Origin of the sequence: Dactylosporangium sp. NPDC049742, from assembly GCF_040674675.1 — a bacterium.
Lineage (GTDB): Bacteria > Actinomycetota > Actinomycetes > Mycobacteriales > Micromonosporaceae > Dactylosporangium > Dactylosporangium maewongense.
This window is the reverse complement of sequence record NZ_JBFANF010000016.1, coordinates 1-56,070: the sequence shown is the minus strand read 5'-3', so window position 1 is coordinate 56,070 and position 56,070 is coordinate 1. Positions and strand designations below refer to the sequence as shown.

The following is a 56,070-nucleotide window of genomic DNA, read 5'->3' as shown; positions in this document are numbered from 1 at the left end:
CGCGGCCGCCTTGGCGACGGACACGGCGGCGGCGAGCGCGAGGGCGGCCGCGATGCCGACGGCGAGGGTGATCGCGGCGACCGCGGCGCTGGAGCGGGCCCGGTAGCGGGCCAGGTCGCGCAGCGCCAGCCGGGGCGCCAGCGGGACGAACCGCGCCAGCCGGCCGGCGGCGGCCACGCCCAGCGGGGCGAGCAGGAGCAGGCCGGTGGCGATGCCGAGGACGCCGCCGATGAGGTACGGCGGCTCGTCGTGGTGCGACGTGAAGAGCGCACCGAGCCCGGCGGCGAGGAGCGCCACGCCGGCCAGCGCGAAGCGGTGCGCCGGCCGGGGCGGTACCGGGCGCGCCGACAGCGCGGCGACGACCGGGACGCGGGCGGCGGCCCGGGCCGGCCACCAGGCCGCACCCACGGCGGTGAGGACCGCCAGCAGCAGCATGGCGGCGAACGCGGACCAGGGCAGGTCGAATCGGTCGATGCGGCGCCCGATCAGCGGCTCCAGCCGGGGGCTGAAGGCGGCCCATCCGGCGAGCCCGGCCACCGCGCCGATCAGCGCGCCGGTCGCGCCGATGACGGCGCCGTTGGCCACCAGCACGAGCCGGATGTGCCGGTGGCTCGCACCGATCGCGCCGAGCATGCCGAGCGCCCGCATCCGCCGCTGGGCCATCACGGTGAACCCGGCCACGGCGAGCAGGCCCACGAACAGCAGGCCGATGGTGGCGAGCACGAGGACCGTGACCGTGCCCGGATCCGTCTGCGTGCCGCGGAACTGGGCCGACATCCCGTCCGGCTTGCGGGCCTCGCGGAACTGCTGCTCGGTCGAGCGGATCAGCACGGCGGTCTGCGCGTCGGCGCCGGCCTGACCGGGCGCGACGAGCACGAAGTGGTCGAGCAGGTTGAGCGGGTTCTCGACCAGGCCGACCACCGTGCGGTGCCGGCCGCCCTGGTCCCAGGTGCCGCCGACGCGCAGGCCGAACGTCTTCGCCACCCGCGCGGTGACCGCGACCTCGTCCGCGCCCTGCGGGTAGCGGCCGGCGGTGAGGCGCAGCATCGAGCGTCCGAACGGGCCGTTCGGGTCCTGGGCTCGCAGGTCGTACGCCGTGGCCGAGCCGGGCACCGCGATCTTCTGATGGTTGATGACCTCGATGGTGCCGAACGAGGTCCGCAGCGTGGCGAGGTCGGCGTCGGCCTGCGCGCCGGTGCTGCCGATCGTGGCCAGGCGGTTGGCGGTGCCGAACGTCGCGGCCTGCGGATCGCCGGCGGAGCCGGCGTAGCCGAGCCCGGCCGTGGTCGCGGCGACGGCGATCACCAGCAGCACCAGGACGAGCGACTGCTGCCGCCACTCCCGGCGGAACAGCCGCCACGCCCAGCGCACGACCGCTCGGCGCGCCGGCATGCCGCCGTGGCCCTTGCCCAGCACCGGCGGCGGCCGCTCCGCCACGGCGGCGCTCATCGGGCCGCCTCGCCGGCCAGCAGCGATTCGGGCCCGGACCGCGGCGCCGTCCGGTCGACGATGCGCCCGTCGCGGATGAACACGACCCGGTCCGCCCACGAGGCGAGCTGCGCGTCGTGGGTCACGATGACCGCGGCCAGCCCGCGCTTGCAGGCGGCCAGCATCATGCGCATGACCGTCTCGCCGTTGGCCGAGTCGAGGGCGCCGGTCGGCTCGTCGGCGAGCAGCAGCCGCCGGTCGCCGACGACGGCCCGCGCGATCGCGACCCGCTGCCGCTCCCCGCCGGACAGCTGGTCGGGGAAGCGGGCCGCCCGGTCGGCGAGCCCCAGGTCGTCGAGCGCCCGCTGGCCGGCGGCGCGCGCTTTGCCCGCCGGGACGCCGTCGAGCTCCAGCGGCAGCGCTACGTTCTCGGCCGCGGTCAGGCCGGGCAGCAGGTTGAAGTCCTGGAAGACGTACCCGATGGCGCGCCGCCGCAGCCGGCTCCGGTCGTCGCGCGACATCCCGCCCAGCGACTGCCCCGCGACGTGCACCTCGCCGCTCGTCGGTGACTCCAGCGCCCCGGCGATCGTGAGCAGCGTGCTCTTGCCCGAGCCGCTGGGCCCCATCACCGCGACCATCTTGCCGGCCTCGACCGTCAGCGACACCTCGCGCAGGGCGTGGACCTCGTCGCTGCCGTCGAGGTACGTCTTCGACACGCCGTCCAGGCGCAGCACGTCGCTCATCGACGGACCCCCGTCCGGCGCCGGATCAGCGGTGTCGCGGGCCGCTCCCGGGGTGGCTCGAGCGCGGCGCGCTTCAGCCGGCCGTCGGCGGTGTCCAGCCACTGCACGACCGAGTCGAGCCGGTACAGCTCGGCGTCCACGACGAGCGCGAGCCCGAGGTCGAGGTCGGCCTCCTCCTCCTTGAGCCTTGTCCACTGCTGCATCAGCTCGACCAGGTACCGCCGGTGCGCCTGGATGACCTCGTGCACGTCGACGCCCGGCAGGCGGACCGCGACGAGCACCTTGATGACCAGCTCGTCGCGCGGCGGCGACTCCAGGTTGGGCGGGGTGCGCAGCCATCCGGCGAGCTCCTCCGCCCCGTCGTCGGTGATCCGGAACCCCCGCTGCGGCCCGGGCTCGGCGTCGCCGTCGGACTCCACGAGGCCGTCCCGCTCCAGCCGCTGCAGGGTCGTGTAGACCTGCCCGACGTTGAGCGGCCACACCTCACCGGTGCGCGCCTCGAACTCCTCGCGCAGCTGCAGCCCGTACTTCGGACCCTCGCTGAGCAGCGCCAGCAGCGCGTGCCGGATGCTCATCGGATCGACTTCCTCGATATCATGCCCCGTATAATACTCAGTATACTGAGCTTGTCGAGGAGCGCCCTTCCGCGCTGCTTCGGCTCAGGGGGTCAAGGGCTCCGGTCAGGCCGTCACCGTTCGCAGTTCAGGGGAAGCGTCACGGACAGTTCGGTGCCGCAGCCAGGCGGGCTCCTGACATCGATACCGCCGCTGAGAGACCTGACCCGGTCCTCGAGACCGACCAGGCCCGTGCCTCCGCCAGGGTCGGCGCCCCCGACACCATCGTCGCGGATCTCCAGCGTGAGCGTGTCGGCTTCGCGTAGTACCAGTCGAAGGCCAGGAAGCTCGCGAGCGCCACTGGGATACCGAACGCGGCGCCGGCCCGAGATGTGATCGCCGCGATGCCGAGAAGGCCGAGCACGAAGACAACCGGCATGGTGAGATACGGTCCGTAAATGACCGCGGTAGCGACGATCGGGAACGTCACCGCGGCTGCCAGAAGGGCAAGCGCCGATGTGACACCTGTCCGGACGGCGCCTCTGAATGCGAAACCAGTCACAACGCCAAACCCTGGTCGCTGAGCCGTACCCGCGAACGCACCCCACAATCGTCCCTCCGCTGGCCGCCCTTTCACATCGCCTCTGCCGCACGGGCGACCCAGGGAGCGGAGATCGCGGCGGCCGCGAACAGTGCTTGTCGGGCCGGCGGCGAGGGCGGCCGACCCGGCCCGGGACCGCAGGCGCCGTCCTCGATGTCCCGTGTTTCGGATCATCCTGGTGGGGAACATCTGGTGCATGCAGCCACGTGCGTCAGCGGGAGACGAGATCGTCGTTGACACCCAGCCGTTTCTGCGGGTGGGTGTGGGCATGCCGGTCGTCGACGAGGCCGGGGAGCAGATCGGCGTCGTGTCGGCGGTGCAGGGACCGGGGACCGACATCCGCCCCGACACGATCGCCGGGATCGCCGAGCACCTGATGGGCACCGGGTATGCGCGCATCGACGGCACCGGATTCCTGTCCAACGACGTCTACGCCGCCGGCAACCAGATCAGCGGGGTGACCGACGACGTCGTCGAGCTGCACGTCGGCCGCGAGGAACTGCACCGCGCCACGAGCTGAACGCCCCGCCGCGGCTCCTCCCGTGGGGGATGATGCTGCGATGGATGAACGCGCGGGCGACTTCGTCACGGCATTCAGGGCGTTCCTGGAGGAGGTCGTCAGCGACCACCGGGAGCGGCAGGACACCGAAGGGCAGCTCGTCCCGGTCCTGACCGATCACCTCGGCAGCGACCCGCGGCGGCTGCCCGTCGTCACCGAGGAGCTCGCCGGGCACCAGTTCGTCGACCTCGACATCGCGCTCGACGAGGTGCAGCGCCGCGGCGGGCGGCACGCGCTCATCGGGATCGGCGGCGGCGAGCAGCGCCGGCACCAGTCGCTGAGCGAGATCCTGCAGCACGCCGGGCGGTATGGCCAGTTCGGCGTGGCCGCCGTCGACTACGCCAGCGTCGCCACCGGCCCGGACACGGCGCGCCAGGCGGTGTCGTTCGGGCTGCGGCTGCTCATGTACGACGGAGCGCCCGTCGCCGTCCTGCAGCGCTCGCCCGACATGCGCGTCGGCCAGCCGATGGCCCGGATGGAGGTCGTCACCGCGGTCGAGGGCGTGGCGGCCCGCCTGATCGAAGAGGTCGGCGCCCTGATGCTGCGGCGGTCGGTGCTGCGCGGGCAGGTGCTGTCGCTGGGCGGCTCGGCGTACGAGCGCGGCGTCGGCCAGATCTCGTTCCACCGCCGCCCCGACGTCACCGAGGCCGACATCATCCTCCCCGACGGCGTGCTCGCCCGCGTCCACCGGCACGTCGCCGGCATCGCCGAGCACCGCGACCGCCTGCGCGCCGCCGGCCAGCACCTCAAGCGCGGCCTGCTGCTCTACGGCCCGCCCGGCACCGGCAAGACCCACACCGTCCGGTACCTGCTGTCCGCCCTGCCGGACGTCACCGTCGTCCTGCTGGCCGGCCCGGCGATCGCGTTCGTCGCGGAGGCCGCCAGGATGGCCCGCGCGCTGCAACCGGCGCTCGTCGTCCTGGAGGACTGCGACCTGGTCGCCGAGAGCCGCGAGCTGCACCACGGCCCGCAGCCGCTGCTGTTCACCGTCCTGGAGACCCTCGACGGCCTCGGCGACGACGCCGACGTCGCGTTCCTGCTCACCACGAACCGCGTCAACGTCCTCGAACCCGCCCTCGCCCAGCGCCCCGGCCGCGTCGACCTGGCGGTGGAGATCCCGTTGCCCGACGAGGACTCCCGTCGTCGCCTGCTGCGCCTGTACGCCCGGAGCCTCCCCTTCACGGAGCCCGCGCTCGACCGTGCGGCCGCCGCCGCGGCGGGCGTCACCGCCTCGTTCGCCAAGGAGCTCCTGCGCCGCGCCGTCCTCATCGCCGCCGAGGAGGGCACCAGCCCCGCCGACGCCCACCTCGCCGCCGCCCTCGACGAGATGCTCTCCCAGGCCGAGTCCGTCACCCGCTCCCTGCTCGGCACCCCGGCGTCCTGACGGCGGGCGCGCCTACGCGGTGAGGGTGTCCCAGGCGGCCATCGCGCAGGTGATGACGGTTTCCAGGTCGGCGCGGGTGGCGCCGTCGCGGGCCTGGATCGACAGGCCCTGGACCACGGTGGTGTAGTACCGGGCGACGGCGTCCAGGTCGGTGGCCGGGGCGGGGAGGTCGCCGTCGGTGCCGCCGCGGGCGAGCCGGTCCCTGATGGTGGCGTGCATGTCGCGCCGCCGGTCGGCGAGGAACTCCCGGACCGTGTGGTTCTCCACGGCGCCGGTGGGGGCGGCGAGGATGAGCATGCAGTAGTGCGGGGTGTCGGGGCCGGTGATCTGGTCGGCGGTGGCGCGCAGCATGGCGTGGACCGCGGCGCGGGCGGTCGGCTCCTCGCGCAGCGCGCGCCGGGGCGGCTCGCGGCGAGGGGGTGACCGGCCTGCGACCCGGCGCCCACGTCGTCGGCGTCAGCATCGCGGGCGGCGCCTTCGCCGAACACATGGTGCTGCCCGCGGCCGCGGCGGTGCCCGTCCCACCGGGATGGCAGGACCAGGAGGCGCTGGGCCTGCTCGTGAACTGGCCGACCGCCCTGGCCGCGCTCCGGCCGCTGGGCGGGCTCACCGCGGGCCAGGCCGTCCTGATCCAGGCCGCGGTGGCGATGGCCAAACACTACGGCGCGACGGTGATCGCCACCGCCGCGCCGGGCAAGCACGACGTGGTCCGCGCCCTGGGCGCCGACCACGTCCTCGACTCCCGCGGCGCCGGCCTCGCCGCCGACGTCCTGCGCCTGACCGGCGGCGCCGGCGCCGACCTGGTGCTGGAGTCCGCCGGCGGCGCCGCCCTCGAGGCCAGCCTGGCCGCGACGAAACGGGTCACCGGCCGGGTCGTCGTCTACGGCCTGGCCGGCGGCGAGGCCACGATCACCAACTGGGACCTGGTCTACCGGCACCAGGTCCACGTCGTCGGCCTGAACATCGGCGTCCTGATCCAGGCCGCCCCGCAGGTCTTCGGCGAGGTCATGGGCGAGCTGTCCGGGCTCGTCGCCGCGGGTGTGCTCGGCCCGGCCGCCCCCACCACCTACGACCTCGCCGAAGGTCCGAAGGCGCTCATGGACCTCGAAGGGCGAGCCACCGTGGGCAAGCTCGCCCTCCTACCCTGAGACCTCCTGCCCTGAGACCTCCTGCCTGAGACCTCCTGCCTGAGACCTCCTGCCTGAGACCTCCTGCCTGAGTTCCCGGGGTCAGGCGTACATCTCCTCGATGACGGTGGCGTGCTTCGAGGAGACGATCCGGCGGCGGAGCTTCAGGGACGGGGTCAGCTCGCCGGTCTCGGGGGTCCACGCGGACGGCATGATGCGGAAGGTCTTGATCTGCTCGGGGCGGGACAGGCGCTCGTTGACCGAGGCGACCACCGCCGACACCGCCGCGTGGACGGCCGGGTCGGCGGCGAGCGCGGCGAGGCCGACGTCCGCGAGGCCCTGCGACGCGGCCCAGACGGGGACGACCTCCTCGTCGAGGACGATCAGCGCGGTGATGTACGGCCGCCGGTCGCCGATCGTGACGGCCTGGCCGATCAGCGGGCTGACGCGCAGCAGGTTCTCGATCTGTGCGGGGGAGATGTTCTTCCCGCTGGACGTGATGATGAGCTCCTTCTTGCGGTCGGTGATGGTGAGGAACCCGTCCGCGTCGACGGCGCCGACGTCGCCGGTGGAGAGCCAGCCCTCGGTGTCCACAATGGACTGCGTGGAGCCGTCGGCGTCGAGGTACCCGAGGCACACCAGCGGGCCGCGGACCTGGATCTCGCCGTCGTCGAGCAGGCGCACCTCCATGCCGGCGTTGGCCCGGCCGACGGTGCCGGGGCGGAAGGTCGTGGGGGTGTTGATGGTCGTGGTGCCGGTCGTCTCCGTCATGCCCCACACCTCGAGCACGTCGACGCCGAGGCCGGCCAGGAACACCAGCACGTCCACGGGGATCGGCGCGGCGCCGCTGCCGGCCCAGCGCATCTCGTCGAGGCCGAGCAGGGCGCGCATCGGTGCCAGTACCTTGGCATCCAGGGCGGCGAGCTGCGCCGCCTGGTCCTCGGCCAGGACCTTCCCGTCGGCCCGGGCGTGGAAGCTCTCCCGGGCCAGGCCGCTGGCGGTCTCGAACGCGGCCCGGACTGCCGGGTCGGCGGTGGCCAGCTGGGCCTGCACGCCGGCGGCCATCTTCTCCCAGACGCGGGGGACGCCGAAGAACGAGTGCGGCCGGACCGCGCGGAGCGCGGCGACGAGCTGCTTGCCGTCGGTGACGATCGTGGCGTGCCCGACGCGGTAGAGCAGGTTGTAGATGCCCAGGACGCGCTCGGCGATGTGCGCGAGCGGCAGGTACGCGAGGGTGCGCGGGTGGTCGGGCACCTCCACCGCCCCTTCGAGGACCCCGCACTGGTAGACGACGTTGCGGTGCGACAGCAGGACGCCCTTGGGATCGCCGGTGGTGCCGGAGGTGTAGAGCAGCGTGACGGGCTGCTCGGTGCGCACCTGCCGCCACGCCCGCTCGAACTCCGCCGGGTCGGCGGCGTGCAGCGCGGCCCCGTCGGAGGCCACTGTGGACAGTGCGGTCGTCCCCTCCTGTACCGCGTCCTCCTCGACGACGATGACGTGCTCGACGGCGGGCAGGTCGCCGAGGACGGCCTGCCAGCGTCGCAGCTCGGGCAGGCCGTTGACCACGATGACCTTCGCGCTGCTGTGCTGGGCGATGTACCGCAGCTGCTCGGCGCTGAGGGTGGCGTAGGCGGTGCAGGGGACGGCGCCGAGGTGCACGGCGGCCAGGTCGGCGACCCAGTGCTCGATGCGGCTCGGCAGGCTCATGATCATGCGGTCGCCGGGGGAGAGGCCGAGGGCGCTCAGCCCCCGGGCCACGGCGGCGACCCGGTCACGCAGCTCCAGCCAGGTGACGGAGTCATCGGTGTTGAAGGTGCTCAGCGCCACCAGATCGGGGTGTTCGGTGGCGTTGCGGTGCAGTAGTGCGGGAATGCTCGTGCTGGCGGCGATGTCCGCGCAGCGCGTCGCGAGGTCCAGGTTGGCGGTCACGGACTCAGCCTCCTCGGCCGACGGATCAGCTCTGGGAGGGACTGTAACTCCCGATTAACTTATTGGGAAGAGATCCGACGTCAGGCGCGTGAACCGTGATTCAGGCGTGCAAAGCCGCCAGTGCGAGGCCGGCCGTCTGCGAGGAGTAGCCGGGGGTGCGGTCGAAGCCGCCCAGGCGGCCGATGTCGGTGACCGCGTTGAGCGCCGCGTGCACGAGGACCCGCGTGTCGGCGACCGGCAGCTCCGGCCGGACCGCGCCGACGAGCCGCACCCACTCCTCGACGTGCAGGCGCTGCGCCCCGCGCAGCTGATGCCGGTCGGCGTCGGGCAGGTTGTTGTTCTCGGCCAGGTATACCGCGACCAGGTCGCTCTGCCCGAACGCGAAGTCGACGTACGCCGCCACGACCCGCCGCAGCGCGTCGGTGGGGTCGCTCGCCTCCGCGATCGCCGTGCTCGTCGCGCCGGTGAGCCGGTCCGTGGCCCGGTAGTAGGCGGCCGCGAGCAGGTCGGCCTTGCTGGGGAAGTACCGGTAGACGCTGGACGCCTGCATGCCCGCCGCACGGCCGATGTCCTCGACGGAGACGGCGTGGAAGCCGTGCCGGTGGAAGAGCCGGATCGCCTCGATGAGCAGCAGCTCGCGGCGCGACGCGGGCTTGATCACCGCGGGTGCGTCCACGCCGCCCGCCGGCAGCTGCGGCGGGTCGGCGCGCAGCAGGGTCCACGCGACCCGGGTCAGCAGCCGCGCGGTGTCGGTGCCGGTGGCCGCCACGCGGTGCGTGGTGACGCTGCCGAACGCGCTGAGCGCGGCGTTGACCAGCAGCTCCGCCTGGCCCGCGGCCAGCTCGGGCCGCATGGCGCGCAGCGGTCCGGCGAGGCGGCCGACCAGCTCGGTGAGGCCGGCGCCGAACTCGCGGCGGTGCTCCACGGTGAGGTACCGCCGCTCCCACTGGTACAGCCCGGCGGCGCGGCGCTTGGCCACGGCGATCCCGGCGACCGCGGCGAGCAGCTCGTCCAGGGTGCCCTCGGTGGTGGCGGCGAGCAGCGCGCTGACGAGGTCCCGGGTGGCGTGCACGAGGATCGCGTACTTGTTCGGGAAGTGCCGGTAGACCGCGGGGCCGCTGATGCCGACGACCGCGGCGATCTCGTCGACGGACACCCCGTGGTAGCCCCGCTCGCAGAACAGCTCGGCGCCGGCCAGGGCGATGCGGTCCTTGCGGTCCTTGGGCCGCTTCGCCGGCGTGGCGGGCTCCGCGCTGTTCGCTGCTGTTCGCACAGGGTACAGGTTAACGCCGCCACGACAACGCTTGACAACTGAGCGCACCGGCACAGAAAGTTAGGCGGGATTCGCATCCGAGAGCGTTTAGGCGAGGAGTGGCCATGGCACCCGAGGCGTACATCTACGACGCGCTGCGCACGCCGCGCGGCCGCGGCAAGCCCACCGGAGCGCTGCACTCGGTGAAGCCGGTGTCGCTCATCAGCGGCCTGATCGAGGAGACGCTGCGCCGCGCGCCCGGCCTGGACCCGGCCCGCATCGACGACGTCGTGCTCGGCGTCGTGTCACCGCTCGGCGACCAGGGCGCCGACATCGCCAAGACCGCCGCCCTCACCGCCGGGCTGCCCGACACGGTCGCCGGCGTGCAGCTCAACCGGTTCTGCGCCTCCGGCCTGGAAGCCGTGAACGTCGCCGCGCAGAAGGTCCGGTCCGGCTGGGAGGACCTCGTCCTCGCCGGCGGGGTCGAGTCGATGTCACGGGTGCCGATGGGCTCCGACGGCGGCGCGTGGGCCCTCGACCCGGAGACCAACTACGACACCGGCTTCGTGCCGCAGGGCATCGGCGCCGACCTGATCGCCACCCTCGACGGGTACAGCCGCGAAGACGTCGACCGCTACGCGCTGCAGTCGCAGACCAGGGCCGCGAAGGCCTGGGCCAACGGCTACTTCGCCCGGTCCGTCGTGCCGGTGCGGGACCGCAACGGCCTCGTCGTCCTCGACCGCGACGAGCACCTGCGAGCGTCCACACTGGAGGGTCTCGGGCAGCTGCCGGCGTCGTTCGCGACGATCGGTGAGCTGGGCGGCTTCGACGCGGTGGCGTTGCAGCGGTACCACTGGGTCGAGCGGATCGAGCACGTGCACACCGCCGGAAACTCCTCCGGCATCGTCGACGGCGCGTCGCTCGTCGTCATCGGCAACGAGGCGGTCGGCGCCGCCGCCGGCCTGACGCCCCGCGCCCGCATCGTCGCCACCGCGGTCAGCGGCGCCGACCCGACCATCATGCTCACCGGCCCGGCACCCGCCGCCCGCAAGGCCCTCGCGAAGGCGGGCCTCGGCGTCGACGACCTGGATCTCGTCGAGATCAACGAGGCGTTCGCGGCCGTCGTACTGCGGTTCGTCGCCGACCTGGGGCTCAGCATGGACATCGTCAACGTCAACGGGGGCGCCATCGCCATGGGCCACCCGCTCGGCGCGACCGGCGCCATGATCCTCGGCACCCTCACCGACGAGCTGGAGCGGCGCGGCGGCCGCTACGGCCTCGCCACGCTCTGCGTCGGCGGCGGCATGGGCATCGCAACCGTCATCGAACGCCTGTAGGGGGACACAGACATGGCTGACACCATCCGCTGGGAGCGCGGCGAGGACGGGATCGTCCTGCTGACCCTCGACCACCCGGGACGCTCCGCGAACGTGATGAACGACGAGTTCGGCGCGAGCCTCGCCGCCACCGTGGACCGGCTGGAGCGGGAGCGCGACGGCATCACCGGCGTCGTGCTCACCTCCGCCAAGCAGACGTTCTTCGCCGGCGGCGACCTCGAGTCGCTGGTGCGGGTCAACGACGCCGCGGCGCTCGACGCCGACACGCGCCGGCTCAAGCAGGCGCTGCGCCGCCTGGAGACGCTCGGCCGGCCGGTCGTCGCCGCGGTCAACGGCTCCGCGCTCGGCGGCGGCCTGGAGATCGCGCTCGCCTGCCACCGCCGCATCGTCGCCGACGACGCCCGCATCGAGATCGGCTTCCCCGAGGTGACGCTCGGGCTGCTGCCCGGCGCCGGCGGGGTCGTGCGCACCGTCCGGCTCCTCGGCATCGCGGACGCGCTCACCAACTGGCTGGTCCGCGGCCAGCGGCACCGGCCTTCCGCCGCGCTCGAACACGGCCTGGTGCACGAGGTCGCGCCCCGCGAGGAGCTGCTCGACCGGGCGAGGGCGTGGATTCTTGAGAACCCCGGCGCGGTCCAGCCGTACGACGTGAAGGGCTACCGCATCCCCGGCGGCACACCGTCGACACCCGCGCTCGCGGCGCAGCTGCCGGCGTTTCCGGCGACCCTGCGCAAGCAGCTGAAAGGCGCGCCCTACCCGGCGCCGCGCAACATCCTCGCCGCCGCCGTCGAGGGCGCCCAGGTCGACCTGGAGACGGCGTTCACGATCGAGGGCCGGTACTTCATCGAGCTCGCCACCGGCCAGATCGCCAAGAACATGATCCAGGCGCTGTTCTTCGACGTGCAGGCCGCCAACGCGCGCGGCGCCGCGGCACAGAAGTTCGGCAGGGTCGCGGTCCTCGGCGCGGGCATGATGGGCGCGGCGATCGCGTACGTGTGCGCGAAGGCCGGCATGCAGGTGCTGCTCAAGGACGTCACCGTCGAGGCCGCCACCCGCGGCAAGGAGTACTCGGCTCGCGTCCTGGCGAAGAAGCCGTTCCTGCCGGCGGAGGAGATCCTGGGCCGGATCACCCCGACCGCGGACCCGGCGGACCTGGCCGGGTGCGACCTGGTCATCGAGGCGGTGTTCGAGGACCCGGCGCTGAAGCACAAGGTGTTCGCGGAGGTCCAGGACGTCGTCGCGCCGGACGCGCTGCTGTGCTCCAACACCTCGACGCTGCCGATCTCGCTGCTGGCCGAGGGGGTGACCCGGCGGGAGGACTTCGTCGGGCTGCACTTCTTCTCGCCCGTGGACAAGATGCCGCTCGTCGAGGTCATCCGCGGCAGCGCCACCTCCGCCGCCGCCGTGGACCGTGCGCTCGGTGTCGTCCGGCAGCTGAAGAAGACGCCGATCGTCGTCAACGACAGCCGAGGGTTCTTCACCAGCCGGGTCATCGGCACGTTCACCAACGAGGGCGTCTCGATGCTCGCCGAAGGCATCCCCGCCGCGACCATCGAGCAGGCCAGCTCGCAGGCCGGATACCCGGCGCCGGTCCTCGCGCTGATGGACGAGCTGACCCTCACCCTGCCCCAGAAGATCCGCCAGGAGACCGCGGCCGCGGTCGTCGCCGCCGGCGGCACCTGGACCCCGCACGCCGCCGACGCCGTCATCGACCACCTGATCGCCGCCGGCCGCCCCGGCCGCTCAGGCGGCGCCGGCTTCTACGACTACGCCGCGGGCAAGCGCACCGGCCTCTGGCCCGGCCTGCGGGACGCCTTCGGCGGCACCAACCTCGACGTCCCCTTCACCGACCTCATCGAACGGATGCTGTTCGTCGAGACCCTGGAGACCATCCGCTGCCTCGAGGAGGGCGTCCTCACCTCCGCCGTCGACGCCAACGTCGGCTCCATCCTCGGCATCGGCTACCCGGCCTGGACCGGCGGTGTCCTGCAGTACGCCAACCAGTACCAGGGCGGCCTGCCCGGCTTCGTGGCCCGCGCGGCGGAGCTCACCGCCCGCTACGGCACCCGCTTCGAGCCGCCCCAGCTCCTGCTCGACAAGTCCGCCCGCGGCGAACGCTTCGAGTAGCGGTCCCGGACCGTCGTGAGGGTGCGGGCCTCGGGCCCGCACCCTCTGCCGCGCTGCGCCTCGCCGGCGAGTGATAGAACGGACGGTGACGCGGAGGAGGGCGGTTGGTGATCGACGTGCACCGTGGTGCCGGGGAGCTGAACGGCGAGGTCCGGCGTGCGCGGCCGAGCACCCGCGCCTGAACTGCCCCCTGGACCCAGGTTCGCCCTGGTCATCGCCACCGCGACGTATGCCGATCCCGCGCTGAGCCAGCTGCGCGCGCCGGCCCACGACGCGGCCGGGCTCGCCGAGGTCCTCGCCGACCCCGCCATCGGCGGGTTCGCGGTGACGTCGCTCGTCGACCGGACCGCGCACGACATCCGCGTCGAGGTGGAGGGCTTCCTCGCCGGCCGGGACCCCGACGACCTGCTCGTCGTGTACCTCTCCTGCCACGGCGTCCGGGACCGGCGCGGCCGGCTGTACTTCGCGGCGACCGACTCCAGGACCACCCACCTCGGCTCCACCGGCGTCGAGTCGAGGTGGCTGCTCGAACAGCTCGACGAGTGCCGGGCCCGCCAGGTCGTCATCCTCGACTGCTGCTTCAGCGGCGCGTTCTCCGACGGGGCGAAGGGCGATCCGGAGGTGAACCTCGAACGGCACCTCATCGGCAGCAGCGGCCGCGGCCGTGCGGTGCTCACCGCCTCCCGGGCCGGCGAGTACTCGTTCGAGGGCGAGGTGCTGCCGGGCGCGCTCGTCGCCGGGTCGGTGTTCACCACCGGCATGATCGAGGGCCTGCGGTCGGGCGACGCGGACACCGACCGGGACGGCTACATCTCCGTCGACGACGCCTACACCTACGCGTTCGACTTCGTCCGGCGGCAGCAGGCGGCGCAGACACCGCAGCGGTGGATCTACGGCGGCGAGGGCAAGATCTGGCTCGCCCGCAGCCTCGCCGGTGCGGTGATCAAACCGGTGCCGCTGCCGGCCTCGCTGCGCGCCGCCCTCGACAGCCCGCACCCCGAGGTCCGGCTCGGTGCCGTGACGACCCTCGGGCAGTGGCTCGGCGGCCAGCCGGGCCGTGCGGTGACCGCCAGGCGAGTGCTGGAGGAGCTGGCCGGCCAGGAGATCCCGCCGGTCGTCGCGGCGGCGCGGGCGCTGCTGTCGGCGCATCCGGCCGACGCCGGCCCCGACGAACCGCCGGCGCCGCAGGGCGACACCCTCGACCTGCGCAGCGTGCACGCCGCCCGCGTCGAGGCGGAGCAGATCGTCGGCGCCGCCCAGCAGGAGTACGACGAGATCGTCGCCGAGGCGAAGGCCCAGGTCGAGGCGGCCACCGTCGCCAGGGCGAAGGCGGAGCAGGACGCGGTCCTCGCGGTGCTCGCCGCGGAGCAGGCGGAGCAGCGGCTGCGGGCGGCCGAGCAGGCCGCCGAGGAGGCGAAGGCCGAAGCCGCCGCGATCGGGGCGGAGGTGGCGCACCTGCGGGCGCTGCGCACGGCGGCCGAGCGCGATGCGGCGAAGCGGCTGGAGCTGGCGGAGCGGCGGCACCAGGAGCTGACCCGCGGCCCGGTGGGCAGCCGGGCGGAGGCCGGGCGGCTCCTCGGCGACGACGTCGACGGCCCGGTCCCGTCCGTGCCCTTCCCGCGTCCCGCCTGGACGCCGGCCGGGCTGGGCCTGCCACCGCCGGGCCTCGCCGCCGACGGCCGCGGCGACGACCCTGCGGCGGTCGACGAGTACCTCACCCGCGCCTACACGGCCCTCGCCAACGGATCGGCGCGCATCCCCGACCCGCCGGAGTTCCCGTCGGTGCGGCGCGGATACCACCCCGGCGTCGTCGACGTCTACGTCCACCTGCTCCGCGCCTCGGCCGCGCTGCGCGCCGCCGAGGCGGAGGCCATGACCTCGGCGGTGTCCGGCAAGTTGGTCCGCCGGACGGCGTACCTGGGCGTCCGCCTGCGCGCCGCGGTGCACCAGCTGGCCGACCGGGAACAGGACCCGGACCGGTTGGCGGAGCTGCTGAACCTGGACCACCTGGCCGGCCGGATCCGCCGGTCGGACGAGGTCCTGCTCGCCCTCGCCGGCGTGGACCCCGTCCGCCGCCGTCGCGACCCGGCTCCCGTCGCGGACGTGCTGCGCAGCGCGCAGTCCGAGATCGAGTCCTTCACCCGCGTCCGCTACATCGCGGTCGACCGGAACCAGCGCATCGCCGCGTTCGCGGTCTTCGACGTGGTCCACCTGATCGCCGAGCTCCTCGACAACGCCACGCAGTTCTCACCGCCGAACTCGATGGTCGACGTGACCGCCCGCAAGGTCGGTGACCGCCTGCGCATCACCGTCGAGGACGACGGGATCGGGATGTCGCCCCATCAGCTTGCCGAGCTCAACGACCAGCTCGCCCGCCCCGGCCCACCGAACAGCAACATGATCGGGCTCTACGCGGTGAGCTGCCTGGCGGCCCGCCACGGCATCGCGGTCCAGTTGTCGCCCGCCCCCGGCGGCGGCGTCGTGGCCGAGGTGCGGCTTCCGGCGCAGCTGCTGGTCTGACACGTCTGCCGGCACGGGCACCGTGCGGTGCGCGTCAGGACGGTTCGTGTCCGAGCGTGATGCGGACGTACGTGTACTCGTCGAGGAGCTTGGCGAGCGAGACCGACGGGCGGCCGAGGACCGCGGGCAGCGAAGCGTCGTCGACGCCGGACGCGGCGACCAGCGCGGCCGCCCAGGCGCGGCCCAGGGTCAGGTGGCGGGTGAAGGCCGCGCCGTCGCGGGCGCCGTGCAGCGTGACCGCGATGGCGGCGTCCCAGGGCATCACGGTGTCGGGGCGCAGCGCGTACAGGGCCTTGGCGGCGGCGGTCGGGCCGAGCGTGCGGCGGGGACCGGCCGGCACGGCGGACAGGGTGGCGTACGCCGTGCCGAGCGCGGCCAGGTCGGCGTCGGAGGCCAGGCGCAGCGGGCCGGCCGGCAGGGTCGCGCCGGACGCGGCCCACCAGCCGGCGACCCCGGCGTCGAACAGGTCCGGCTCGCCGTCGCGCGGGTACCGGATGCGGCACCCCCACGAGTTGAGCCACCGGTGCAGCAGCCGCCGGTGCTCCGGCCGCGACAGGTCGGCGCCCGGCGCGGTCCGCGCGACGAAGTCGAGCCAGGTCCGGTCGGCGTTGGCGTACCCGTTGAAGACCGCGACGGAGTGGGCGAGCCGCTCCACGGTCGGGGTCGGCAGCGTCACGCCGCCGATCCTAGTTGCGGAGCGCCGCGGCGAGACGGTGGGCGTTCATGTGGGCGATCGCCTCGACGGAGATCATCGGGTTGACGCCGGACGACGCCGGGAAGCAGGAGGCGTCGGCGACGACGAGGTTCGGGACCTCCCACGTCGCGCCGTCGGGGTCCGTGGCCGACGTGTCCCGGGAGCCGCCCATGCGGGCCGCGCCCATGATGTGCAGCGCCGCCATCGACAGCTCGCCGGGCGCGGTGCCGAGGCCGCCGGTGTACGCGATGAAGTCGTCGATCGAGCCCTTGCCGCGCTCCCACGTCAGGCCGCGCTGGTGGCCGGAGAAGACGGTCAGCGCGCCGGCGGCCTCCACGATGCGGGCCGCGCCGGCGATCCCGGCCCGCATGTGGGCGGCGTCGTACGCGGAGAGCCGGTAGTGCACGACGGGCTCGCCGTCGCGGTCGACGGTGACGTGGCCGGCGTCGCGGTCGCGGGTGATGACGCCGACGCCGCTGAGGTGCGGCAGGGCGCGCATCTGGGCGAGGTGCGACCGCGCGCCGCGCCAGCTCATGAACGACACGGCGATCGCCGGGTTGGTGGCGGCCGTCTCGTAGATGACGCCGTGGCCGCGGCCGTCGAGGTCGGCGTGCTCGGTGGAGTACCGCGTCTGCATCCCGCCCTCCCACGGGCGGACCTCCTCGGCGAACGTGCCCCAGACGCCGGTGGCCGGGTGCAGGTGCAGGTGCCGGCCGATGTTGGGGTTGGTGAGCCCGGAGCGGCGCAGCAGCGCCGGCGTCTGGATGCTGCCCGCGGCGGCGACGACCGCCCGGGCGCGCACGGTGACCGGGAAACCGTCGGCGGTGTGCCCGGTGACGCCGGTGGCGGCGCCGGCCGCGACGGTCACGGTCCGCACGCCGACGCCGACGAGCAGCCGCGCGCCGGCCCGCTGCGCGTCGACGAGCCAGGTCTTCGCCACGGACTGCTTGGCGCCGATGCGGCAGCCGAGGCCGCACCGGCCGCACTCGATGCCGGTGTCGCAGCCGATGACGTTGCGCGGCATCTCCGCGACGTGCCAGCCGAGCTTGGTGAGCCCGGCCTCCATGAGGGCGTCGCGGGAGGAGATCGCGCCGTGGTCGAGGTTCACGCCGAGGCGGGTCCAGACCGCGTCGAGCGAGGCGTCGTACTCGTCGGTGGCGAACTGCGGCACGCCGTGCGACGCCCACTCGTCGCGTACACCGGCCGGGGTGCGGAACGACGTGGAGTAGTTGACGACGGTGCCGCCGCCGACGCCCTGGCCCTGCAGCAGGCTCAGCTGCCCCTCGGCGGTCGCGGCCGGGCCGGGCGCGTAGAGCCGGGACAGGCCGGACAGCTCGCCGCCGTCGAAGTCCCGGTCGTCGTGGTAGGCGCCCTTCTCCACGACGACGACGTCGAGCCCGGCGGCGGCGAGGACGGCGGCCGCGGTCCCGCCGCCCGCCCCGGATCCGACGACCACCACGTCGCAGTCCAGGACGGTCGGTCCGGCTGGCCGGATCGGCCGCAGCGGCGGTTCCGCGGCGTCGGCTCTGGTACCGAGGGGGCCCGGATATCCGATCGCGTCCCACAGCGGCGAGTGCCCGGTCGGGCCGGGCGCCAGGTAGTAGGAGAGCGTCGCGGCGCCCTTGAGCGCCTGGAACAGCGCCCGCTTGCGGGCGTTGCCGGACTCGGCGAGCCCCAGCAGGATCGCCTCCCGCCGGGCCTGCGGCTGCCGGGTGAACGAGCGCGGCCCGCCGCCGCGCAGCGGCGCGGCCAGCGGCGAGTCCCACAGCGTCAGCAGCTGCAGGAACTGCCGGGTCTCGGCGGCGCGCGGGTTGCCCAGCACGAGACCGGCCATGATGTCGACGGCGCCGATCTCGCGCGCCGACGGGATGCCGTCGCCGTCGCCGGGCGCGAAGGTGTCGCAGATGCTCGCGAGCGCGGCGCGCTGCCGGGCGGTGAGTTCCATCAGGACCTCCCGATCGTAGAAGGTGACGCGCCGAAGTACGCCTCGGCGACGGTGTGCCGCTGCGCGCGCAGCCGGCGGGCGGATCCGGCGAGGACGGCCCGGCCGTGGTGGAGCACGACGGCCCGGTCGGCGACGGTCAGGGCGAGGTCGATGTGCTGCTCGACGAGCACGACGGCGACGCCGAGCCGGTCGGCGAGCGCGCGGACGGTCGGCAGGATCGCCTGCACGGCGATGGGGGACAGGCCCATGCTGAGCTCGTCGATCAGCAGGATCCGCGGCATGCTGACGAGGGCCTTGGCGATGGCGAGCGTCTGTTGCTCGCCGCCGGACAGCAGCCCGCACCGGCGTGACAGCAGCGGCTCCAGGGTGGGGAACAGCTCCAGCACCCGGCCGAGGTCGGCCCGCCCGGCGAGGGTCAGGTTCTCCCGGACGGTCAGGCCGTGGAACACGCCGCGCGTGTCGGGGACGAGGACGAGCCCGGCGCGGGCGTTGCGTTCGACGCGCCGGTGCAGCGGCTTCCCGTACGCGGTGACGGTGCCGGCGGCCGGGGCGATGACGCCGGCGGCGGTGAGCAGCGTCGTGGTCTTGCCGGCGCCGTTGGGGCCGAGCAGTGCGACGACCTCGCCCTCGCCGACCTCCAGGTCGAGGTCCCGCACGGCGGGGACGCCCGCGTAGCCGGCGGTGACGCCCGCCAGCTTCAGGACGGCGGTCATGAGGGCACCTCCTGAGGGGCGCCGGCTTCGGGCGGGGTGCCGGCTTCGGGCGGGGTGCCGGCTTCGGCCGGGGCGCCGAGGTACGCGGTCCGCACGGCCGGGTCGGCGCGGACCTCGCGGGGCGTGCCGGCGGCGATGACGGCGCCGTAGTCCAGGACGTACACCCGATCGCAGACGTCGAAGACGAGGTTCATGTCGTGGTCGATGAGCAGCACGCCGAGGCCCGCCGCCGCGATCGCCCGCACGTGCCCGCCGAACTCGGCGCTCTCGTCGGTGTCGAGGCCGGCGGCCGGCTCGTCGAGCAGGACCGCGCGGGTTCCGCCGGCGAGTGCGCGGGCCACCCCGACGATCTTCTGCCGGCCCAGGCTCAGCTCGCCGGGGCGCCGGTCCGCCACGAACTGCAGGCCGAACATCTCCAGTGCCGCGTCCACGTCGCCGGTACGGGCGGCCCGCCCGGTCAGGTCGCTCCACAGGTTGCGCAGCGGGCCCCGGGCGGCGGCGACAGCGACGTTCTGCCGCACGGTCAGGTCGCCGAAGAGCTCGCCGGCCTGCCAGGTGCGGGCCAGCCCGGCGCGGCGGCGGGCGTGCGGCGGGAGCCCGTCGAGGCGCCGCCCGGCGAGGGTGACGGTGCCGCGGGCGGCGGTGAAGCCGGTGACGGCGTCGACGAACGTGGTCTTGCCGGCGCCGTTCGGCCCGATCAGCCCGACCACCTCGCCGGCGCCGACGTGCAGGGTGACGTCGGTGTTGGCGAGGACGCCGCCGTACCGCACCGTGAGTCCGGTGGCTTCCAGGAGCGTCATGCCGCGACCTTCCGGCGGGGGAGATGCCCGGCGATGACCTTCCGGCGGTGGAGTTGCCCGGCGACGCCGGAGGGGTTGAGCACCGCGGTGACGACGAGCGCGCACGCGGCGATGAGGGTGTAGTACCGGCCGAGGCCGAACGTCGTGTTGAGCAGCGTGTACAGCACCCCGAGCGGCGCGACGAGACCGGCGATGACGGCGCCGCCGATCCGGGTGATGCCGCCGACGTAGGTCATGCACAGCACGCCGAGGCCGACGATGACGTTGAACGACTCCGCGGACAGCTGCGAGCGGCTGTACCCGATGAGGCAGCCGCCGACCCCGGCGAGGAACGCGGCGACGGCGAACCCCGCGAGCTTCGTGCGGGCCACGTCGATGCCGGCCGCGGCCGCCGCGCGCTCGTTGGCGCGCACCGCGAGGAACGCCTGCCCGGTAGTGCCGGCGAGCAGCCGCGCGACGGCGGCGGCGAGCACCCCGACCACGACGACGACCGTGCCGGCGAACGCGGTCGTCGTCAGGTCGGTGCCGCGCCGCACCTCGAGGTTCCAGCCGAGGAGGGTGGGCCCGTCGATGAGGTTGCCCTCGAACGGGGTCAGCGCCGGGTTGGCGAACACGAGCTGCTGGATGGCGATCGCGCCGGCGAGCGTGACCACCGCCAGCTGGGCGCCGCGGATCCGCAGCGCCGGCAGGCCGACGGCGACCCCGACGAGTGTGGCGACGCCCGCCGACACGAGGACGGTGAGCGGGAAGGGCAGCCCCCAGGCGACGGTGGCCCTGGAGAGCACGAAGCCACCGGTACCGGCGAAGGCCATGGAGGCGAGGGAGATCTGCCCCAGGTAGCCGGTGAGCACGACCAGCGACAGGGCGATCAGCGCCATGATGATCGAGGTGACGACGCCGAAGCGCCAGCTGCCGGACGTGAGGGCGATCGCGGCGGCGGCCGCGGCCGCGAGCAGCAGGCCCGCCCGCAGCCGGCGCCGGGGGAGCACCACCGCCGGCATCCGGTCCGCGCTGGGCGCGCCGCGGGCGGGGATGCCGCGGCCGAGGACGACGAGCGCGACGACGACGAGCACGAAGGGCACCGCGTCGCCGAGCCCGGCCTGCGCCCACGTGGGCCAGCCGTCGATGGTGCTCGCCAGCAGCAGCAGCGACTGGAAGCAGCCGATGCCGATGCCGGCGAGCCCCGCGGTCATGACCGAGGTGAGCCGGGCCAGCAGCGCCGCGGCGAGCCCGGGCAGGACGTAGAACATGTACCCGATCGGGTCGAGCCCGACGGTCGGCGCGGCGAGGACCGCGACCAGCGACGTCGCGGCGCCGGTGCACAGCCACGCGACGGCGGCGAGCCGGTCCGGCGAGAGGCCGGTGAGCCGGGCGGCCCGCTCGTCCTCGGCGCAGGCCCGGGTCGCGACGCCCCAGCGGGTCCGCCGGAAGTACACCGAGAACGCCACGGTCGCGGTCAACGCCACCGCGAGGAGGATCAGGTCGCTCACGTTGAGCCGCGTCCCGGCGACCCCGAGCGTCCGGTCGGTGAGCAGCGGCGCCGCGAGCGCACCGTCGGTCCGGAACCGCAGCGGCACCAGCGAGCCGATCGCGAGCATCAGCCCGACCGACGCCACCACCTGCGACAGCGGTGGCGCGCCGCGCAGCGGCCGGAACACCAGCCAGTGCGCGGCGAACGCCAGCGCCGCCGTGCTCAGCACCCCGAGCGCCACCGCCGTCCACGCGGACAGCGGCCCGTCGGCGAGCGGCACCGACCCGACCGGCAGCACGAGCGTGCCGCTGCGGCGCAGCTCGGCGACGACCCAGACGCCCCACAGCGCGAGGGATCCCTGCGCGAAGTTGAGGACCCCGGTGGCGACGTGCAGCGCCACGATGGACGTGGCGATGACGGCGTACACGGCGCCGGCGGCGAAGCCGAGCGTGAGGAAGAGCAGGACCTGATCCATGGTGCTGCTACACCGCGCCCGGGATCGCGGCGAGGACCTGCGGGACCGGCGTGATCCAGGTGTCCGTGACGGGCTTCGCCGAGCCGTCGGGCTGCACGACGTACAGCAGGATCTGCGTGGTGCAGTTCGGTGAGGTGGCGCTGCCGCAGTTGAGCCGCGGGCCGAGGAAGCTCGGGAAGTCCTTGAGGCCCTTGAGCGTCTTGAGCACGCCGGGGCCGGTCAGGTCGGTCTCGGCGGCGCCGGACATCGCCTTGGCGAAGTTCACCAGCAGCGCGAACTCGCCGACGGCGTAGTAGCCGCCGGTGCCGCCCTCGACGCCGTCGATGTACTTCGTGGCGAGGGACAGCTCCCGTTGCAGCTCGGCGGGCACGTACTTCGCCGCGACCGGCAGCCAGTTGGAGGAGTACAGCGCCCCGCCGGCGGCCTGCGCGGGGCCGGCCTTGATGTAGTCGGTGCAGGCGGCGGTGAAGATGTCGCCCTTGTACTGCAGCTGCCGCAGCGCCTTCACCAGCGCCGTGCACACGGCCTCGCTGGGGGAGGCGACGAGCCCGCCGACGTCGGGCTTGTCCTGGGCGATGGTGGAGGCGACGGCGGTGAAGTTGGGGTTGGTGGGGGAGAAGTAGATGCCCTTGGCGGTGATGCCGAGGGTCTTCGCCAGCACCGGCAGCAGGTTGTCGATGGTCTGGTGCGACGACGGTGTGTCGACGAGCGCGAGGGTGACCGACGTCTTCCCGGCGGTCTTGAACGCCTGGAGCGCGCCGACGAGGAACGACGCCTGCGGGGCGGCGAAGAACACCCGGTTCTCGGCCTTGGCGCCGGTGACGGAGTCGAACGGGATCATGCCGACGAGCGGGATCTGCGCGGCGGTCAGCGCGGGCAGGGTGGCGCTGGAGGACAGGTTGTAGCCGTCCATGACGGCGACGACCTTCTTCTCCACGAACGTGTTGGCGCACGACTGCGCCTTCTCCGGGGTCGTGTCGGTGTCGCAGTACACGACCTCGAGCGGGTGGCCGTTGATGCCGCCCAGCTCGGTGTTGACGTACTTGAGGGCGGCCTTGACGCCGGTGTCGGTGCCGGGCTGCGGGACCGGCCCGCCGTTCGGGTTGAGGAAGCCGACGGTGATCGGCGGCTTCGAGAAGCTGGGTGCGGCGCGCTGCGGCTCGGCGGTGTCCTCGGCGCAGGCGGTGGCGGTGACCATGACGAGGGCGGCGGCGGTAAGGGCTTTGATTCGGAGCATGGGAACTCCACTTCGATCACATGGTTGCCTCGAGGGGGCGGGCGGGGGCCCGTGAGGCGTCGCGGCGCGCTTTCCCGGCGACGCCCGTGGGGCGCCGCCAGCAGTGCTGGCGACGCCCGTGGATCGCGTAGGAGGCACTGTAAGTCAGCGTTAACTTCTTGGGAAGTATCCGCGCGGACCTACTGTGAATCTCGGCTAACTTCGTGCAGTCCGTAGGTCTTGGCGATGATGTCGCGCTGGATCTCGCTGGTGCCGCCGTACACCGTGGAGACGATCGACGAGCGGACCAGGCGCTCCATGTCGAACTCGGTGGCGTAGCCGTAGCCGCCCATCATCTGCATCGCGTCGAGGGTCACCCGGCGGGCGGTCTCGGTCGCCTTCAACTTCGCCATCGACGTCTCCCGCGGCAGCACCGTGTTGGGCGCGCGGTCGACCTGCGCGGCCGTCGCGTACACGAGCAGCCGGGCGCACTCGATCTCGGTGGCGAGGTCGGCGAGGCGGTGCCGCAGCACCTGGAACGAGCCGATCGGCCGGCCGAACTGGCGCCGCCCCTTCACGTAGTCCACGACGTCGTCGAACGCGCGCTGCGCGGTGCCGAGCATGAGGCTGGCGAGGATCAGCCGCTCCAGGTTGAGCCCAGCCATCAGCTGACGCCAGCCGGCGTCGAGCGTGCCGACGACGGCGTCCGCGGGCAGCGCGCAGTCGGTGAAGTACAGGTCGTTGACCTCCCGGCCGCCCATCGTGTCGATGCCGGAGACGGTCAGGCCGGCGGCCGTCGTGGGGACCTGGAACATCGTGAGTCCACTGTGGTCACCGGCGCGGCCGCTGGTGCGTGCGACGAGCAGGATGCGCTCGGCGAGGTGCGCGTTGGAGCACCACGTCTTCTGCCCGTTGACCACCCACTCGTCGCCGCGGCGCTCGGCGCGGCAGCTGAGGTTCGCCACGTCCGAGCCGGCCTCGGGCTCCGACATGGCGATCGCCTCGATGGTGCCGCGGGCGACCCCGCCGAGGACGACCTTCTTCTGCTCGGGCGAGCCGAAGCGCTCGTACGCGGCGGCGACGATGATCGAGGTGGTGAAGCCGCCGATCGGGGCCATCGCCTTCGCGGTCGTCTCCAGGAACAGGCACAGGTCGACCATGCCGGCGCCACCGCCGCCGAACTCCTCCGGCAGCGCCATGCCGAGCCAGCCGAGGTCGGCCATCTTGCGGTAGAGCTCGGGGCTGTGGTTCTCCCTGCCCCCGTCGGTCAGCGCCAGGCGCTGCTCCCGGCTGCCGGCCTCACGGCGGCAGAAGTCCTGCACCGCGGCCACCAGGGATCGTTGTTCGTCGTTGTATTCCACAGCTGGTTCCTCCATGGATGCCGTCGTGAACGCGGGGATTGACACCGAGGCTAAACTATCGAATATCAAATGTCAGGGAGGTCTCGATGACGTCGACCGTCGCGCACGAGGTGGCTGTTGAGGCGGCGGTGGAGCGCGCCCGCGCCGCCGCCGGCTGGTGGGCGGGCCTCACCGCCCGGCAGCGGCGGCATCACCTGCTGGCGTTCAAGGCGTCGATCGCCCGGCGGGTCACCGAGCTCGCTTCGCTGATCCGCGAGGAGACCGGCAAGCCTCTCGCGGGGGCGCTGCTGGAGGTGATGCTCACCGTCGAGCACCTCGACTGGGCCGCCCGCCACGCCGGCCGGGTGCTCAGGCGGCGCTCGGTGTCCTCGGGCATGCTCGCCTTCAACCAGGCCAGCACCGTCGAGTACGTGCCGTTCGGGGTGGTCGGTGTGATCGGCCCGTGGAACTACCCCTTCTACACGCCGATGGGCTCCATCTCCCACGCGCTCGCCGCCGGCAACGCGGTCGTGTTCAAGCCCAGCGAGTTCACGCCCGGCGTCGGGTCATGGCTCGCCTCGCTCTGGTCTTCGTTGGTGCCCGAGCACCCGGTCCTGCAGGTGGTCACCGGCGACGGCGCGACCGGCGCCGCGCTGTGCCGGGCGGACGTGGACAAGATCGCGTTCACCGGCTCCGCGGCCACGGCCCGTCGCGTCATGGCGGCCTGCGCGGAGCGGCTCACCCCGGTCGTCATCGAGGGCGGCGGCAAGGACGCGCTCATCGTCACCGCCGACGCCGACCTGACGGCCGCGGCGAACGCCGCGGTGTTCGGCGGCCTCGGCAACGCGGGCCAGACCTGCGCCGGCGTCGAGCGCATCTACGTCGTCGACGCCGTCCACGACGCCTTCCTGGCCGCGCTGACCCCGCTGCTGCGCGAGGTGCGGCCGGGCCCCGAGGCCGACGCGCCGTACGGGCCGATGACCACGCCCACGCAGCCGGAGATCGTCCGGCGGCACATCACCGACGCGATCGACCGCGGCGGCCGGGCGGTCGTCGGCGACGCGGCCTCGGTGCGCCCGCCGTTCGTCGACCCGGTCCTGCTCGCCGACGTCCCCGAGGACAGCACCGCCGTCACCGAGGAGACATTCGGTCCGGTGCTGATCGTCAACCGGGTCGCCGACGCCGACGAGGCGCTGCGCCGCGCGAACGCCACCACCTACGGGCTGGCCGGCTCCATCTTCACCCGCCGCCGCGCGACCGGGCAGGCGCTCGCCGCGGGCCTGCGGGCGGGCGCGGTCTCGGTCAACTCGGTGCTCGGCTACGCCGCCGTGCCCGCGCTGCCCTTCGGCGGCGTCGGCGACTCAGGCTTCGGCCGGGTCCACGGCGCCGACGGGCTGCGCGAGTTCAGCCGAGCCAAGTCCGTGACGTGGCAACGCTTCCGCCCGCCGATCGACCTGCTGACCCTGCAGCCCGCCGAGAAGGCGATGCGCACGTCGCTGACGATGTTCAAGCTGCGTCACGGGCGCGGGTGAGGTCGGCCGTTGCGAAGCCCGTCCATCAGCCCGTCCGGCAGGTCGCCCAACAGTCCGTCCGGCAGGTCGCCCAGCAGCCCGGCGCGCGGGTCGTCCGGCAGGCCGTCGTGCGGCCCGTCCGGCAGGTCGTCCGGCGGCCCGTCCGGCAGGTTGCCCTGCAGCCCGTCGCGCAGGCCGGCGCGCAGGTCGTCCGGCTGGCCGTCCAGAAGCCCGTTCGGCAGCGAGGCGGCAGGTCGTGACCGGGTGGGTTCCGGTGTGCTGCGTTCCGCTCTCAGAGCACCTTACAGCATCTTTCCAAACCGGCAGGTCGCGCGTGCTGTCACCGTATCACTCACCGTGACGGACGTCGAAGGGCAGCAAAAGGCCAGGTCAGGCGGTCCAGAGGCCGAGGTCGTCGAGGTGCTTGACGAGGCGCTCGGCGCCGTCGGTGAAGTGGCGGGCCATGACCGGGCGGGCCGCGTCGGCGTCGTTGGCCGCCAGGGCCGTCAGCAGCGCCTCGTGGTCGGTGACCATGGCGGCGCGCCAGGCGGCGTCGGCGGCGTAGAAGCGGGTCGGGGTGTAGCGGGTCGCGGCCCGCAGCAGCCACGACAGCTTGCGGGCGTCGGCGAGCCGGTTGATGCCGCGGTGGAACTCGAACTCCAGCTGCTCCACCTTGCTCGCCTGCCGCGCCTGCGCGGCCTTGGCCAGCCGCTGGTGCACCGCGCGCAGCTCGTCCAGCTGCGCCGGGGTGATGACGGCGGCGACCCGGGCGACCAGCTCCCCGGCGATGTGCCCCTGCAGCCCGAAGACGTCGATGATGTCCTGCCGGGACAGTGGCGCGACCACGTGCCCGCGGCGTGGCTGCAGCTCGACCATGTCCTCGGCGCGCAGCATCAGCAGCGCCTCGCGGACCGGGGTGATGCTCAGCCCGGTCTCCTCGGCGACCTGCTCGAGCCGGATCCGCGAGCCGGGCCGCAGCTGGCCGGACATGATCCGGTCCCGCAGCAGGCTCGCCACGGTCTCCGACAACTGCGGGCGACCGTCTGACAGCTTGGACATCCGCCAATAGTATCAAATGTCAAAAGTCAAAGAGGGAGCGCGATGAGCAGTGCCCTGCGGGTCGAGACCCGCGACGGCGTACGCACGATCTGGTTCGACCGGCCGGACCACCGTAACGCCATGACGTGGGAGATGTTCCGCGACTACTACGCGGCGCTCAAGGCGGCCGACGACGACCCTGCGGTCCGCGCGATCGTCGTCACCGGCGCCGGGGACTGGTTCTGCGCCGGCGCCGACCCCGCCGCGCTGCAGGCGTTGCTCGACCCCGGGCACCGCGACCGGCTGCTGCACGAACTCGGCTTCGAGCCGCACCTGCCGCTGACCCTCGGCACCCCGATCGTCGCCGCGGTCAACGGCGGCGCCGCGGGCCTCGGGCTCGTCCACGCCCTCTACGCCGACGTGCGGTTCCTCGCCGCGGAGGCGCGCCTGTCCACCGCGTTCAGCCGGCTCGGCCTCATCGCCGAGTACGGCAGCGCCTGGCTGCTGCCCCGCCTCATCGGCATCGGCAACGCCATGGACCTGCTCGTCTCCGGCCGCAAGATCGACGCGGCGGAGGCGCAGCGGATGGGCCTGGCGCAGCGGGTCCTGCCCCGCGCCGAGGTCCTGCCCGCCGCCCAGGCCTACGCCGCCGACCTCGCCGTGCACTGCGCGCCGTCGTCGATGGCCGTCATCCGGCGCCAGGTGTGGGCCGGCCTGGACAGCACCGCAGCGGATGCGACCGCCGACGCCGTCCGCCTGATGGGGGAGTCCCTGTCAGGCCCGGACTTCCGTGCCGCGGCGGCAGCGTTGGTACAGGGCAGCACGCCGAGGTGGGACGCATGACCGGACCGGAGCACAGCGCAGGAGCCGCGAATCGGCGGCGCGGGGCGGAGGTGGCGGCATGACCGGACCGCTCACGGGTGTCAGGGTCCTCGAGCTCGCCGGCATCGGGCCCGGACCGTTCGCCGCCATGCTGCTGGCCGACCTCGGCGCCGACGTCGTGCGCGTCGACCGCCCCGAGCCCGGGCCGCTGGCCGCCGGCGATCCCCGCACCGACCTGCTCAACCGCGGCAAGCGCTCGATCGTCGTCGACCTGAAGGACCCTGCCGGCGCCGGCCGCGTCCTCGACCTCGCCGCGAAGGCCGACATCGTCGTGGAGGGCTGGCGCCCCGGCGTCGCCGAACGCCTCGGCGTCGGCCCGGACGCGGCCCTGGAGCGCAACCCGGCCCTGGTGTACGGGCGGATGACCGGCTGGGGTCAGGACGGCCCGCTCGCGCAGACCGCCGGGCACGACGTCGACTACATCGCGCTCGCCGGCGCCCTGCACCCGATCGGCGCCGCCGACGGCCCGCCGCAGATCCCGCTCAACCTCGTCGGCGACTTCGGCGGCGGCTCGCTGTACCTCGTCGTCGGCTGCCTCGCCGCGCTGCACGTCGCCCGCACCACGGGCGTGGGGCAGGTCGTGGACGCTGCGATCGTCGACGGCACCGCGCACCTCACCACGATGTTCGCCGGGTTCCTCGCCACCGGCGCCTGGCGCCCGCAGCGGGGGCGGAACCTGCTCGACGGCGGCGCCCCGTTCTACGCCGTCTACGCCACCGCCGACGGCGGGCACATGGCCGTCGGTGCCCTGGAGCCGCAGTTCTACGCCGAGCTGCTGCGCCTGCTCGGCCTCGACGCCGACCCGGACCTGCCCGCCCAGCACGACGTCAAGGGCTGGCCCGTACTACGGGAGCGGCTCACAGCGGTATTCGCCACCCGTACCAGAGCGGAGTGGACCGCCGTGTTCGACGGCACCGACGCGTGCGTGTCGCCGGTGCTGTCGCTCGCCGAATCCGCGGGCCACCCGCACCTGGTCGCCCGCGGCACCTTCGAGGTCCACAACGGCATCGTGCAGCCCGCCGCCGCACCCCGCTTCTCGCGGACCCCGGGCGCGATCGGTGGCCTGCCACCGGCGCCCGGGCAGCACACCGACGACGTCCTCGAGGACTGGCTGGGAGGCCCCTGATGCGCATCGCCACCGCACTACCGGTGGACGCCGACCCGAGGGCGGCCGCCGACCGCGTCGCGACCTGGGAGGACGACGGGCTCGACATCGTGTGGGTGTCCGAGGCGTACGGGTTCGACGCGCCGACCGTCATGGGCTACCTCGCGGCGAAGACGACGAGGCTCAGCATCGGATCCTCGATTCTGCCGCTGTACTCCCGTACCCCCGCGCTCATCGCGCAGACCGCCGCCGGCCTCGACGCGGTCTCCGGCGGCCGCGCCATCCTCGGCGTCGGCGCGTCCGGGCCGCAGGTCGTCGAGGGCTGGCACGGCGTCCCGTACGACAAGCCGCTCGCCCGTACCCGCGAGCTGATCGGCATCTGCAGGAGGGTGTGGCGCCGCGAGACCCTGGTCAACGACGGCGCGTACCAGCTGCCGCTCCCGCCCGGTGCCGGGACGGGCCTCGGCAAGCCGCTGAAGATCCTCAGCCGCCCGGTCCGCGACAGCATCCCGATCTACGTCGCGGCGCTCGGCGACCGCAACGTGCGGATGACCGCCGAGCTCGCCGACGGCTGGATGCCGTTCCTCTACGACCCTTCCCGCGCCGCCGACGTGTGGGGCGCCGCCCTGGCCGCCGGGCAGGAGAAGCGCGACCCGGCGCTGGGGCCGCTGGAGATCGCCGCCGGCGGGCCCCTCGCGATCGGCGACGACGTCACCGGGCTGCGGGACCTGGCCCGCCCGCTGATCGCGCTCTACGTCGGCGGGATGGGCGCCAAGGACCGCAACTTCTACCACGACCTCGTCAGCCGGTACGGGTTCGCCGCCGAGGCCGACCGCATCCAGGAGCTGTACCTGGCCGGCCGCAAGGAGGAGGCGACCGCCGCCGTGCCGGCGGAGCTGCTGGAACGGACCAGCCTCATCGGGCCGGAGAGCTACGTCCGGGACCGGGTGCGGGCATACCGCGACGCCGGCGTCACGATCCTCAACGTGATGCCCCTCGGGCCCGACCCGCGCCGCCTGATCGCCGCCGTCAAAGCCATGACCCAGTAGGGAGTCACCGTGGAGCGCACCGTCTTCACCGCCGAGCACCGGGCGTTCGCCGAGCTGGTGCGGGCGTTCATCGACAAGGAGATCGCCCCGCACCACGAGCGGTGGGAGGCCGACGGGGTCGTCGACCGGGACGTGTGGCGGGCCGCCGGCGCCGCCGGCCTGCTCGGGTTCTTCGTCGACGAGCGCTACGGCGGCGCCGGCGTCACCGACCGGGTGTTCAGCGCCGTGCTCACCGAGGGCCTCGCCAGCGCCGGCGCGACCGGGCCCGCGTTCGGCCTGCACAACGACATCATCGGCCCGTACCTCACCGACCTCACCGACGAGGAGCAGAAGCGGCGGTGGCTGCCGGGCTTCTGCTCCGGCGACATCATCACCGCCATCGCCATGTCGGAGCCGGGTGCGGGCAGCGACCTGCAGGGCATCACCACCACCGCGGTGCGCGACGGCGACACGTACGTCCTGAACGGGCGGAAGACGTTCATCAGCAACGGCATCCTGTCCGACCTCGTCATCGTCGTCGCCCGTACCGACCCGGCGGCGGGGCACCGGGGGATCAGCCTGCTCGTCGTCGAGCGCGGCATGGCCGGCTTCGAGCGGGGCCGCAACCTCGACAAGATCGGGCAGAAGGCGCAGGACACCGCCGAGCTGTTCTTCTCCGACGTGCGGGTGCCGGCCGCGAACCTGCTCGGCGAGGAGGGGCAGGGCTTCGCGTACCTCATGCGGAACCTGCCCTTCGAGCGGCTGTCGATCGCCGTCGCCGCGCTCGCCGCGGCCGAGACCGTGTTCGAGCAGACCGTGGCGTACTGCCGGCAGCGGCAGGCGTTCGGCAAGCCGATCGGCAGCTTCCAGCACAACCGGTTCGTGCTGGCGGAGCTGGCGACGGAGCTGCGCCTCGGCCGGGTCTTCGTGGACCGCTGCCTGGTCGAGCCGACGCTGACGGCCGAGACGGCGGCGATGGCGAAGTGGTGGTGCACGGAGCTGCAGCAGCGCACCGTGGACCGCTGCCTGCAGCTGCACGGCGGCTACGGGTACATGCGCGAATATCCGGTGGCGAAGGCGTTCCTGGACTCGCGGGTGCAGACCATCTACGGCGGCACCACGGAGATCATGAAGGAAGTGATCGGCCGGTCGCTGGGGCTGTGAGCAGGCCCGCCTCCCGCACCTGGGTCAGGGAGACCGTGGCCAGGCTGAGCTCGTGCGGCGCCGGATCGTCGACGAGGACGATCCGGCGCAGGCTCGGCAGGTCCGCGAGGATCGGCCGCCACCTGGCCAGCTCGGCGGCGCTCTCCAGCACGAGCAGCTGCGGTGCGGCGTGGCGGGCGAGGTGCCGCAGCCGGTCGGGGCGCGTCGCCGGGTCGACCGCCGCCGGCACCGCGCCGAGCGAGGCGGCGGCGAGGTCGATCAGCCACTGCTCGGCCCGGCCGGGCAGGACGATCAGCAGCCTGCCGCCGGGCCTGAGCCCGATCCGGGTCAGGCCGCGGGCGAGCAGTGCCACCTCGGGGGGAAGGTCGGCGTCCATGGCTTCATTCCGGGCGCAGCATCGGCACGAGGAACTGGCGGGCGACCGCCGCCAGCTGCTCCTCGTCGTCGAGGTCGACGACCTTGCTCGGGATCGCGAGGAACGACGCGGAGACCCGGACCATCATCTCGGCGACGAGGTCGGCGTCGAGGTCGCCGGGCAGGTTGCCGGCGCGCTGCTCCTGGCGCAGCTGCCCGGCGACGAACTGCCGCACGGTGGCGAGGGTCTGCCCGCCGTCGCCGAGCATCGACGGCATGAGCAGGTCGGGCTCGGCGGCCATGAGCCCGCCGATGAGCGGGTTGCGCCGGATCGCCCGCAGCGAGCTCACGAAGCCGAACACGACCCGGTCGGCGACGGTCTCGGCCTGCTGGATGTCGGTGAGGAACACCTCGAAGTAGCGCCGGAACTCGCGGCGCACGACGTGCTCGACGAGGAGGTCCTTGGTGGCGAACCGCCGGTAGACGGTGATCCGGGAGACGCGGGCCCGCCGGGCCACGTCCTCCATGGTGGACCGCTGGATGCCCATGCGGCAGAACTGCTCGTAGGCCGCGTCGAGGATGCGGCCGCGGGCCTCGTCGAGGTCGTCGACGCGCTCGACGGCGTCGAGGTAGGCGCGCTCCAGCAACGACTGGTCCGGGTCCACGATCACCTCCTGCTGGTGCCGATTCTGCCCTGCCCGGCAGTCGATGTCACTGGATGCCTTGTGATTGCCGACACCATGTGTTGTCATCGATGATACACGGACGCGGGATGCGTTTCATCGTATCACCGCCGGTCCGGTACTCGAAGGAGGCGAAGGCATGGGCAACATCAGCCGGCGCAAGGTATTGACCACCGGCACTGCATTGGGCGCGCTCGGCGCGCTGAGCGTCGCCACGCCGGCCTGGAGCTGGTCGCCCGCCGGGTCGGTGGCCGGCGCGGGACCCGGCGCCGACCCGCGCTGGGTGTGGGACGACGAGGCCGACCCGCTGGTCGCGTCGCTGCTCGACCGCGGCGACGTGCCGCAGGTCAACGCGCTGCTGCGCACCTGGAAGAAGAACGGCCAGCCGCTGCCCGACGGGCTGCCGGCCGACCTGCGCGACTTCATGGAGCGGGCCCGCCAGCTGCCCGCGTGGACCGACCAGCGCAAGCTGGCCCTGGCCGTCGAGTTCAACCGCAAGCGCGGCCTCTACCTCGGCGTCCTCTACGGCCTGGCCAGCGGCATGATGAGCACCGTCATCCCGCACGAGGCCCGGGCCGTGTACTACTCCCAGGGCGGCGCGGACATGAAGGACCGCATCTCCAAGACCGCCAAGCTCGGCTACGACATCGGCTCGCTCAAGGCCTACCAGCCCGACGGCGAGATGATCGTGACCTGCGTCAAGACCCGCCTCGTCCACGCCGCCGTGCGCCACCTGCTGCCGCAGTCGCCGTACTGGCCGGGCGCCGCCGACGAGCAGATCCCGATCAGCCAGCGCGACATGATGGTCACCTGGCACAGCCTGCCCACCACCGTGATGCAGAAGCTGACCGACTGGCGGGTGCCGATCCCCGCCGCCGAGTCCGACGCGTTCCTGCACTCGTGGCAGGTCGGCGCGCACATGCTCGGCATCCGCGACGAGTACATCCCCGCGTCGTGGGCCGAGGCCAACTCGCAGGCCGCCCAGGTCCTCACCCCGGTCCTGGCGCCGACCCCGGAGGGCATCAAGCTCGCCGACATCCTGCTCAGCCTGGGCGCCGTCGTCGACGCCGGCATCCTCACCAAGCCGATCCTGGGCTCCTTCACCCGCTTCATGCTCGGCGACCAGATCGCCGGGTGGCTGCGGATCCCGCGCGAGCCGGTCTGGGACTCGCTGCTCAAGGTCGCCTGGGGGCCGTTCATCGCCGTCCGCGAAGGGCTGCTGCCCTTCCCGCTCGCCCCGCAGGCGTACTGGCTCTTCGACGAGTTCCTGCGCAAGGCGGCGCTGCTGTTCCTGTCCGAAGCCGGCCCGATCAGCATCGAGATCCCGCAGACCAACCGCCCTTCATGAATTGGATAACATCGATATGACGGAATTGAGCAGACGCAAAGTGCTGATGGCCGGCGGCGCCCTCGGGGCGCTCGGCGCGCTGAGCGTCGCGACGCCGGCCTGGACCTGGGCCCCCGAAGGATCGATCGCCGGCGCCGGCGCGGGCGCCGACCCGCGCTGGGTGTGGGACGAGGAGGCGGACCCGCTCGTCGCGTCGCTGCTCGACCGCGGCGGCGTCCCGGAGGTCAACCGGCTGCTGTGGGACTGGACCCGCAACGACCAGCCCACGCCCGCCGGACTGCCCGCCGACGTGAAGGCGTTCATCGACCACGCCCGGCAGCTGCCGGACTGGGCCGACCGCGGCAAGCTGGAGGCCGCCGCCACCTTCAACAAGTCCCGCGGCCTCTACCTCAACCTGCTCAACGGCGTCGGCGGCGGCATGCTGAGCACCGCCATCCCCAAGGAGGCCCGCGCGGTCTACTACTCCAAGGGCGGCGCCGACATGGAGGACCGCGTCGCCAAGACGAGCATCCTCGGCTTCGCCGTCGGCGCGCTCAACGCCTACCGCCCCGACGGCAACTGCATCGTCAACGCCGTCAAGACCCGGCTCGTGCACGCCGCCGTCCGGCACCTGCTGCAGCAGTCCCCGCACTGGGACGGCACCATCCCGATCAGCCAGGAGGACATGCTCGTCACCTGGCACACCCTGCCGACCTTCGCGATGCGCAAGATGCGCGAGTGGAAGGTGCCGATCCCCGCCGCCGACGCCGAGGCCTACCTGCACGTCTGGCAGGTCACCGCGCACCTGCTCGGCATCCGCGACGAGTACATCCCCGCCACGTGGACCGCCGCGAACGCCCAGTCCGACCAGGTCCTGCCCCGCAACATGGGACCGACCCCGGAAGGTGTCATCCTCACCGACGTCCTGCTCGGCCAGCTCGCCGAGCAGACCAGCCCCGGCAGCGTCAGCCGGCCGCTGTGCAACGCGCTCGCCCGGTACCTCGTGGGCAACCAGGTCGCCGACTGGGACGCCATCCCGCGCGAGCCGGTGTGGGACCCGCTGATCGCCACCGTCTGGCCGCCGCTCGTGAAGTTCCGCGAGGGCCTCATGCCGCTGCCGCTCGTTCCCGCCGCCGCGTGGGTCGTCGACGAGGCGGTCCGCCAGTACATCCTCTTCTACCTCACCAAGGGTCAGGAGACGAAGATCGAGATCCCCACCATCAACCGGCCGTCGTGAGCGAGGGCATCCGGCGGCGGCAGTTCATCGGCTTCGTCGTCGCCGCTCCTGTACTGGTGACCGCCGCCGCACTGGATGCCCCGGCACCCGCCTCCGCCGCCGCCGACATCACCGACATCGTGGACCTCAACGACCTCATGACCGTGGCCGCCCTGCCGACCTCGGGCCTCATCTCCGTCGAGGTCACCCCGGACGGCACCGTGTCGTTCGCGCTGCCCCGCGCCGAGGTCGGGCAGGGCATCACCACCTCCACCGCAATGCTGATCGCCGAGGAACTGTCCGTGCCGCTGGAGCGGGTGCGGGTGACCCTCGCCGACGCCCGGCCCGAGCTGTTGTTCAACCAGCTGACCGGCGGCTCCAACACCACCATCGCCACCTACACGCCGATCCGGGTCGCCGCCGCGATCGCCCGGACCCGGCTGCTGCAGGCCGCCGCCCAGTCCCTCGGCACCGCCGTGGCCGACCTGACCCTGCGGGCCGGAGTGATCACCGATCGCTCCGGCCGGCACCTCGACATCGGAGCGCTCGCCGTCGCGGCGGCGAGCGCCCGCACGACACAGGTGGCGGTGGAGCTCACCGCCCGCGAGAGCTTCACCGTCATCGGCAAGCCCCACAACCGCGTCGACGCCCGCGACGCCGTCACCGGCCGCAAGCGCTTCGCCATGGACCTCGACGTCCCCGACGCCAAACCGACCATGGTCTGCCGCCCGCCGACCATCAACGGCAAGGTCGGCTCGGTCGCCAACCTCGCCGAGGTCCAGGCGATGCCCGGCGTCACCCACGTCGTCGTCATCGGCACCGGCGTCGCCGTCCGCGCCCAGACGTTCGGCCAGTGCATCGACGCCGTCCGAGCCCTGCGCGTCACCTGGCGGCCCGGCACCGCCGAAGGCAAGTCCGACCAGACCATCCGGCAGGAGCTCGCCCTCGCCGAGCTGCCGATCGGGCTGCGGGCGCCGACCCCGGTCGTCGACGCCCGCTTCACCTTCCACTTCCGCAACAACAGCGCCCTGGAGCCCAACTGCGCCATCGCCGACGTCCGCGCCGGCCGCGCCGAGATCTGGTCGGCGCTCAAGGCGCCGATCGTCGCCAAGCAGGCGATCGCCGCCAAGCTCGGCCTGCCGGCCGGTGCCGTCACCGTCCACGTCACCGAGGGCGGCGGCTCGTTCGGCCGCAAACTGTTCTTCGACGCCGCCCTCGAGGCCGCCGAGGTGTCCCAGAAGATCGGCCGGCCGGTGAAGCTCATGTGGCACCGCGCCGACGACTCCCGCCAGGGCCGCGTGCACCCGATGGCGACGTCGCGGGTGCGCGCCGCGTACCTCGGCAACACCGTCCTCAGCTACGACCAGCGGCACACCAGCGTCGCCACCGACCTCAGCCACGGCCTCGGCGAGATCATCACCGCCTTCGCCGCCCGGCTGCCCGTCGGCGACATCGGCTTCTCCGAGACGTTCTTCCAGCTCAGCCAGACGATGTCCTACGACTTCGGGGTCACCAGCCGGCTGCTCAACGAGACCGACAAGGGCTTCAACACCGGCAGCATGCGCAACGTCTACTCGCCCGACGTCACCTGCGCCCGCGAACTCGTCGTCGACCAGCTCGCCGCCCGCATGGGCCGGGACCCGTACCAGTTCCGGCGGGCCTTCCTGCGCGACGACCGCTCCCGCGCCGTCCTCGACCGGGTCGCCACCGCCGGCGGCTGGGGCCGTTCCCTGCCGGCCGGCGTGGCGCAGGGCATCGCGTTCCACGCCGAGTACAAGGCCGTCAGCGCCGTCCTCGTCGAGCTCGACTGCCGGCCCGCTACTGTCAACCGCCCCGTCCGCGACGGCGTCGCCGGCCCCCGCGTCACCCGCGCGGTGGTCGCCGTCGACGTCGGCCTCGCCGTCAACCCGCGCGGCCTGGAGGCGCAGATGATGGGCTGCGTCATGGACGGCATCGCCCTGGCGCTGACGTCCAGCCTGCACCTGCGCGACGGGTACTTCCTCGAGGCCAGCTGGGACAACTACTTCTACACCCGCCAGTGGAACACCCCACCCGACCTGCAGGTCATCGTGATGCCCAGCGCGTCCGACCAGCCCGGCGGCGCCGGCGAGCTCGGCGTGGCCGCGTCGATGGCCGCGGTCGCGTGCGCCTACGGCCGGGCCACCGGCACCATGCCGACCACGTTCCCGATCAACCACGGCACGCTGTCCTTCACCCCCAAGCCGACCGTCCCGCCGATCCCGCCGTCGCCCACCGACGGGCTTGCATAGGAGCCGCTCGCATGCCCCAGCACACCTTCCGCGTCAACGGTTCACAGGTCACCGTCGACGCCGCCGACGACGAGCGCCTGCTGTGGGTGCTGCGCGACCTCCTCGGGATCACCGGCCCCAAGTACGGCTGCGGCATCAACGTCTGCAAGGCGTGCACCAGCCACCTCAACGGCCGGGCCGTGAACCCGTGCGCCATCCCGGTGAAGGACCTCGGCCCCACCGACGAGGTCACCACCATCGAGGGCCTGGCCGCCACCGCCGGCGGCGACCTGCACCCCATGCAGCAGGCGTGGCTCGACCACGACGTGGCCCAGTGCGGCTACTGCCAGCCCGGCCAGATCATGGCCGCCGTCGACCTCGTCCGCCGCACCGCCGCCGAGGGCCGCGACATCACCGACGCGGACCTCGACACCCTGCGCAACATCTGCCGCTGCGGCACGTACTCCCGCATCCGCGCCGCCATCAAGGACGGCGCCAAGCGCATGTAGCGCTCTGCTTCGTCGACCACCTCCGCGCCGGCGCGACGAGCGACGCCTACGGCGAACTCTGCGGTGCGACCCGCGACCGCTTCGACGCGGCCGCCTTCACCGCGTACGTCGCCAAGCAGAAGAAGATCAAGAGCCTGGAGCTGGCCAGCCATGTCAACGCGCCCGGGACGCCGGTGGTCGGCCCGACGTTCGAGAACCGGTTCGTGTTCAACCTCCACCTGAACTTCACCGACGGCTCGGACGAGACCCGCTACATCCCGGTCGTCCAGGACACGGACGGCACCTGGCGGGTCTGCGGCGACCCCTACTGAGGCGCGTCAGAGCAGGTTGAGGAGCCGTTCGGCCTGCCGGTCGAGGGTGCCGGGTGGGTTGCGGTGTTCGGCGGGGCCGCCGGGGCGGAGCAGGTGCAGCCAGAAGATGGCGTAGAGCCGCCGGGCGTCGAGCAGCCGGTCGCCGTCGAGGTCGAACGTGGTGAGGAACCCGGTCCAGTCCGCGCGTCGGGCCGCGAGGTGTTCGACCAGGTCGGCCAGTTCGAACTCGGGGTCGGACGGTCCGGCGTCCTCGAAGTCGACGATCCGGATCCGCTGACCGTCCCACAGGTAGTTGGCGAGGTTCGGGTCGGCGTGGCCCAGCACGGTGGTGCCGGCGGGGCTGAGGCGGAGCCCGGCCAGGAAGGACCGGGCGGCGTGGGCGGCCTCGCCCGCCGGGCCCGGCAGGTCCAGACCCGCCAGGCGCTGTTGCATCAGCGCGTGGAGCTCGGCGGGGTGATCCCGTCGTGCGGGCAGGTCGGCACACGGCACCGACCACAACTGGCGAAGCGACCGGGCCAACGCGGCCTGCTGACCGGCGTCCAGGTCGTCGGTCAGCGGGGTGCCGGGCAGCAGGCCCATGGTGACGGCGGGCGGGTCGGCGTCCAGGTCGGCTTCGAGCGGCTCGGGCACCAGGTCGGGACATCGGGCGTGCACCCGGTGCAGCACGGCCCACTCCCGGCGGTGTTCCCCGCGCGCCCACGACACGTACCGCTTGATCAGTCGACCCCCGTCGACGTGCAGGTGGTGCGTCTGCGACACCCGTCGAATCTAGGCCGTCAGGGGCTGTTCGTCGGGGTCCCAGGCGACGAGCAGGTCGAAGTGGCGGCGGTCGCCGGTGAGGGGCAGGGCGTCGAAGGGGATGCGGCCGTACAAGGTGAGGACCAGGTCGCCGGCGGTGGCGTGCAGGGCGGCGTCGGCCGGGGTCGGGGCCGGGGAGCGGGTGAGGCGGACGGCGTCGGCGGTGAGGGACAGGCGCCAGGAGCGGCCCTCGGTGGCGTGGTAGTCGAGGGTGGCGGGGGTGTGCGGCCAGTGGTAGGCGCCGGCGCAGCAGGTGGCCAGGAACTCCTCGACGCCGTCGAGGGCGATGGCGGTCGGGAGAGGTTGCGGGGCGCCGGCGGTGAGCTGGGCGTCGTACGTGTGCACGGCGACCTCCTGGAGCTGGTGGCGGGCCACGGCGCCGCTGGTCTGCGGGGACTCCGAGTCCGCCCACCAGGTCCAGCAGCCGCGGTCGGGGCCGGCGGACCGCAGCGCGTCCAGCAGCTGCCGCGTCGAGGCGGCCAGCCAGGGCAGCAGGGCCGAGGGATCCTGTGACGCGGGTTCCGCCGGGACGGGTGGTGGCGGGGGAGCGGACGCGGGTCCGGCGGCGACGATCGACGCCCACTTGCGGCGGCCGTCGCCCAGGTGGTGTGCCAGGTCGAGCAGCGTCCACCCGGGGCAGGTCGGCACCTGCGCGTCGAGGGTGGGTGCGGCGGCGACCGCGGCACTGAAGGCGGTGGACCGTTCGTCGATCAGCCGGAGCAGCTCAGGAAACTCCACCCGGGGTGTGTACCACCGGACGAAGCGGACGGGACAGCGAGTTTCGGGCGCGGCTGGCAGACTGTGATCATGAACGGGGATACCTCGATGCGGGCGTTGTTGGTGCCGCCGGGTGACGGTGAGCTGATCGACGTGGCGGGGGTGGAGCACCTGTTCCGCCTGACGTCGGCGCAGACCGGTGGGCGGTTCGGGTTCGAGGAGTTCACGCTCGGGCCGGGGACGGTCGGCGCGCGGCCGCACGTGCACCACGCGCACGACGAGTTCTTCTACGTGCTGGACGGGGAGCTCACGCTGCACGACGGCAGCGGCGAGGTCACGGCCGGGCCGGGGAGCCTGCTGGCCGCGCTGCGCGGGGCGCCGCACGGGTTCCGCAACGCCGGCGACGCGCCCGCGCGGGGGCTGTGTTTGTACACGCCGGCCGGGTACGAGGACTACTTCCGGCAGGTGCACGCGGCCGTCGCCAGCGGTGCGGAGGTCGACGACGAGATGCTCAACGAGTTCCGCGGCCGGTTCAACACCACCCCGCACCGGACCGCCTGAGCTACTCCTCGGCGAGCAGCCTGGCCTTCGGCAGGCCGCGCAGCGACCGCACCGGCAGGATCGCGGCGGCGACGGCCAGCAGGGTGCCGGCGAGGGCCGCGGCGGCGGCGACCGCGAACGAGGTGCTGGTGAGCTCGGAGCTGAGCAGGGCGGCGGTGCCGAGCGCGACCCCGGTGCCGGTGGTCGCGCCCAGGACGCCGAGCGCCAGCGCCTCGTACCCGGCGAGCCGGGCCGTCGACGCGTCGGCCCAGCCCACCGCGCCCAGCAGGGCGAACTCGGCGGCCCGTTCGCGGATGTTGACGTAGAGGACGTCGGCGACCGTGGCGGCGCCGAGCAGGGTGGTGAGGGCCGCCGCGATGTAGTCGGTGGCCTGCACCTGGACGGTGATCGCGTCGCCCAGGACCGTACCGGAGACGCTGCCGCGGAACGTCAGATTGATGATGACGAGGAGGGTCAGCGAGGCCACGCCGATCGCCAGGCTGGCCGCGCCGACGGCGGTGCGGCCGGGGGTGCGCAGGACGTTGCCGAGGGCGAGCCCGGCGATGCGGTGCGGGGCCCGGCGGCGGCGGGCCGGCGCGACCGCGGGACGCACGGCGGCGGCCGGGTCGGCGCGGGTGGCCCGCCACGCGGGTGGCAGCGCCGCCAGGAGACTCAGCAGCAGCGCCGCCGGGACGGCCAGGAGCGCGTAGCCGGCGCCGAGGTCGACGCCGAGCACCCGGGACAGGGCAAGCGCCAGGATCGTGCCCAGCAGGCCGGCGACCGCTCCCACCGCCGTCGACTCCGCCGCCACGAGCGCGAACAGGCGCCCGCGGGGCCAGCCGACGCAGGCGAGCACGGCGAGCTCGGTGGACCGGCCGCGGACCGCCGCGCTGGTCGCGTTGCCGACGGCGAGGGCGCAGGCGACCAGGACGAGGATCGACAGGACCAGCGACTTGCGGTCGATCGCGGACACGATGGTGGTGGCGACGCCGAGCTTCAGCCAGTTGTCGCGGACGGCGAGGGCCGGGCGGCCGAACTTGCCGGCCGGCAGCGCCAGCGGCACGGCCGCCGCCGACGAGCCGACGGTGAGGTCGACCCGCAGCCCGGTCGCGAGGTGGATCTGGTCGGCGACGGCGCGGACCCGCTCCCGGGAGAACGCGTCCATGCCGACGGTGCCCGCGACGCGGACCCGCACCATCGAGATCGGGGCGCCGGCGTCGACGCCGTGCGCGGGGTCCAGGCTGTTGTACGGCGCCCGGTGCAGCGCCGGCAGTGCCGACAGCGTGGTGAGCAGGTGCGGCCGCTGGCCGAGCGGGCCGGCGAAGCTGGTGCCGGCGATCAGCGGCCGGTCGCCGAGCGCGGCGCGGGCCGCGTCGTCGGCCCCGGTGGCGGCGGGCCCGGCGTACAGGTCGAACGGCGGCCGGGACAGGGCCGGGCCGGTGTCGACCTTCGCCGGGTCGTACACGCCGACGCCGCGCAGGAACGCGCTGGCCGCCTTGGAGTCGCCGTCCCGCCCGTGCCGGACGACGGCGCGGACGGGATCGTCGGCGAGGCCCATCGGCAGCGGCTTGCCGTCCGGCATGCCGTGCGGGACCTTCCCCCACTCGCCGCCCGAGTAGGGCACCACGGCGGCGGAGCCGTCCGCGAGCGTCAGGGGGCTGGTGGTCCACCACTCGTTGACGACCGAGGTGCCCGCCGCCGGTGGGAAGCCGCCGGCGCCGGGAGGGTGCGCGATCGCGTCGAGCACGGCCGGGTACAGGTCCTGCGCGCTGAACGCCCGCGCGCCGATCGGGGTGGACGGCTGGGTGGCGTAGTAGTCGACCGCGTTGTCCAGCCGCATGCCGGCGCCGGTCTTGTCGGCCGCGTCGCCGCCGATGCGGTCGATCTCCACGCGCACCTGCTGGTCGAGGTCGAGGCTGCCGGCGGCGAGGACCGGGATGCCCGCGGAGGTGTCGCCGGCGTCGAGGTAGCCGCCGGAGACGACGGCGCGGTCGAGGCCGTCGAGCCTGGCCTCCTGCACCGGGTCGATCGCGGCGAGCAGCAGCGGGATCGGGAAGAGCACCCGCACCTGCGGCCGCGGGGTCCGCTCGATGCTGGACGTGGGGTCGCTGGACCAGCAGTGGGCCTCGGTGCGGTCGCTCACCGACAGCGCGTCGACCGTGTCGAAGTACCCGGTGATGCCCTCGCACACCGCGGTCACGCCGGCTGCGCCGTGCTCGCGGATCTCCGGCGGCCTGGGCAGGGCCGAGCTGTCGTAGTTCTTGCCCTCGATCCACGGCTCCCCCGGCACGAACTCGAGGGCGTTCCGCGTCGCGTAGAGGTACTTCGGCCCGTCGGCGATGCTGGACAGGCCCCGGTCGCCGGTGAAGACGGGGCGGACCCGCAGCACCTGCCGCTGCCCGCCGGCGGCGACATGGTCGGTGAGGTCGACGGTGATGACGGCGGTCTGCATGACGTAGCCGGCCATCGCCACGGGCGCGGCCACGTCCACGCCGGGCAGGTCGAGGATCCGCCGCCACTGCGCCTCGGTGATGCCGCCGTAGGTGGAGGTGACCCGGTCGGTACGGACCAGCCCGTCCTCCGAGGGCGGGTCCGCGGCGGGCGGGCGGACGAGGATGTCGTACATGGGCCGGTAGTTGGCCTGCACCGTGCCGTTGACCTGGACCTGCGAGCCGCGGGACGCCGACGCCAGCAGCGCGAAGCTGGCCACGGCCACGGCGACCGCCGCGATCGTGGCGACCAGCCGGCCGCGGCGGAAGAGCAACTGAGCGCGGATCAGCGAGAACAACGGCCACCCCCGGCAGCGGATCATCCACGCAGGGACGTCCGACGCACTCAGGGCCCCCGCTCCGTGCACCGACCATCCATTGATCCGGCTCTTGTGTCAAGACACGAAAAAACGGGTGCCCGGGAGCGGCGGGACGGGGACGGTGGAAGACTGATGACCATGAGCGACTGGAATGACAAGATCATTGAAGAGTTCCGCGCCAACGGCGGCAAGGTCGGGGGCAACTTCGAGGGCGCTCCGCTGCTGTTGCTGCACACGGTCGGCGCCCGCAGCGGCCAGGAGCGGGTCCACCCGATGATGTACCAGAAGGTCGACGGCGGGTACGCCGTGTTCGCCTCCTACGCCGGCGCACCCACCAACCCGGCCTGGTTCCACAACCTCGTCGCCCAGCCCCGGGTCACGGCCGAGATCGGCACCGGCACGCAGGAGCTCGTCGCCCGGGTGACCGACGGGGATGAGCGGGAGCAGATCTGGACCGCGCAGAAGGCGGCGTACCCGGGCTTCGCCGACTACGAGCGCAAGACCACACGGCAGATCCCGGTCGTGGTCCTGGAGCCCGCCGCCTAACGCGGAAGGGCGGCGCCGGACGGCTCGCGCAGTCCTCGGTAGACGGCGACGGCGCCGAGCAGGGTGACGGCGCCGTCCACCAGCAGCGCCAGGCGGATGCCGGACAGCAGGGCCGGGGCGGCCGCGGCGACGGCGCTCACCACCGGGATGCCGACGGTGAGCGCCCCCTGCTGGGTCAGCGTGCTCAGCCCGGTGGCGAGACCCTGCTCGCCGTCGGGCAGGCCGGAGGTGGCCGTCACCGTGTACGCGACGATCGCCGCCACGTGCCCGACGAAGCCGACGGTGAAGGCGAGCATGAGCCACCCGTACATGGCCCGGGAGTCGCCGAGCAGCGCCAGGCTGCCGAACGCGACGCCCTGCACGGTCAGGCCGCCGACCAGGGTGGCGCGCCGGCCGAACCGACCCAGCAGCCGGCCGCCGATGACGCCGGCGAAGACCGCGGCGATGCCGGGCGGCCCGAACGCGAGACCCGTGGCGAGCGCGGAGTAACCGAGCACGTCCTGCAGGTACAGCGTGCCCAGGAACACCACCGACGAGCCCATCGCAAACACGAGCAGGCCGCCGAGGTTGCCCCAGCGGACGGTCGGGAGCGCTGCTGGGGATCATCCCCCGTCCTCTGTTTGCCGGAAGTGTCGTATCCGCAGTGGATACTGCGGTGGATCAACGGCAACGGGCTGAGCCAGAACGCGTCCGACGGGGTGCTCGCGCCCCTGGCGCGGGCGCTGCGCCTGAGCGACCTGGAGCGCAAGCACCTGTTCACGCTCGCCCGCGGTCCCGCGCCGGCCGCGCCGCTCGCGCCGCCGGTCGAGTTCGCCCGGCCCGGCGTGCGGCGGCTGCTCGACGCGATGACCGACGCGCCGGCGGTGGTGCTCGGGCGGTTCGGCGACTTCCTGGCGTGGAACCGGCTCGGGCACGCGTTCCTGGCCGCTCCGGCCGGTCGACCGCGTCGGCGTCGACCGGCCGGAGCGGCGGCCCAACAAGGTGCGGATGCTGTTCCTCGACGCGCACATGCGGGAGTTGTACGTGCACTGGCCCGACAAGACCCGCGAGTCCGTCGCATACCTGCGGATGCTCGCGGCCCGGCACGCGGACGACCCGAAGCTCGCCGAGCTCGTCGGGGACCTGTGCGTACGCAGCCCGCGGTTCGCGACGCTGTGGGCCGACCACGCGGTCGACGAGTGCGAGCCCGCGGTCCGCGAGTTTCAGCACCCGGTCGTCGGCCGCATGACGCTGCACCAGGAGGTGCTGCGCCCGGACGCGTCCGACCAGCTGCTGCTGACGTTCACCGCGGACCCCGGGTCGCCGTCGGCTGCGGCGCTGCAGCTGCTGGCGCGGGCGGTCTACGGCTGAGCTTCACGCCGCGCGGAGGTGCTCCTCGCCGGCGGCGGGTGCCGTCTCGTAGATCATGAAGGTCTGCGCGTCGGCGGTCTCGCAGCGGACCCGGTTGTCGGAGATGCGGCGCAGCCACGTGTTGATGGCCCGGTCCAGGCGGTAGGCGTCGATGTTGTGCCGGCAGATGTCCAGCGAGATGACGCCGTCGTGCTGCTCGGCGTGGCGGTACATCGCCTCGATGAGCTTCACGAACATGCCGTGCTCGTGGGTGGGCACGGCGACGAAGCCGCAGTACCAGATCCGCTGGTCGGCGTAGTGCACCGGCCAGCGCCGGGCGAAGTACTCCGGCGAGATCAGCGGCCAGGCGCTGAGCTGGTTGGTGTATGTGGCGAGCCCGAGCAGGACACCGTCGTCGGAGTACGCGAGCCACTTCTCGACCCGGCGGTCCGACATGACGTCGTCGAACTCCGAGCGGTACATGAGATGCCGTTGGATGGTGAGCGCGTTGAGGTGCCGGAACGCTGCCTCGTACAGCTGCCATGCCTGTTCGAGCTGCTCGTCGACGAGATCCGTGCGGACGTCGATCTTCATCTGACGCCTCCCGAGTACGTTCGGTACAGAAGGTGTGTACAGAATGTACGTACGGATCGGGAGATCGACAATCAGCGAAATTCCCGCCATAAGGGAGGCCACGACCGGGTGTGCAGGACTCCGAGTCCAGGACTCGCGGGCTGGTCCCGCCCCGGGCCCCGATCCGGACGCGGGGGAGCGGGCAACCGGGCGCCCGGCGGTGCAGCGCGCAATGTGCATGTTCCGAACCTGCGCCGCATCAACGGACGCGTCATGCGCTCCCGCAGTCGAGTCCGGTCGGCTCGAGCACCTCGATGTCGACGACAGTCGTACAGGCGGGATCGAGACTGAGCCAGTTGACAGGGCGGCGTTCACCGGCGACGCCGCATACACCGCGATGCTCTTCGCCACGCACGCCGCGATCGCCATGGCAGACGCCCAGCGACGCGAACATCTGGTGCGGGCGGTCGCGGTGCGGGACCTGATCGGCCAGGCCTAGGGCATCCTGATGGAACGCCACAAACTGACCGCTGACCAGGCGTTCATGTTGCTGGTCCGGGCCAGTCAGACCACCAACACCAAACTCGCCGACATCGCCGCCCGGCTCGCCGAGACCGGCGAACTTCCCACCCCACCAGCGAAGCCGCCACACGGCGGCGGATGACGCCGGCCCTGGCGAGGATTCGGCGAGCTCAGGTGCGCAGGGTGCGACTGGGTGGTTCGCCGTAGGTGGCGCGGTAGAGCTGGCTGAATTGGCCGGCGGTGCTGTCCGTCGAACGCGACGATGCCGCGGCCGTGACGTGGCGGCGGGAGGTGTAGCCGGCGGGAAAGCTTCGAGGACGAAGCCGGTCAGACGCTGCGTCCACCGAAGGCCGCACCTGAGGCCGCCGCGACCGGACGTCGGTGACATCGGTGTCCGGTAAGGGACGGGCCGGGTCTGATCGCGGGCCGTGTCTGCGTCAACCCCGGTCTACGGTCCTCGAGACACCAAGCTGGCGAGAAGCCGTCACCCGATTGGTGTGACCCGGTCGCGGTGGCTCATCCAGCTGGTGTCGCCACGGGCGTCGAGCACTACCTGGGACGGGGTGAATTGGCGGGGTGCGCGCAAGGATCTGCCGCGGCAGAGTGCCGGGGATGAGGCCTACTGGAGTGGGGACGGAAGGTGGGTGGCTGGCCGGGATGGCCCTGATAGTGGTCGCCGACGACAACGCCGATGTCAGGTCGATGATTGCTCTGGTGTTGCAGCGGGCCGGGCACATCGTCGTCGCCGTCGATGACGGAGTGCAAGCGCTAATTGAGACTCGTGCCCGTCGGCCGGGCTTGGTCCTCACCGACGGGTCGATGCCGCGGATGACCGGAGCCGAATTGTGCCGAGAGCTCGCTGCGGATCCCGACACCGCCGAGATCCCGGTGATGATGATTAGCGGATCCGTCGACCCGGCCGATCTTCACCAACATCTGCCCTTCCTGGCCGCTGTCATGGCGAAACCGTTCGAGCCCAACGACCTGATCCGGCGCGTGAATTTCCTGCTCGAAGGCCAATGAACCGTTCCGCTGCGGGTGCGCGGTTGGCGCCGCGCCGACCTTGACGGGGATTCGGCCAGCGGTTTCTGGTGAACTGTGGACACGTGTCGCCAGCCGCGGACGCGGTGGCGTTGAGCGTGTCAACGGGCATCCCGGAAGGGGCCGCCCCGTTCGGTGCCTCGGCCACTCGGAACCGGTAACCGGGCACCTAGCGGCGGTGCCGTCGGTGTAGATGATCAGGTGGGCCAGCGGGGCGACTGGTCGGACCCGGACCTGCTGCAGCACAGCTTGGGCGCCTGACAGCAGCGGGCAACCCTGCGGTGCGTGCGGCGCGAGCGGTCGGCGCTGCAGCGAGCCGGCCTGACGTCGCGGCGAGGGCTCAACTGGTCGACGTGGCTGGACGCCCCCGACGCAGCCCGCCGGGTCGACGACATCGGCGACACGGAGCTGTGCCGGCTGTACGTCGACGACCCGCTCACCGTCGCCGAGGTTGCTGCCGGGCTGAGTTGGCTCACCCCGGCCGGGCAGCGGGCGAGAACGTACATCCGGTCGCGGCTGCCCGCCGCTGGCATCACCCTGCGGAGCCCCGGACGGCGACGCCACACCGCGACATCGCCCGGCCCGATAGCGAACCGGAACAGCACCAAGCCAGCGACCTGCACGACCTGCACGACCTGCACGCCGGTGCGGTGTAGCAGCACGAGGCGGCGAAGACCGTTATCGGCTGGGCGGTGCGGCGGCGGGTCGGGACGTTGACCGTCGGCGACCCTCGTGGCGTGCTTGATCTGTCCGCTGGTCGTCGGCACAACCTGCGGCTGCGGCATTGGCAGGTCGGCCGCAGCATCGCCGTGCTGCGGGACAAGGCCGAACTCGCCGGGATCACCGTCCACCTTGTCGACGAACGCGGCACCTCATCGACCTGCCCCACCTGCCGCAGGAAGATCACCAAACCAGCCGGGCGGACCATGACCTGCCGGCACTGCGACCTCACCGGACACCGTGACCTGTTCGCGGCCGCCACCATCGCCACCCGGACCCCCAGGCACACCGGGACTGCTGCGGGCGGCGGCACCAGCACCCCAGCAGCAGCAGCAGTCGTGCTGCCGCAGGTGCTCACGCACCGTCGAGCAGGACGGCATCTTCCCGGTGCCGGACTGTCCCGGCGTGACCCCCCGCCGACCCCCACCACACCACCAGCGCGCCGCCACACCCGGCGGCGCCACGGTGAACATGGTGGGAACGGCGGCAGGAGTCGGTTGGCCGGCTGAGGCCCGCCCCACCAGCACGGTGGGGCGTCGCTCGACGCACCCGTGCGGCGAGGAACCACAACACCACCGACCCGGTGAACGTCAGTGGTCACAGCGCTAGAGATCGGTCTCGGTTTCGATCATGCGGAGCCGGTGCCGGGCCATGGCGAGATTGGCGCGGTCCTTGAGCAGCACTAGATAGAAGAACGTGCCTTTGCCGTTGCGGCTGGTCAACGGCCGCAGCAGGTGGTATTGGCCGCCGAGGGTGATCAGGATGTCCTCGATCTGCTCAGTGATTCCGAGCATCTCGATGGCGCGCAGTTTCGCGCGGACGACGTTGCTGTTGCCGGCCGCGGCGATCGTCAGGTCGAGGTCGCGACCACCCCCGGCGGTACCCAGGGCCATGCCGCTGGTGTAGTCCACGAGCGCCGCGCCGACGGCGCCTTCGATCTGCATCGCTTCCTTGAGCGCAACGTCCAGGTCCGGCATGAACTGTCCTCTCGATCCGGGGCTGCGGCGGAACACAGACGGCCACCTCCATCGGCACAGCAATGAACGAGCGCCGGGAGCAGCACAACCACTGACGCGGTCGGGCGTGCGGACCGAGCGCCGATCACATGTCGATGGCCGGCCAAGGTCAGGATCGGCTTCCCGGTACAGGCCGCGTCGTACACGGTGTGCGATTCCGGTCGCGTTGAAGGCGAAATGATGTAGGCACTCGACGGCTGCATGAAGACTTCTTCAACTGCACAAGTCATCAACCGGTTTGGGCCGGTCAAGGTCGGGGTGAGGAGGCGGGGTGCCGGTTCCGCTGCATCAGGCGAAGGCCGAGCTGTTCCGCACATTGGGCCACTTGGCGCGGATCCGGGTGCTGGAGTTGCTGCAGGACGGGCCGCGGCCGGTCCGTGACCTCCTCGCGGAGATCGACGTCGAGGCGTCGAACCTCTCACAGCAGCTCGCCGCGCTGTGCCGCGCCGGGATCGTCACGTGCTACCGCGACGGGTCGCTGGTGATGTACCGGCTGAGCACGACTCACGTGGCCGACCTGCTCGCGGTCGGCCGGCGAGCTGCTCAGCGAGCTGCTCACCGACCGAGACGAGCTGCTGGTCCAGTTGTGCAGCGGCACCACCACGCCTTCCTGACCGACGACCAGCAACGAGCACTGTCCACGGCAGTTCGGCGGATCCCGGCGCCGCCCTGTCGCCGGTCCGTCTGACCGCTCGGCGCATCGGATCCACTGGCGTGCTGGACGGCGTCGCGCAGCAGCTGTCGAGGATCTGGCCCGGCTTCGTGGTACCCCGACTCGTCCCGGCGGCGACTCCTCGCAGCGGTGCAAGCAGAGGCCTCGACCAGCGCGGCACCCAACCGGGGTGACCGTGGACGGCGTCTGGTCAACCAGCCAGTGCCGCTGTACTGTCGGCTCAATTGTGCTTGAACCGGTTTGCCGAACCCCCCTTCGGCGAATCAGCAGGTGGCCATGCGGCGCAGTCCGCGCCCCCGGGTGCGCCGCACGGTCACATCCAACCGCCGCCGACGCGGTCCACGGCACTGTCAACGCGCGGTGCACCGAGGACGTAGCCCCGCAGCATGCATGATCGTCGCTCAGTGTGATGGCTGTTCTGCCGACACACCCGCATGCCGCAGCACGGCGATGGTGCGTCGCGCGGCAGCGCTCGTCTCGACCAGCCGCAGACGCCCACCACCGATCAACGCCCCGTCGCGAAGAGTGGCCGCGCCGGCACACGAAATGAACGTCACCCGGCTGGTCGGTTGCAGTCATGACCGCCGCTCAGTCACAAAGCGTGTGACATTGCGGATCAGTCCCTGTCGCCGGTTGGCGGCCCATTCCGGGCGGTCCAGATGGCCCGGCTCTTGAACCTCTACGTGGGGGGCTTCATGTTGCTGGAGGCCGAATACATCCGCCGGGGTGACAGGGGTCGACGTAGGGCTATGTGGGGGCTACGTTAGGCGTTCCAGATGATCGGCTCGTGAATTTGCGAGAAGAGCGCCGCTTTGGCGGCGGCCCAAGCGGCATCCGGCGCCCACCAGCAACGTACTGCGGCGCAGCATTCTGCCGGGTGATAACTGGAGCCGTAGCTGCAGTACAGAACGTGTGAGTAGGTCCACGGGGTCAGGCTGCACAGCACGTGGAATGGGCCGGACGGGTCTCCGGAGGTAGCGAGATGGATGAGATTCCCATCGGTCGCCGTGTGGCGTATTGGCGAAATCGGCGCAAGATGTCGCAGCAGGTCTTCGCCGACCGGCTGGGTAAGTCGAAGAGCTGGGTGGACAAGGTGGAGCGCGGGGTGCGCCGGCTCGACAAGTTCTCCGTGGTGTACGAGATCGCCGAAGTGCTGCACCTCGACGTCCAGATCCTGCTCGGCAAGGACCCGGTGCGCCGCTGCGAGCAACCCAACGGTGTCGACCAGGTCGAGGTGGAGGAGATCCGCGCCGCGCTGGAGCGGTACGACCAGATCAGTGCCTTCTTCTCTGCCCCGCCGGAGCCGCCACCGCTCATTGATCTCCGCAAAGCGGTGTCCCACGCCTGGCTGTCCTACCAGCATGCGAAGTACGGAACGCTCGCGCGGACGCTGCCCCGCCTTCTGAGGGAGGCGCAGGCCGCCGACGCCGCCTACGGCGACGGCCCGCAGGCGCGGCAGGCCGCCGATCTGCTCGGGCAGATCTGTCAGATCTCCGCGGCGGTGCTGCGCAAGGTCGGTGAACACGACTTGTCCTGGCTCGCCGCTGACCGGTCGATCACTGCCTCGCAGCGTGCTGGTGACCATCTGCTCGCCGGGCTGGCCACGATGCGTGTCTCGATGGCGCTGGTGTCCCTCGGCCGGGCACGGCCCGGGCTGGACATCTGCATCAACATCGCCAACCGGATCGCCCCCGGGGCCGGCGAGAACGACAGCTCGCCTGAGCGGCTCTCCGTCTACGGCCAGCTGGTTCTGCAGGGAGCAGTGGCGGCGGCGCGGCTCGGGGACAGCGCGATGGTCCGTGATCTGCTGTCCGAGGCCGAAGATGCGGCCCGGAGCCTCGACAGCGACGCCAACTACTACTGGACGTCCTTCGGCCCGACAAACGTCCAGCTGTACCGCGCTGCCGCCGCCGTCGAGCTCGGGGAGGGCAGTTCGGCGGTCGAGGTCCACGAACGCCTGGACCTCGAAGGATTCAACGCGCTGCCGCCGGAGCGCCGTGCGCAGCATCTCCTCGATCAGGCCCGCGCCCGGTCGATGACCGGCGACATCGACATGGCAGGCGAGAACCTCCTGGAGAGCGAGCGGCTCGCCCCGTCCGAGATCCGCTGCCGCCCTCTCGCCCACGAGGTGCTCAGCGACGTGCTGCGCCGCACCCGGGGTACACCATCGGCCCCCGTCGCCCAACTCGCGACCCGCCTGAACGTCAGCATCTAATGAACTTTGACCTGCGCCTAGATAGATGATTGTTGGTGTTTCTGGCTGCGCCGGGCACGCCGGTCTGTGGCCGGGCGCTGTACGGACGGGTTGTCGGTAGGCGCAGAGCCGCTCGCTTTGTCAGTCTGGTCGTGGTCGGTTGAGCGGGATCTCGGCCTGTAGTCGGGTACCCTGGCCGACTGGGCTGTAGAGGGTGAGTGTGCCGCCTGTTGCTTCGACGCGGTCGGTCAGTCCAATGAGACCTGTGCCGCGTTTCGGGTCCGCGCCGCCGATGCCGTCGTCACGCACCGTCAGGTGCAGATTCTTACCCCGTACCTGCGCGCAGATGTGGACGAGCGTGGCGTGGGCGTACTTGGCGGCGTTCGTCAGCGCCTCCGCCACCACGTAGTAGGCCGCGACCTCGACCGGCTCCGGCTGCCGGCCGTCCACCTGGACGTCGAGCTCCACCGGGACGGCGGAGCGGCGGGCCAGCGTGCGCAGCGCGGGTCGCAGGCCGCCCTCGGTGAGTATCGCCGGATGGACGCCGCGTGAGAGCTCCCGCACGTCGTTGACCGTGCCGTTCAACCCGGCCACGACGGCGGACAGCTGCTGCCGCAGCTGCGTCAGTTCCGGCGGCACGTCCGCCTCGGCCCGACGGATGTCCAGCCCCAGCGAGATGAGTCGCTGCTGGATGCCATCGTGCAGGTCGCGCTCGAGCTGCCGGCGGGTCTGGTCGGCGACGAGCACGAGCCGCGCCCTCGACGCGACGAGGTCGGCGCTCTGCGCGAGCGTGACAGCCTGGCGGATGATCAGCATCGAGATGACCACGGACTCCGTGACGATCTCGACGGTGTCCAAAGGGATGCCCCGGACGCGTTGCACGATGAACAGCACACCCATGACGGCGACGGGCAAATAGGGCAGCCAGATGCCCCAGCGGGCGTCCGGTCGCACCGCCCAGCCCGGCCTCTCCCAGGTCGGGGCCAGGGCGGCGACTGCGACGAGCGCGAGCCCGGCGACATACCCGGCATATGTCAGCTGCGGCAAGCTGTGTGCGCCCTCAGACACCTGGTACGCGAAGACGCTGTCGGAGACCGCCAGGCAGAACAGTCCGGTTCCGAGCATGATCAGCTGTAGCCGGTTCGCCGCCGATGAGGCTGTCGCGATGAGCAGGATGGCGATGACGGCCAGCAGCAGATCCGCGACCGGGTAGACGATCGCAATCGAGTAGGCGAACGGGGTGGCCGCACCGGCCCGCACCACCGATCCGAGCGTGGTCGCCCAGGTGAGCGCGAACAACGCACCCACGACGACAAGCCCGTCCAGGACCCTCACCAGCTGATCCGAGCGGCGCCGCGGCGCACCCTGCCCGGGCTGGTCGGCAGCCAGGGCGATGATCGCCACGAGCGCGAACACCGGCAGAGCCAGGTATCCGACGTCCGCAAGCGACGGGGATGGCAGTCCGACGTCGCGGAACAACTGGTACCAGGACCAGAGCAACTGCCCGGACATCCAGCCGAACGTCGCGGCACCCATCCACAGCCGCCACCACCGCTGCGCGCCGGAATGCCGGACGGCGGTGATCCAACAGGCGAGGGTCGCGACGAGCGCGGCGCAGAACTGCCCGGCGTCGTAGACGAACAGCGACCACCACGGCCTCAGCAGCCCGGAACTGGCCAGTCCGGCGACAGCGGCCACCGACACCGCAGCGACTGCCAGCAGCAATGACACGGCCCTGCCTGGAAAATCGGTCAATCTTGACCGAACATGATCAGAACCACACGCAGGCAACGCTACCGCGCTCCCGTGGGTGTCCGTCGAGTCTCGATCCGAGACGCCGGACGAGGCATCGCGTCGCCGTCCGTCCACCTCTCGCGCGCAACGTGCCGACAGTGTGTCGGTATAGTTGCCGACGCGCTGTCGGTAAATCTTAGGAGGGGTCATGTTCCTGGCGTTGCGTGAGCTGCGGTTCGCGCGTTCTCGGTTTGCGTTGATGGGGGCGGTAGTGGCGCTGATCGCGGTGCTCATGGTGCTGCTGTCCGGCCTGTCGTCCGGGCTGGTGAACGATGGCGTGTCGGGGTTGCGGCGGATGCCGGTCACCGCGTTCGGGTTCGCCGAGGGAACCCGGGTGGACGGTGCGTTCTCGCGCAGCGTCGTCGATGAGAGGCAGGTGGAGGCCTGGCGCGGGCAGCCCGGCGTGGAGGCGGCCGAGCCGTTCGGCAACATGCTGGTGAACGCGCACAGTGGCGCCGGGGTGCCGATCGACCTGGCGCTGTTCGGCGTGCGACCGGGCTCGTTCCTGGACCCGGCGCCGGCCGGCGGATCGCGGCTGGGCAGCGCGGACGGGCTGGTCGTCTCCAACACGCTGCTCCACGCCGGGCTGCGCCTCGGCGACACGGTGACCATCGACCGGCTCGGCGTGCGGCTCACGGTGGTCGGGGCCACCGCCGATCAGCGGACGTTCGGGCACGTCGACGTGGCCTACCTGCCGCTCGACACCTGGCGCCGGATCCACACGGGCGCCGATGGTGAGGCCACGGCGGTGGCGATCAAGGCACGTGCGGGCGCCACGCTGAACCTCGCGGCCGGGGACGCCGCCGCGGGCACCACCAGCCTGACGCTCGCCGACTCGTACGCGACCTCGCCCGGCTACACCGCCGAGACGTCGACCCTCACGCTCATCCAGGTCTTTCTGTACGCCATCTCAGCCCTGGTCGTGGGCGCGTTCTTCACGGTGTGGACCATTCATCGCCGGCAGGAGCTGGCCGTCCTGCGAGCGATCGGCGCGTCCCGGGCGTACCTGCTGCGCGATGGTCTTGTCCAGGCACTGCTCATCCTGCTGGCCGCCTGCGCCGCCGGGGTGCTGGCCGGCCTGGGCATGGGCGCCCTCGTGACCGGCGGAGACGTGCCGTTCACCCTGGAACTGCCTGCCGTCGTGACCGCGGCCGGGCTGCTCATCGTGCTGGGCCTGCTCGGCGCGGCTACCGCCATCGTCCGTATCGCCACGGTGAACCCGCTGACCGCCCTGGGAGCACAACGATGAAACTCGACACCGCGACCCGCACCGGATTGTGCCTGGCCGGGGTGACCCTGCGCCTGGGCGACGGCGACGACACCATCAAAGCGCTGGACGCGGTGAGCCTCACCGTCGCGCCCGGCGAACTTGTGGCGGTGGTCGGGCCGTCCGGCGCCGGCAAGTCCAGCCTGCTTGCCGTGGCCGGCGGGCTGACCGTGCCGGACGAGGGCGGCGTGACCGTCAACGGCAACGATCTGGCCGCCATGAAGCCGGCGGCGCGCACCGCCTTCCGGCGCGAGCATGTCGGCTTCGTCTTCCAGAACGGCAACCTCATCCCGGCGCTGACCGCGATCGACCAGCTGCGGCTCATCCAGCACCTCAACCGGCGCCGGACCGGGGCGCAGGACGCCGCACAGTTGCTTGCCGAGGTCGGCATGGCCGGCAAGGCGCACCGGCGCCCGCACCAGCTCTCCGGCGGCGAACGGCAACGCATCGGCATCGCCCGGGCGCTGATCGGTGGCCCGTCGCTGCTGCTGGCCGACGAGCCGACAGCGGCACTCGATCGGGCACGCAGCCACGAAGTGGTCGAGCTGCTGGCCCGCGAGACCAAACGCGCCGGGGTGGCGACCGTCATGGTCACGCACGACACTGATGTGCTCCAGCACTGCGATCGGGTGGTAGAAATGGTCGACGGAAAGCTGTCCGGCTAGGCGACTGAAGGAGGCACGGTGCCGCGCATCTCAGCGCCCACCGTCGCTGAGCACCGCGCCGTCAAACATCGTGCGCTGCTCGACGCGGCCCGTGCCATCCTGGCCGAGGAGCCGGGCGCCGCTCCGTCACTCGCGGCGGTCGCCGGTCGCGCCGGTCTGGCCCGCTCCTCGGCGTACGAGTATTTCCGCTCTCGCCGGGACCTGCTCGACGCGCTGATCCAGGACGTGTTCCCCCGCTGGTCGACCCGGGTGACCGAAGCGATGGCCGCGGCGGGCGCGCCGGACGCGCAGGTGCTGGCGTACGTCGACACCAACCTTGAGCTGGTTGCCGAGGGTGAGCATGCCGTAGCCCGCGCCCTCGCCGCGATCGCGCCTGGTCAGCAGTTGGACGACAGCAGCCGCGTCATGCACGAGCAGTTGTCCGATCCGCTGGTCGACGCGCTGCGGGCGATGGACCTGCCGGACCCGGCCACCACCGCCAAGATGATCAACGCGATCGTTTACAGTGCGTCCAGTCTCATCGAGGCGGGTGGCGACCCCGCCCACATCCGCGCCCGAGCTGGTGAACTGCTCGGGCCGTTCCTACGCGACGCGCGGTAACCGTTCCCGCGCCGCGGTCACTTCCCACTGGCCAACCGTTTGGAAGCAGCCAGCGACCACCAAGCGCCCAGGAGACTGAACCCGGCAGATGCCGGCGATCGACGAACAACTGCGGAACCTGCTGTCCGGCCCGACCGCGGCCGAACGGGACGCCGGCTACACCAGCGCGTTGACCGGCATCACGGTGACCGGCATTGTGGAGGTCCGTGGCGGCGACGCGACGGTCGAAATCGGCAGCCGGTCCGACGGGGTCGGGCGCAGCGACGAGGTCCTCGCGTACGGGCAGATCGTGTGCACCCTGACCAGCCGCGCCGACGTCGACACCGTGTCGTTCCTGCACGACGGGCAGCCGCTGCGCGTGCCCCGCGCCGACGCGTCCCTGACCGACGGGCGCCTCACGGCCGCCGACTACGCCGACCTCGTCCTGATCGCCGCCTGCCGGGCGGCGTGGAAGCGACACGCCCCTGCCTCGTCGCACAACTGTCACACGAATGAGGAGTGTCCGCCATGCCGCGCGGCGAGGATCGCGACAGCGGCTCCGGGCGGAGCCACGCCGTGCGGCAAAGACCTGGAGGTGTCGACGTCATGCCGATGGTCGGCGGCCGGTACCGGCTGATCGCCGTGCTCGCCGCGGGCCGGGCAGGCACGGCGTGACCCGCGGCCGTTCGCTACGG

General features: G+C 72.6%; 52 protein-coding genes and 3 pseudogenes (1 of these 55 only partly in view). 30 read left to right on the top strand and 25 right to left on the bottom strand.

Annotation, left to right across the window (positions count from 1 at the left end; genetic code table 11):
• The 4 genes from AB0J72_RS21295 to AB0J72_RS21280 all read right to left on the bottom strand — a co-directional run.
• Window positions 1-1,449, bottom strand: partial view of an FtsX-like permease family protein gene (locus tag AB0J72_RS21295; protein WP_363401202.1) — the 5' portion only. The gene continues 1,032 nt to the left of window position 1, outside the view; only the first 1,449 of its 2,481 coding nucleotides appear in the window; it begins with the start codon at window positions 1,447-1,449; its stop codon lies off the left edge, out of view.
• Window positions 1,446-2,171: an ABC transporter ATP-binding protein gene (locus tag AB0J72_RS21290; RefSeq protein ID WP_363401200.1), complete on the bottom strand. Its 726-nt coding sequence runs from the start codon at window positions 2,169-2,171 to the stop codon at window positions 1,446-1,448. Before AB0J72_RS21290 ends, AB0J72_RS21295 begins: the two co-directional genes overlap by 4 nt.
• On the bottom strand, window positions 2,168-2,746 hold the full coding sequence (locus tag AB0J72_RS21285) for a PadR family transcriptional regulator (RefSeq protein ID WP_363401198.1): 579 nt from the start codon (window positions 2,744-2,746) through the stop codon (window positions 2,168-2,170). The genes AB0J72_RS21290 and AB0J72_RS21285 overlap by 4 nt, the downstream gene beginning before the upstream one ends.
• Window positions 2,747-2,885: 139 nt before the next feature.
• Window positions 2,886-3,215 carry a hypothetical protein gene (locus AB0J72_RS21280; RefSeq protein ID WP_363401196.1) on the bottom strand — a complete coding sequence of 110 codons (330 nt, stop codon included), beginning with the start codon at window positions 3,213-3,215 and terminating at the stop codon, window positions 2,886-2,888.
• Between the two features lie 379 nt (window positions 3,216-3,594).
• Between AB0J72_RS21280 and AB0J72_RS21275 the strand changes: the two genes are divergently transcribed.
• Window positions 3,595-3,846 carry a hypothetical protein gene (locus tag AB0J72_RS21275; RefSeq protein ID WP_363401194.1) on the top strand — a complete coding sequence of 84 codons (252 nt, stop codon included), beginning with the start codon at window positions 3,595-3,597 and terminating at the stop codon, window positions 3,844-3,846.
• Between the two features lie 40 nt (window positions 3,847-3,886).
• A complete protein-coding gene (locus AB0J72_RS21270) occupies window positions 3,887-5,269 on the top strand; it encodes an ATP-binding protein (protein ID WP_363401192.1) in 1,383 nt (460 codons plus the stop codon).
• Window positions 5,270-5,281: 12 nt separating this feature from the next.
• Here AB0J72_RS21270 and AB0J72_RS21265 read toward each other — a convergent pair whose 3' ends face one another.
• The gene (locus tag AB0J72_RS21265; protein WP_363401190.1) at window positions 5,282-5,620 is read right to left on the bottom strand and encodes a hypothetical protein; all 339 of its coding nucleotides are present in this window, start codon (window positions 5,618-5,620) and stop codon (window positions 5,282-5,284) included.
• A 68-nt stretch (window positions 5,621-5,688) separates the two neighbouring features.
• Between AB0J72_RS21265 and AB0J72_RS21260 the strand changes: the two genes are divergently transcribed.
• Window positions 5,689-6,417: a zinc-binding dehydrogenase gene (locus tag AB0J72_RS21260; protein ID WP_363401188.1), complete on the top strand. Its 729-nt coding sequence runs from the start codon at window positions 5,689-5,691 to the stop codon at window positions 6,415-6,417.
• An 81-nt stretch (window positions 6,418-6,498) separates the two neighbouring features.
• On the opposite strand, the gene AB0J72_RS21255 is transcribed toward AB0J72_RS21260, so the two are convergent.
• Both AB0J72_RS21255 and AB0J72_RS21250 read right to left on the bottom strand, forming a co-directional pair.
• Window positions 6,499-8,325 carry an AMP-binding protein gene (locus AB0J72_RS21255; protein ID WP_363401186.1) on the bottom strand — a complete coding sequence of 609 codons (1,827 nt, stop codon included), beginning with the start codon at window positions 8,323-8,325 and terminating at the stop codon, window positions 6,499-6,501.
• A gap of 100 nt (window positions 8,326-8,425) precedes the next feature.
• Window positions 8,426-9,598: a TetR family transcriptional regulator gene (locus tag AB0J72_RS21250; protein ID WP_363401184.1), complete on the bottom strand. Its 1,173-nt coding sequence runs from the start codon at window positions 9,596-9,598 to the stop codon at window positions 8,426-8,428.
• Window positions 9,599-9,702: 104 nt separating this feature from the next.
• Between AB0J72_RS21250 and AB0J72_RS21245 the strand changes: the two genes are divergently transcribed.
• From AB0J72_RS21245 to AB0J72_RS21235, 3 genes are all read left to right on the top strand, one after another.
• Entirely contained in the window at window positions 9,703-10,914 is a 1,212-nt protein-coding gene (locus tag AB0J72_RS21245; protein WP_363401182.1) for an acetyl-CoA C-acetyltransferase, read from the top strand.
• A gap of 12 nt (window positions 10,915-10,926) precedes the next feature.
• Window positions 10,927-13,041, top strand: coding sequence for a 3-hydroxyacyl-CoA dehydrogenase NAD-binding domain-containing protein (locus AB0J72_RS21240; protein ID WP_363401180.1), 2,115 nt, complete (start codon window positions 10,927-10,929; stop codon window positions 13,039-13,041).
• Between the two features lie 156 nt (window positions 13,042-13,197).
• Window positions 13,198-15,561: an ATP-binding protein gene (locus AB0J72_RS21235; protein ID WP_363401178.1), complete on the top strand. Its 2,364-nt coding sequence runs from the start codon at window positions 13,198-13,200 to the stop codon at window positions 15,559-15,561.
• Window positions 15,562-15,595: 34 nt separating this feature from the next.
• On the opposite strand, the gene AB0J72_RS21230 is transcribed toward AB0J72_RS21235, so the two are convergent.
• From AB0J72_RS21230 to AB0J72_RS21200, 7 genes are all read right to left on the bottom strand, one after another.
• Window positions 15,596-16,237: a hypothetical protein gene (locus AB0J72_RS21230; RefSeq protein ID WP_363401176.1), complete on the bottom strand. Its 642-nt coding sequence runs from the start codon at window positions 16,235-16,237 to the stop codon at window positions 15,596-15,598.
• A 10-nt stretch (window positions 16,238-16,247) separates the two neighbouring features.
• On the bottom strand, window positions 16,248-18,200 hold the full coding sequence (locus AB0J72_RS21225; RefSeq protein WP_363401174.1) for a GMC family oxidoreductase: 1,953 nt from the start codon (window positions 18,198-18,200) through the stop codon (window positions 16,248-16,250).
• Window positions 18,200-18,913, bottom strand: a complete 714-nt coding sequence (locus AB0J72_RS21220; protein WP_363401172.1) for an ABC transporter ATP-binding protein — start codon at window positions 18,911-18,913, stop codon at window positions 18,200-18,202. The genes AB0J72_RS21225 and AB0J72_RS21220 overlap by 1 nt, the downstream gene beginning before the upstream one ends.
• Complete coding sequence (locus tag AB0J72_RS21215) at window positions 18,910-19,713, bottom strand: ABC transporter ATP-binding protein (protein WP_363401170.1); 804 nt, start codon at window positions 19,711-19,713, stop codon at window positions 18,910-18,912. Before AB0J72_RS21215 ends, AB0J72_RS21220 begins: the two co-directional genes overlap by 4 nt.
• On the bottom strand, window positions 19,710-21,659 hold the full coding sequence (locus tag AB0J72_RS21210) for an ABC transporter permease (RefSeq protein WP_363401168.1): 1,950 nt from the start codon (window positions 21,657-21,659) through the stop codon (window positions 19,710-19,712). The genes AB0J72_RS21215 and AB0J72_RS21210 overlap by 4 nt, the downstream gene beginning before the upstream one ends.
• 7 nt (window positions 21,660-21,666) lie before the next feature.
• On the bottom strand, window positions 21,667-22,896 hold the full coding sequence (locus AB0J72_RS21205; RefSeq protein ID WP_363401166.1) for an ABC transporter substrate-binding protein: 1,230 nt from the start codon (window positions 22,894-22,896) through the stop codon (window positions 21,667-21,669).
• 179 nt (window positions 22,897-23,075) lie between these two features.
• Window positions 23,076-24,251 (bottom strand): acyl-CoA dehydrogenase family protein, encoded by a 1,176-nt coding sequence (locus tag AB0J72_RS21200; RefSeq protein ID WP_363401164.1) that lies wholly within the window; start codon window positions 24,249-24,251, stop codon window positions 23,076-23,078.
• 71 nt (window positions 24,252-24,322) lie between these two features.
• On the opposite strand from AB0J72_RS21200, the gene AB0J72_RS21195 reads away from it, so the two are divergent.
• Window positions 24,323-25,747 (top strand): aldehyde dehydrogenase family protein, encoded by a 1,425-nt coding sequence (locus AB0J72_RS21195; RefSeq protein ID WP_363401162.1) that lies wholly within the window; start codon window positions 24,323-24,325, stop codon window positions 25,745-25,747.
• Window positions 25,744-25,986, top strand: coding sequence for a hypothetical protein (locus tag AB0J72_RS21190; protein ID WP_363401160.1), 243 nt, complete (start codon window positions 25,744-25,746; stop codon window positions 25,984-25,986). The genes AB0J72_RS21195 and AB0J72_RS21190 overlap by 4 nt, the downstream gene beginning before the upstream one ends.
• Before the next feature lie 130 nt (window positions 25,987-26,116).
• Here AB0J72_RS21190 and AB0J72_RS21185 read toward each other — a convergent pair whose 3' ends face one another.
• Window positions 26,117-26,785 carry a GntR family transcriptional regulator gene (locus tag AB0J72_RS21185; protein ID WP_363401158.1) on the bottom strand — a complete coding sequence of 223 codons (669 nt, stop codon included), beginning with the start codon at window positions 26,783-26,785 and terminating at the stop codon, window positions 26,117-26,119.
• A gap of 42 nt (window positions 26,786-26,827) precedes the next feature.
• Between AB0J72_RS21185 and AB0J72_RS21180 the strand changes: the two genes are divergently transcribed.
• The 4 genes from AB0J72_RS21180 to AB0J72_RS21165 are packed head-to-tail and all read left to right on the top strand — an operon-like array spanning window position 26,828 to window position 30,943.
• Window positions 26,828-27,607, top strand: a complete 780-nt coding sequence (locus AB0J72_RS21180) for an enoyl-CoA hydratase-related protein (protein WP_363401156.1) — start codon at window positions 26,828-26,830, stop codon at window positions 27,605-27,607.
• A gap of 58 nt (window positions 27,608-27,665) precedes the next feature.
• On the top strand, window positions 27,666-28,772 hold the full coding sequence (locus tag AB0J72_RS21175) for a CaiB/BaiF CoA-transferase family protein (RefSeq protein ID WP_363401154.1): 1,107 nt from the start codon (window positions 27,666-27,668) through the stop codon (window positions 28,770-28,772).
• Window positions 28,772-29,800, top strand: a complete 1,029-nt coding sequence (locus AB0J72_RS21170) for an LLM class F420-dependent oxidoreductase (protein ID WP_363401152.1) — start codon at window positions 28,772-28,774, stop codon at window positions 29,798-29,800. The genes AB0J72_RS21175 and AB0J72_RS21170 overlap by 1 nt, the downstream gene beginning before the upstream one ends.
• Before the next feature lie 9 nt (window positions 29,801-29,809).
• Complete coding sequence (locus AB0J72_RS21165) at window positions 29,810-30,943, top strand: acyl-CoA dehydrogenase family protein (RefSeq protein WP_363401150.1); 1,134 nt, start codon at window positions 29,810-29,812, stop codon at window positions 30,941-30,943.
• Here AB0J72_RS21165 and AB0J72_RS21160 read toward each other — a convergent pair.
• Both AB0J72_RS21160 and AB0J72_RS21155 read right to left on the bottom strand, forming a co-directional pair.
• Window positions 30,906-31,319: an AMP-binding protein gene (locus AB0J72_RS21160; protein WP_344505439.1), complete on the bottom strand. Its 414-nt coding sequence runs from the start codon at window positions 31,317-31,319 to the stop codon at window positions 30,906-30,908. The genes AB0J72_RS21165 and AB0J72_RS21160 overlap by 38 nt on opposite strands.
• Before the next feature lie 4 nt (window positions 31,320-31,323).
• Complete coding sequence (locus AB0J72_RS21155; RefSeq protein ID WP_344505438.1) at window positions 31,324-31,962, bottom strand: helix-turn-helix domain-containing protein; 639 nt, start codon at window positions 31,960-31,962, stop codon at window positions 31,324-31,326.
• 157 nt (window positions 31,963-32,119) lie between these two features.
• Here AB0J72_RS21155 and AB0J72_RS21150 point away from each other — a divergent pair, with 157 nt between their 5' ends.
• The 5 genes from AB0J72_RS21150 (at window position 32,120) to AB0J72_RS21130 (ending at window position 37,592) form a co-directional block, all read left to right on the top strand.
• Window positions 32,120-33,328, top strand: coding sequence for an oxygenase MpaB family protein (locus tag AB0J72_RS21150; protein WP_344505437.1), 1,209 nt, complete (start codon window positions 32,120-32,122; stop codon window positions 33,326-33,328).
• A gap of 16 nt (window positions 33,329-33,344) precedes the next feature.
• Entirely contained in the window at window positions 33,345-34,544 is a 1,200-nt protein-coding gene (locus AB0J72_RS21145) for an oxygenase MpaB family protein (RefSeq protein WP_360569941.1), read from the top strand.
• Window positions 34,541-36,793 carry a molybdopterin cofactor-binding domain-containing protein gene (locus AB0J72_RS21140; protein WP_363401147.1) on the top strand — a complete coding sequence of 751 codons (2,253 nt, stop codon included), beginning with the start codon at window positions 34,541-34,543 and terminating at the stop codon, window positions 36,791-36,793. Before AB0J72_RS21145 ends, AB0J72_RS21140 begins: the two co-directional genes overlap by 4 nt.
• Before the next feature lie 11 nt (window positions 36,794-36,804).
• Complete coding sequence (locus AB0J72_RS21135) at window positions 36,805-37,281, top strand: (2Fe-2S)-binding protein (RefSeq protein WP_363401145.1); 477 nt, start codon at window positions 36,805-36,807, stop codon at window positions 37,279-37,281.
• A 173-nt stretch (window positions 37,282-37,454) separates the two neighbouring features.
• Window positions 37,455-37,592 (top strand): hypothetical protein, encoded by a 138-nt coding sequence (locus AB0J72_RS21130; RefSeq protein WP_363401143.1) that lies wholly within the window; start codon window positions 37,455-37,457, stop codon window positions 37,590-37,592.
• Between the two features lie 6 nt (window positions 37,593-37,598).
• Here AB0J72_RS21130 and AB0J72_RS21125 read toward each other — a convergent pair whose 3' ends face one another.
• Window positions 37,599-38,351, bottom strand: a complete 753-nt coding sequence (locus AB0J72_RS21125) for an aminoglycoside phosphotransferase family protein (RefSeq protein ID WP_363401141.1) — start codon at window positions 38,349-38,351, stop codon at window positions 37,599-37,601.
• A 9-nt stretch (window positions 38,352-38,360) separates the two neighbouring features.
• Window positions 38,361-39,128 (bottom strand): maleylpyruvate isomerase family mycothiol-dependent enzyme, encoded by a 768-nt coding sequence (locus AB0J72_RS21120; RefSeq protein WP_363401139.1) that lies wholly within the window; start codon window positions 39,126-39,128, stop codon window positions 38,361-38,363.
• A gap of 69 nt (window positions 39,129-39,197) precedes the next feature.
• Between AB0J72_RS21120 and AB0J72_RS21115 the strand changes: the two genes are divergently transcribed.
• Window positions 39,198-39,668 carry a cupin domain-containing protein gene (locus AB0J72_RS21115; protein ID WP_363401136.1) on the top strand — a complete coding sequence of 157 codons (471 nt, stop codon included), beginning with the start codon at window positions 39,198-39,200 and terminating at the stop codon, window positions 39,666-39,668.
• 1 nt (window position 39,669) lies between these two features.
• Here AB0J72_RS21115 and AB0J72_RS21110 read toward each other — a convergent pair whose 3' ends face one another.
• Entirely contained in the window at window positions 39,670-42,435 is a 2,766-nt protein-coding gene (locus AB0J72_RS21110) for an FtsX-like permease family protein (RefSeq protein WP_363401134.1), read from the bottom strand.
• A 159-nt stretch (window positions 42,436-42,594) separates the two neighbouring features.
• Here AB0J72_RS21110 and AB0J72_RS21105 point away from each other — a divergent pair, with 159 nt between their 5' ends.
• Window positions 42,595-43,002: a nitroreductase family deazaflavin-dependent oxidoreductase gene (locus AB0J72_RS21105; protein WP_363401132.1), complete on the top strand. Its 408-nt coding sequence runs from the start codon at window positions 42,595-42,597 to the stop codon at window positions 43,000-43,002.
• Here the strand turns inward: AB0J72_RS21105 and AB0J72_RS21100 are convergent.
• Window positions 42,999-43,565 (bottom strand): annotated as a pseudogene (locus AB0J72_RS21100) (MFS transporter); the annotation flags it as partial. The gene AB0J72_RS21105 and the pseudogene AB0J72_RS21100 sit on opposite strands and share 4 nt — an antisense overlap.
• A gap of 66 nt (window positions 43,566-43,631) precedes the next feature.
• Here AB0J72_RS21100 and AB0J72_RS21095 point away from each other — a divergent pair.
• Window positions 43,632-43,946, top strand: a pseudogene (locus AB0J72_RS21095) (hypothetical protein); the annotation flags it as partial.
• Between the two features lie 43 nt (window positions 43,947-43,989).
• Entirely contained in the window at window positions 43,990-44,352 is a 363-nt protein-coding gene (locus AB0J72_RS21090) for a hypothetical protein (protein WP_363401130.1), read from the top strand.
• Window positions 44,353-44,355: 3 nt separating this feature from the next.
• Here the strand turns inward: AB0J72_RS21090 and AB0J72_RS21085 are convergent, their stop codons facing one another.
• Window positions 44,356-44,925 carry a hypothetical protein gene (locus AB0J72_RS21085; RefSeq protein ID WP_363401128.1) on the bottom strand — a complete coding sequence of 190 codons (570 nt, stop codon included), beginning with the start codon at window positions 44,923-44,925 and terminating at the stop codon, window positions 44,356-44,358.
• 250 nt (window positions 44,926-45,175) lie between these two features.
• Window positions 45,176-45,424, bottom strand: a complete 249-nt coding sequence (locus AB0J72_RS21080; RefSeq protein ID WP_363401126.1) for a hypothetical protein — start codon at window positions 45,422-45,424, stop codon at window positions 45,176-45,178.
• Between AB0J72_RS21080 and AB0J72_RS21075 the strand changes: the two genes are divergently transcribed.
• The 3 genes from AB0J72_RS21075 to AB0J72_RS21065 all read left to right on the top strand — a co-directional run bounded on the left by AB0J72_RS21075 (window position 45,413) and on the right by AB0J72_RS21065 (window position 47,696).
• The gene (locus tag AB0J72_RS21075) at window positions 45,413-45,568 is read left to right on the top strand and encodes an ANTAR domain-containing protein (protein ID WP_363401124.1); all 156 of its coding nucleotides are present in this window, start codon (window positions 45,413-45,415) and stop codon (window positions 45,566-45,568) included. The genes AB0J72_RS21080 and AB0J72_RS21075 overlap by 12 nt on opposite strands.
• Window positions 45,569-46,083: 515 nt before the next feature.
• A complete protein-coding gene (locus tag AB0J72_RS21070; RefSeq protein WP_363401122.1) occupies window positions 46,084-46,449 on the top strand; it encodes a response regulator in 366 nt (121 codons plus the stop codon).
• A gap of 710 nt (window positions 46,450-47,159) precedes the next feature.
• The gene (locus tag AB0J72_RS21065; RefSeq protein WP_363401120.1) at window positions 47,160-47,696 is read left to right on the top strand and encodes a zinc ribbon domain-containing protein; all 537 of its coding nucleotides are present in this window, start codon (window positions 47,160-47,162) and stop codon (window positions 47,694-47,696) included.
• Window positions 47,697-47,792: 96 nt separating this feature from the next.
• Here the strand turns inward: AB0J72_RS21065 and AB0J72_RS21060 are convergent, their stop codons facing one another.
• Window positions 47,793-48,164 (bottom strand): hypothetical protein, encoded by a 372-nt coding sequence (locus tag AB0J72_RS21060; RefSeq protein ID WP_363401118.1) that lies wholly within the window; start codon window positions 48,162-48,164, stop codon window positions 47,793-47,795.
• 310 nt (window positions 48,165-48,474) lie between these two features.
• Here AB0J72_RS21060 and AB0J72_RS21055 point away from each other — a divergent pair.
• Both AB0J72_RS21055 and AB0J72_RS21050 read left to right on the top strand, forming a co-directional pair.
• Window positions 48,475-48,817, top strand: a pseudogene (locus tag AB0J72_RS21055) (metalloregulator ArsR/SmtB family transcription factor).
• A gap of 1,041 nt (window positions 48,818-49,858) precedes the next feature.
• Entirely contained in the window at window positions 49,859-51,091 is a 1,233-nt protein-coding gene (locus tag AB0J72_RS21050; protein ID WP_363401116.1) for a helix-turn-helix transcriptional regulator, read from the top strand.
• A gap of 120 nt (window positions 51,092-51,211) precedes the next feature.
• Here the strand turns inward: AB0J72_RS21050 and AB0J72_RS21045 are convergent, their stop codons facing one another.
• Window positions 51,212-53,098 (bottom strand): sensor histidine kinase, encoded by a 1,887-nt coding sequence (locus tag AB0J72_RS21045; protein ID WP_363401114.1) that lies wholly within the window; start codon window positions 53,096-53,098, stop codon window positions 51,212-51,214.
• Between AB0J72_RS21045 and AB0J72_RS21040 the strand changes: the two genes are divergently transcribed.
• From AB0J72_RS21040 to AB0J72_RS21025, 4 genes are all read left to right on the top strand, one after another.
• Entirely contained in the window at window positions 53,064-54,113 is a 1,050-nt protein-coding gene (locus tag AB0J72_RS21040; RefSeq protein ID WP_363401112.1) for an ABC transporter permease, read from the top strand. The genes AB0J72_RS21045 and AB0J72_RS21040 overlap by 35 nt on opposite strands.
• A gap of 41 nt (window positions 54,114-54,154) precedes the next feature.
• Entirely contained in the window at window positions 54,155-54,796 is a 642-nt protein-coding gene (locus tag AB0J72_RS21035; protein WP_363401110.1) for an ABC transporter ATP-binding protein, read from the top strand.
• Between the two features lie 18 nt (window positions 54,797-54,814).
• On the top strand, window positions 54,815-55,396 hold the full coding sequence (locus AB0J72_RS21030) for a helix-turn-helix domain-containing protein (protein ID WP_363401108.1): 582 nt from the start codon (window positions 54,815-54,817) through the stop codon (window positions 55,394-55,396).
• An 88-nt stretch (window positions 55,397-55,484) separates the two neighbouring features.
• Entirely contained in the window at window positions 55,485-56,012 is a 528-nt protein-coding gene (locus AB0J72_RS21025; RefSeq protein ID WP_363401106.1) for a GerMN domain-containing protein, read from the top strand.
• The last annotated feature ends 58 nt before the right edge of the window (window positions 56,013-56,070 follow it).

Bases quoted from the DNA above. Each gene is read 5' to 3' on its own strand.
- AB0J72_RS21290 (WP_363401200.1), bottom strand. From the start codon at position 2,171: ATGAGCGACGTGCTGCGCCTGGACGGCGTGTCGAAGACGTACCTCGAC.
- AB0J72_RS21285 (WP_363401198.1), bottom strand. From the start codon at position 2,746: ATGAGCATCCGGCACGCGCTGCTGGCGCTGCTCAGCGAGGGTCCGAAG.
- AB0J72_RS21275 (WP_363401194.1), top strand. From the start codon at position 3,595: ATGCCGGTCGTCGACGAGGCCGGGGAGCAGATCGGCGTCGTGTCGGCG.
- AB0J72_RS21270 (WP_363401192.1), top strand. From the start codon at position 3,887: ATGGATGAACGCGCGGGCGACTTCGTCACGGCATTCAGGGCGTTCCTG.
- AB0J72_RS21265 (WP_363401190.1), bottom strand. From the start codon at position 5,620: ATGCTGCGCGCCACCGCCGACCAGATCACCGGCCCCGACACCCCGCAC.
- AB0J72_RS21245 (WP_363401182.1), top strand. From the start codon at position 9,703: ATGGCACCCGAGGCGTACATCTACGACGCGCTGCGCACGCCGCGCGGC.
- AB0J72_RS21240 (WP_363401180.1), top strand. From the start codon at position 10,927: ATGGCTGACACCATCCGCTGGGAGCGCGGCGAGGACGGGATCGTCCTG.
- AB0J72_RS21225 (WP_363401174.1), bottom strand. From the start codon at position 18,200: ATGGAACTCACCGCCCGGCAGCGCGCCGCGCTCGCGAGCATCTGCGAC.
- AB0J72_RS21220 (WP_363401172.1), bottom strand. From the start codon at position 18,913: ATGACCGCCGTCCTGAAGCTGGCGGGCGTCACCGCCGGCTACGCGGGC.
- AB0J72_RS21215 (WP_363401170.1), bottom strand. From the start codon at position 19,713: ATGACGCTCCTGGAAGCCACCGGACTCACGGTGCGGTACGGCGGCGTC.
- AB0J72_RS21210 (WP_363401168.1), bottom strand. From the start codon at position 21,659: ATGGATCAGGTCCTGCTCTTCCTCACGCTCGGCTTCGCCGCCGGCGCC.
- AB0J72_RS21205 (WP_363401166.1), bottom strand. From the start codon at position 22,896: ATGCTCCGAATCAAAGCCCTTACCGCCGCCGCCCTCGTCATGGTCACC.
- AB0J72_RS21200 (WP_363401164.1), bottom strand. From the start codon at position 24,251: ATGGAGGAACCAGCTGTGGAATACAACGACGAACAACGATCCCTGGTG.
- AB0J72_RS21195 (WP_363401162.1), top strand. From the start codon at position 24,323: ATGACGTCGACCGTCGCGCACGAGGTGGCTGTTGAGGCGGCGGTGGAG.
- AB0J72_RS21185 (WP_363401158.1), bottom strand. From the start codon at position 26,785: ATGTCCAAGCTGTCAGACGGTCGCCCGCAGTTGTCGGAGACCGTGGCG.
- AB0J72_RS21180 (WP_363401156.1), top strand. From the start codon at position 26,828: ATGAGCAGTGCCCTGCGGGTCGAGACCCGCGACGGCGTACGCACGATC.
- AB0J72_RS21175 (WP_363401154.1), top strand. From the start codon at position 27,666: ATGACCGGACCGCTCACGGGTGTCAGGGTCCTCGAGCTCGCCGGCATC.
- AB0J72_RS21170 (WP_363401152.1), top strand. From the start codon at position 28,772: ATGCGCATCGCCACCGCACTACCGGTGGACGCCGACCCGAGGGCGGCC.
- AB0J72_RS21160 (WP_344505439.1), bottom strand. From the start codon at position 31,319: ATGGACGCCGACCTTCCCCCCGAGGTGGCACTGCTCGCCCGCGGCCTG.
- AB0J72_RS21150 (WP_344505437.1), top strand. From the start codon at position 32,120: ATGGGCAACATCAGCCGGCGCAAGGTATTGACCACCGGCACTGCATTG.
- AB0J72_RS21145 (WP_360569941.1), top strand. From the start codon at position 33,345: ATGACGGAATTGAGCAGACGCAAAGTGCTGATGGCCGGCGGCGCCCTC.
- AB0J72_RS21135 (WP_363401145.1), top strand. From the start codon at position 36,805: ATGCCCCAGCACACCTTCCGCGTCAACGGTTCACAGGTCACCGTCGAC.
- AB0J72_RS21115 (WP_363401136.1), top strand. From the start codon at position 39,198: ATGAACGGGGATACCTCGATGCGGGCGTTGTTGGTGCCGCCGGGTGAC.
- AB0J72_RS21105 (WP_363401132.1), top strand. From the start codon at position 42,595: ATGAGCGACTGGAATGACAAGATCATTGAAGAGTTCCGCGCCAACGGC.
- AB0J72_RS21090 (WP_363401130.1), top strand. From the start codon at position 43,990: ATGCTGTTCCTCGACGCGCACATGCGGGAGTTGTACGTGCACTGGCCC.
- AB0J72_RS21085 (WP_363401128.1), bottom strand. From the start codon at position 44,925: ATGAAGATCGACGTCCGCACGGATCTCGTCGACGAGCAGCTCGAACAG.
- AB0J72_RS21075 (WP_363401124.1), top strand. From the start codon at position 45,413: ATGGAACGCCACAAACTGACCGCTGACCAGGCGTTCATGTTGCTGGTC.
- AB0J72_RS21070 (WP_363401122.1), top strand. From the start codon at position 46,084: ATGGCCCTGATAGTGGTCGCCGACGACAACGCCGATGTCAGGTCGATG.
- AB0J72_RS21060 (WP_363401118.1), bottom strand. From the start codon at position 48,164: ATGCCGGACCTGGACGTTGCGCTCAAGGAAGCGATGCAGATCGAAGGC.
- AB0J72_RS21050 (WP_363401116.1), top strand. From the start codon at position 49,859: ATGGATGAGATTCCCATCGGTCGCCGTGTGGCGTATTGGCGAAATCGG.
- AB0J72_RS21040 (WP_363401112.1), top strand. From the start codon at position 53,064: ATGGGGGCGGTAGTGGCGCTGATCGCGGTGCTCATGGTGCTGCTGTCC.
- AB0J72_RS21045 (WP_363401114.1), bottom strand. From the start codon at position 53,098: ATGAGCACCGCGATCAGCGCCACTACCGCCCCCATCAACGCAAACCGA.
- AB0J72_RS21025 (WP_363401106.1), top strand. From the start codon at position 55,485: ATGCCGGCGATCGACGAACAACTGCGGAACCTGCTGTCCGGCCCGACC.